37 protein-coding genes and 1 pseudogene are annotated in these 48,021 nt (G+C 49.4%); 23 read left to right on the plus strand and 15 right to left on the minus strand.

All coding sequences use genetic code 11. The features are described from left to right. The first annotated feature begins 174 nt into the window (after positions 1–174). The 3 genes from MA2_RS07660 (at position 175) to MA2_RS07670 (ending at position 4,036) form a co-directional block, all read left to right on the plus strand. Positions 175–2,241, plus strand: coding sequence for a lytic transglycosylase domain-containing protein (locus MA2_RS07660; protein ID WP_067058545.1), 2,067 nt, complete (start codon positions 175–177; stop codon positions 2,239–2,241). 320 nt (positions 2,242–2,561) lie between these two features. After that, complete coding sequence (locus tag MA2_RS07665; RefSeq protein WP_067058547.1) at positions 2,562–3,548, plus strand: malate dehydrogenase; 987 nt, start codon at positions 2,562–2,564, stop codon at positions 3,546–3,548. Between the two features lie 224 nt (positions 3,549–3,772). Beyond that, entirely contained in the window at positions 3,773–4,036 is a 264-nt protein-coding gene (locus MA2_RS07670) for a DUF2789 domain-containing protein (RefSeq protein ID WP_067058603.1), read from the plus strand. Between the two features lie 61 nt (positions 4,037–4,097). Here MA2_RS07670 and MA2_RS07675 read toward each other — a convergent pair whose 3' ends face one another. Continuing rightward, the gene (locus MA2_RS07675; RefSeq protein WP_067058549.1) at positions 4,098–4,859 is read right to left on the minus strand and encodes a lytic transglycosylase domain-containing protein; all 762 of its coding nucleotides are present in this window, start codon (positions 4,857–4,859) and stop codon (positions 4,098–4,100) included. A 319-nt stretch (positions 4,860–5,178) separates the two neighbouring features. After that, on the minus strand, positions 5,179–6,564 hold the full coding sequence (hflX, locus tag MA2_RS07680; protein ID WP_067058551.1) for a ribosome rescue GTPase HflX: 1,386 nt from the start codon (positions 6,562–6,564) through the stop codon (positions 5,179–5,181). A 153-nt stretch (positions 6,565–6,717) separates the two neighbouring features. Between hflX and MA2_RS07685 the strand changes: the two genes are divergently transcribed. From MA2_RS07685 to MA2_RS07720, 8 genes are all read left to right on the plus strand, one after another. After that, positions 6,718–7,593, plus strand: coding sequence for a lysophospholipid acyltransferase family protein (locus MA2_RS07685; protein ID WP_079352240.1), 876 nt, complete (start codon positions 6,718–6,720; stop codon positions 7,591–7,593). Between the two features lie 204 nt (positions 7,594–7,797). Next, positions 7,798–8,160: a roadblock/LC7 domain-containing protein gene (locus MA2_RS07690; protein ID WP_067058552.1), complete on the plus strand. Its 363-nt coding sequence runs from the start codon at positions 7,798–7,800 to the stop codon at positions 8,158–8,160. Positions 8,161–8,181: 21 nt separating this feature from the next. Further along, complete coding sequence (locus MA2_RS07695; protein WP_067058554.1) at positions 8,182–8,676, plus strand: PAS domain-containing protein; 495 nt, start codon at positions 8,182–8,184, stop codon at positions 8,674–8,676. Beyond that, positions 8,673–9,419 (plus strand): PhnD/SsuA/transferrin family substrate-binding protein, encoded by a 747-nt coding sequence (locus tag MA2_RS07700; protein ID WP_067058556.1) that lies wholly within the window; start codon positions 8,673–8,675, stop codon positions 9,417–9,419. The genes MA2_RS07695 and MA2_RS07700 overlap by 4 nt, the downstream gene beginning before the upstream one ends. Before the next feature lie 367 nt (positions 9,420–9,786). Then, positions 9,787–10,509 carry a hypothetical protein gene (locus tag MA2_RS07705; protein WP_067058607.1) on the plus strand — a complete coding sequence of 241 codons (723 nt, stop codon included), beginning with the start codon at positions 9,787–9,789 and terminating at the stop codon, positions 10,507–10,509. A gap of 109 nt (positions 10,510–10,618) precedes the next feature. Next, positions 10,619–11,878 carry a hypothetical protein gene (locus tag MA2_RS07710; RefSeq protein WP_115254013.1) on the plus strand — a complete coding sequence of 420 codons (1,260 nt, stop codon included), beginning with the start codon at positions 10,619–10,621 and terminating at the stop codon, positions 11,876–11,878. A gap of 154 nt (positions 11,879–12,032) precedes the next feature. Then, positions 12,033–12,569 (plus strand): GTP-binding protein, encoded by a 537-nt coding sequence (locus MA2_RS07715; protein ID WP_067058560.1) that lies wholly within the window; start codon positions 12,033–12,035, stop codon positions 12,567–12,569. Between the two features lie 147 nt (positions 12,570–12,716). Continuing rightward, complete coding sequence (locus MA2_RS07720) at positions 12,717–13,373, plus strand: hypothetical protein (protein WP_067058562.1); 657 nt, start codon at positions 12,717–12,719, stop codon at positions 13,371–13,373. A 26-nt stretch (positions 13,374–13,399) separates the two neighbouring features. On the opposite strand, the gene fkpB is transcribed toward MA2_RS07720, so the two are convergent. The 4 genes from fkpB to ribF all read right to left on the minus strand — a co-directional run bounded on the left by fkpB (position 13,400) and on the right by ribF (position 18,525). After that, positions 13,400–13,891, minus strand: a complete 492-nt coding sequence (gene fkpB / locus MA2_RS07725) for an FKBP-type peptidyl-prolyl cis-trans isomerase (protein WP_067058564.1) — start codon at positions 13,889–13,891, stop codon at positions 13,400–13,402. A 54-nt stretch (positions 13,892–13,945) separates the two neighbouring features. Then, entirely contained in the window at positions 13,946–14,518 is a 573-nt protein-coding gene (gene lspA / locus MA2_RS07730; protein ID WP_067058565.1) for a signal peptidase II, read from the minus strand. Next, positions 14,511–17,441: an isoleucine--tRNA ligase gene (ileS, locus tag MA2_RS07735; protein ID WP_067058567.1), complete on the minus strand. Its 2,931-nt coding sequence runs from the start codon at positions 17,439–17,441 to the stop codon at positions 14,511–14,513. The genes lspA and ileS overlap by 8 nt, the downstream gene beginning before the upstream one ends. A gap of 136 nt (positions 17,442–17,577) precedes the next feature. Next, the gene (gene ribF, locus MA2_RS07740) at positions 17,578–18,525 is read right to left on the minus strand and encodes a riboflavin biosynthesis protein RibF (protein WP_373279762.1); all 948 of its coding nucleotides are present in this window, start codon (positions 18,523–18,525) and stop codon (positions 17,578–17,580) included. 397 nt (positions 18,526–18,922) lie between these two features. Between ribF and MA2_RS07745 the strand changes: the two genes are divergently transcribed. Then, positions 18,923–19,765, plus strand: coding sequence for a BPSS1780 family membrane protein (locus MA2_RS07745; RefSeq protein ID WP_067058571.1), 843 nt, complete (start codon positions 18,923–18,925; stop codon positions 19,763–19,765). 90 nt (positions 19,766–19,855) lie between these two features. On the opposite strand, the gene MA2_RS07750 is transcribed toward MA2_RS07745, so the two are convergent. Together MA2_RS07750 and MA2_RS07755 are read right to left on the minus strand one after the other, a co-directional pair. Then, positions 19,856–21,007, minus strand: a complete 1,152-nt coding sequence (locus MA2_RS07750; protein WP_067058573.1) for a PilT/PilU family type 4a pilus ATPase — start codon at positions 21,005–21,007, stop codon at positions 19,856–19,858. Positions 21,008–21,071: 64 nt separating this feature from the next. Further along, positions 21,072–22,121: a type IV pilus twitching motility protein PilT gene (locus MA2_RS07755; RefSeq protein ID WP_067058575.1), complete on the minus strand. Its 1,050-nt coding sequence runs from the start codon at positions 22,119–22,121 to the stop codon at positions 21,072–21,074. A gap of 233 nt (positions 22,122–22,354) precedes the next feature. Here MA2_RS07755 and MA2_RS07760 point away from each other — a divergent pair, with 233 nt between their 5' ends. Both MA2_RS07760 and MA2_RS07765 read left to right on the plus strand, forming a co-directional pair. Then, positions 22,355–23,092 carry a YggS family pyridoxal phosphate-dependent enzyme gene (locus MA2_RS07760; RefSeq protein ID WP_079352239.1) on the plus strand — a complete coding sequence of 246 codons (738 nt, stop codon included), beginning with the start codon at positions 22,355–22,357 and terminating at the stop codon, positions 23,090–23,092. Positions 23,093–23,411: 319 nt separating this feature from the next. Continuing rightward, complete coding sequence (locus tag MA2_RS07765) at positions 23,412–23,978, plus strand: C40 family peptidase (protein ID WP_079352238.1); 567 nt, start codon at positions 23,412–23,414, stop codon at positions 23,976–23,978. A 196-nt stretch (positions 23,979–24,174) separates the two neighbouring features. Here MA2_RS07765 and MA2_RS07770 read toward each other — a convergent pair whose 3' ends face one another. Continuing rightward, a complete protein-coding gene (locus tag MA2_RS07770) occupies positions 24,175–25,932 on the minus strand; it encodes an NAD+ synthase (protein ID WP_067058577.1) in 1,758 nt (585 codons plus the stop codon). 283 nt (positions 25,933–26,215) lie between these two features. Here MA2_RS07770 and MA2_RS07775 point away from each other — a divergent pair, with 283 nt between their 5' ends. Then, on the plus strand, positions 26,216–26,473 hold the full coding sequence (locus MA2_RS07775) for a hypothetical protein (protein ID WP_067058579.1): 258 nt from the start codon (positions 26,216–26,218) through the stop codon (positions 26,471–26,473). Here MA2_RS07775 and MA2_RS07780 read toward each other — a convergent pair. Together MA2_RS07780 and MA2_RS07785 are read right to left on the minus strand one after the other, a co-directional pair. Continuing rightward, complete coding sequence (locus MA2_RS07780) at positions 26,467–26,817, minus strand: cell division protein ZapA (RefSeq protein ID WP_067058580.1); 351 nt, start codon at positions 26,815–26,817, stop codon at positions 26,467–26,469. The two genes, MA2_RS07775 and MA2_RS07780, sit on opposite strands and share 7 nt — an antisense overlap. A gap of 71 nt (positions 26,818–26,888) precedes the next feature. After that, positions 26,889–27,329 carry a hypothetical protein gene (locus MA2_RS07785; protein WP_067058582.1) on the minus strand — a complete coding sequence of 147 codons (441 nt, stop codon included), beginning with the start codon at positions 27,327–27,329 and terminating at the stop codon, positions 26,889–26,891. A gap of 211 nt (positions 27,330–27,540) precedes the next feature. On the opposite strand from MA2_RS07785, the gene MA2_RS07790 reads away from it, so the two are divergent. Then, on the plus strand, positions 27,541–28,413 hold the full coding sequence (locus tag MA2_RS07790; RefSeq protein WP_067058584.1) for a UPF0149 family protein: 873 nt from the start codon (positions 27,541–27,543) through the stop codon (positions 28,411–28,413). 10 nt (positions 28,414–28,423) lie between these two features. Here MA2_RS07790 and ribA read toward each other — a convergent pair whose 3' ends face one another. Beyond that, entirely contained in the window at positions 28,424–29,023 is a 600-nt protein-coding gene (ribA, locus tag MA2_RS07795; RefSeq protein WP_067058586.1) for a GTP cyclohydrolase II, read from the minus strand. A gap of 450 nt (positions 29,024–29,473) precedes the next feature. Between ribA and MA2_RS07800 the strand changes: the two genes are divergently transcribed. The 7 genes and pseudogenes from MA2_RS07800 (at position 29,474) to MA2_RS07830 (ending at position 39,734) form a co-directional block, all read left to right on the plus strand. Beyond that, positions 29,474–31,579, plus strand: a complete 2,106-nt coding sequence (locus MA2_RS07800; RefSeq protein WP_373279763.1) for a 1-deoxy-D-xylulose-5-phosphate synthase — start codon at positions 29,474–29,476, stop codon at positions 31,577–31,579. Between the two features lie 41 nt (positions 31,580–31,620). After that, complete coding sequence (locus MA2_RS07805; RefSeq protein WP_067058590.1) at positions 31,621–32,454, plus strand: inositol monophosphatase family protein; 834 nt, start codon at positions 31,621–31,623, stop codon at positions 32,452–32,454. A gap of 559 nt (positions 32,455–33,013) precedes the next feature. After that, positions 33,014–34,555 (plus strand): annotated as a pseudogene (locus tag MA2_RS07810) (cytochrome ubiquinol oxidase subunit I); the annotation flags it as partial. A gap of 157 nt (positions 34,556–34,712) precedes the next feature. Further along, on the plus strand, positions 34,713–35,852 hold the full coding sequence (gene cydB, locus MA2_RS07815) for a cytochrome d ubiquinol oxidase subunit II (protein WP_067058592.1): 1,140 nt from the start codon (positions 34,713–34,715) through the stop codon (positions 35,850–35,852). Positions 35,853–35,884: 32 nt separating this feature from the next. Beyond that, entirely contained in the window at positions 35,885–36,154 is a 270-nt protein-coding gene (gene cydX, locus MA2_RS11560; protein ID WP_079352236.1) for a cytochrome bd-I oxidase subunit CydX, read from the plus strand. 33 nt (positions 36,155–36,187) lie between these two features. Further along, positions 36,188–37,993, plus strand: coding sequence for a thiol reductant ABC exporter subunit CydD (cydD, locus tag MA2_RS07825; protein ID WP_067058594.1), 1,806 nt, complete (start codon positions 36,188–36,190; stop codon positions 37,991–37,993). A gap of 1 nt (position 37,994) precedes the next feature. Continuing rightward, positions 37,995–39,734 (plus strand): amino acid ABC transporter ATP-binding/permease protein, encoded by a 1,740-nt coding sequence (locus tag MA2_RS07830; protein WP_067058595.1) that lies wholly within the window; start codon positions 37,995–37,997, stop codon positions 39,732–39,734. Between the two features lie 68 nt (positions 39,735–39,802). On the opposite strand, the gene MA2_RS07835 is transcribed toward MA2_RS07830, so the two are convergent. The 3 genes from MA2_RS07835 to MA2_RS11220 form a co-directional block, all read right to left on the minus strand. After that, positions 39,803–40,660 (minus strand): hypothetical protein, encoded by an 858-nt coding sequence (locus MA2_RS07835; protein ID WP_067058597.1) that lies wholly within the window; start codon positions 40,658–40,660, stop codon positions 39,803–39,805. Next, positions 40,657–45,957 (minus strand): DUF11 domain-containing protein, encoded by a 5,301-nt coding sequence (locus tag MA2_RS07840; protein ID WP_067058599.1) that lies wholly within the window; start codon positions 45,955–45,957, stop codon positions 40,657–40,659. Before MA2_RS07840 ends, MA2_RS07835 begins: the two co-directional genes overlap by 4 nt. Before the next feature lie 156 nt (positions 45,958–46,113). After that, positions 46,114–48,021 (minus strand): isopeptide-forming domain-containing protein (locus MA2_RS11220; RefSeq protein WP_067058601.1); only part of this gene is annotated, 1,908 nt, incomplete at its 5' end.

A 48,021-nucleotide genomic window follows, 5' to 3' on the forward strand; every position in this document is an offset into this window, starting at 1 on the left:
AATAATGGGTAGGTCTGATATCAGCATACTTTTTAAAGCACCACCTGTTAATGTGGTGGCGAAATCACGGCTAGGGCATGGTATTTTTGCAGCTATTGGGTATAATACAGTCAGGCTGCTTGCCGCAATTTGCCACATATTGACCAATTCATCTATAACACAAACAAATACCCAATGCTTATGCCCATGATCCGCCGTGCCATCCCCACCGTTCTTGTCACCAGTCTTGCCAGCGCGTTGCTGTCATCGGCATGTGCCGATAACCACAGTGGCTGGAGTGATGACGGCTTTGGTTATACAGGCGGCGACACGGCAACACAAACCGCGCCAACGTCATGGACAGGCGCAGGCGGCGATAGTTACTTTAACGATGCCGAACGCGCAAGCCGTAGTGGAACAGACGTTAGCCGTTATCAAGGCTTGATGGCAGGCGGTAATCTTGCCATGTATCCTGAATACTGGCAGCTTAATCAATACCTTGCTAGCCAAAGCCCAAGCACAATTATCAGCTTTGTGCAGCGCTATCAAGGCAGCGTGATGGCAGAAAAACTGGTCGCTGACTATGCCGAAACCAAAGCCGCGCAAGGCGATTATGCTGCAGTGCGTGCGGTTGCAGGTTATATCACCAATCCCGATGCGTCCGAAGCCTGCGCGATAGCTTTAGGCTATAACAATACGGGCGACCCGATGCGTGCATACATCGAAAAAGCCAACGTTTGGCTAGAAACACCGCGCAAGCAAGCCGATTTGTGCCGTCAATTAGCCAGTGAGCTTGCCGCCAACCCGATGATGAGCAATACCGACCGCGAGCGGCGGCTGTATCGTATGCTGCGCCTCAATAACAACGGCGATATCGTCAATCTTGCCAATCGGTTGGGCGTGGCAATCAGCTTTAACCAGCTGATGGCAGTGAGCAACAACCCCAATAACGTTTTGGGGCAGGTCGGTAGCCTTGCGCCAACCGCTGCCAACCGTTACCTTTATCTATACGCCCTAGGGGCGCAAGCCAAAAAATCGGTCAATGACGCAGCATGGCAGCTCAAGGCTGATTTGGGCAAAGACATCACCAGTCCCAACCGCTTTTTTGATGACAAAACGCGGCGGTATGCCTATCGTACGTTGGGTGTGGCACGCATGGGCGTAAACACCGACATTGGCTTTAGTGCTGATGCGGTGGATTGGTTTGCTCAAAGTGTTGGCGAGCCATTTAATGCCGATGAAGCACAAGCCTACGCCCAAGCAGCAATTCGTTTTAGCCGTTGGCAAGATGTTGCCGCTGCAATTGGTGAGATGGATTTTAAAGTTCAACAAGAACCAATTTGGCAGTATTGGCTGGCGCGCGCGTACCGCATGACAGGCAATGCCGCACAAAAACAACAAGCCCAACAAATGTTTGCCAAACTTGCGCAAAACAACGATTACTACGGCTTACTTGCCAAGGATCAAATTGGCGCGCGCTTTACCCGTCTGCCTGATTTGCCACGTCCCACCCAAGCTGATTATACGCGGCTGGCGCAAGATGCCAGTTTTAATCGCGCCTTTACCTTATATGACCTTGGTGCAAGCCCAAGCTATGCCAACCGCGAATGGAATTGGGCGGTACGACAAGCCAATAACCGCGGCGATACAGGCATGATTATTGCTGCCGCCCAACGTGCCAACGATATCGGCTGGTATGACCGCGCGATTTTTGCCATTGACAACGCCAGCAGCTTACCCGATGGTGCATTGGCATACCCAATGCCGCGTCAAGACAGCGTTGTTCGATACAGCCGCCAGGTGGGCATTGACCCTGCATGGGCATACGGCATTATGCGCCAAGAAAGCCGCTTTAATGTCGGCGCAAAATCCAACGTCGGCGCAGGTGGCTTGATGCAAATCATGCCCGATACTGCCAAATACATCGCGCGTAAACTTGGCGAGCCATACAGCGCGGCGCAAGTTGCTACGGGTGAGACCAACATCCGCTATGGCACATTTTACATGGCAGATATTCTAAATCGTCTTGGTGGGCAGCCCGTACTGGCAACCGCAGGCTACAATGCAGGTCCAAACAAGGCACGCACTTGGCAGCCCGATAGCGGATCGATCGCCGCCGATCAGTACGTTGAGACCATTCCGTATTATGAAACGCGCGGCTATGTCAAAGCTGTAATGGCAAACACCGCCAATTATGCTGCGTTATTGGGCAACCCGTCGCCGCTTAGTCAGCGCATGGGCATCATTGGAGCAAAATATTAGCCCACATGTTAAAGCTTGGTATGAAACAAGTGTCAAGCAGTAGTCAGATATGTCGACTAGTGCTACACTGTACGCCGTACCAAACACGGCTCAGCCCATGCCCAGTTTAATTTTTAAAAAAATTGCCGCGTATTTTAGATAATTTGTTAAATATTTAAGTTTTAAAGCCAATATATTCAATAAGCTATCAAATATGGCTGAACAATTTCATCCGTGTGGCTATCTGGTAGCCAGATGAGTGAAAAAACGTGTGGACATCAACATCCAACAACGATTTTTTAACATCAACGCTTAATAAAAGCACAAACAAGGAGCTTTTTATGAAACAACCCGTTCGCGTTGCCGTGACTGGCGCAGCTGGTCAAATCAGCTACTCACTACTGTTTCGCATTGCCGCAGGCGATATGCTGGGCAAAGACCAACCTGTGATTTTGCAATTGCTTGAAATCACCCCTGCGCTTGAAGCCCTAAAAGGCGTGGTCATGGAGCTAGAAGACTGCGCATTCCCACTGTTAGCAGGTGTGGTACAAACCGATGATGCCTCAGTGGCATTCAAAGACGCTGACTACGCGCTGTTGGTTGGGGCACGTCCTCGCGGTCCTGGCATGGAACGCAAAGACTTGCTAGAAGCCAACGCTGCGATCTTCTCAGCGCAAGGTAAAGCCTTGAATGACCACGCAAGCCGCGATGTCAAAGTGTTGGTCGTCGGCAACCCTGCCAACACCAACGCACTGATCGCTCAGCGCAATGCGCCAGATCTTAACCCACGTAACTTCACCGCCATGACTCGCCTTGACCACAACCGCGGTATGGCGCAGCTTGCTGAAGAGACCGAAACCACCGTCAATGACATCAAAAAAATGACGATTTGGGGCAACCACTCATCGACCCAATATCCAGATTTGACCTTTACCACCGTCCAAGGCAAGCCTGCGCTAGACTTGGTAGACCGTGACTGGTACGAAAACACCTACATCCCAAGCGTACAACAACGCGGTGCAGCGATCATCAAAGCGCGTGGCGCGTCTTCTGCTGCCTCTGCTGCCAACGCAGCGATTGCGCATATCCGCTCATGGGCGTTAGGCACCGATGAAAACGACTGGGTATCAATGGGCGTGTACTCAAACGGTGAATATGGCATTGAAAAAGGCTTAATCTACTCATTCCCTTGCACCTGCCAAAACGGCGATTGGAAAATCGTTGAAGGTTTGGACGTATCAAGCGATTTCTCAAAAGATAAAATGCAAGCCACTGCCAAAGAATTGACCGAAGAGCGTGACGCGGTCAACCACTTGCTACCTAACTAATGTTTAGCCTTTAAACAGCGCTGAGACAAGTTAGTCAAAGACCAGTCTGACTGACAGACTGGTTTTTTTTATACCAAAATCGTCCCCTCGTGCCGTTACTACTCGTGCCGTTACCAAAAGCCACACAAAACAACGCAGCGTTACTGGTGAATCATGCAAGGCTATGCTATTTTAAATAGCCCATTGCAAACAACATGAATGAAAACCAGTTAGAGGATACGATCATGCTTAATGGTGAAGAAAATAGCATTAATACGTTATTTGCCCAATTAGGTCTAGACAGCGACGACGCGTCAATTCAGCAATTTATTGAAAAAAACCAACTACCACAATCAGTCAAATTGGTTGATGCACCATTTTGGACAGACAACCAACGCAAATTTTTGCAAGAAGAATACCGCGCAGACGCAGGTTGGATTGAAGTCATTGACGACCTAAACGTGCGCCTACACAAAGACGCGCAAGACCAAGAAAATGGTAAAGCCTAAGCGTTTTGCTCAAACAAAAAGCCCCAAAACATGTAGGGGCTTTTTTTTATGAATAGATCAGTTAAAAATTGCCGTAAGTGGTGGTAGAAGAATAGCTCAACGTTTGCTCGCCACCTGCGCGTAGGGTAGGGTCATTGCGGTATAGGTTGTTATAGCGGCTTAAAACGCGTTTGACGTAATCGCGTGTTTCACGAAATGGCGGCACACCACCGTATTTGGTTACGTTACCTTCACCCGCGTTATAACCTGCCAGTACATGTTCGATGCTACCAAAACGCCCGTTGAGGTATTTAAGGTATTTTGCCGCCCCCTCGATGTTATCGGCAGGGTTCCACGCATTGGCAACACCAAATCGTCTGGCGGTGGCAGGCATGAGCTGCATCAATCCTTGCGCGCCAACAGGTGAGCGTGCCATAGGGTTAAAGCCCGATTCGGTGTGCATGACTGCTTTCATAAGCGCAGGATCAACGCCATGGCGCGTTGCTGCGGCGACGATCATCGCGTCATACGCGTTGCGGTTTTTGCTGCCACTGGCAGGCACGGCAGCCTCTGTCGCACCCCAGTTACGGTAAGTGTGCACGTTGGTGTCGGCATAGTAGGTGACTTTGACCTTTTGGGTGAATTGACTAAACCCTGTGCCAACGGGGCGGTCATTTTCTACCACATTGGTCAAAAGTACCCGTCCGTTATTATCCTTAAACACATACATGTTGCCTGCATGGCTTGGTACAAGCCACACCAAGCTGACCACAATCAACCAACCATCACTTATCAAAAGTCTAGTGGGTTTGTGAGGACGAAAATTTGAGCGAACCTGTACCATAATAATCGGTCAAAAGCAAAAATTGGCATTACTATACCATAAATTGATGACAGGTTTGACAAAATCCATGGCAAATCAAACGGCGTCATGCCACACTGGGCATCTACCGATTTGATGCAAAAAAAATTAAATTTTTTTAGCTTATCAGACTTGACAGTGTCAAGTAATTGATTTTATTACAATAAAAAATTGGTTATTTTTTAACCAATTTTGTCCAAAGCCAATAGGCATCTAGCCTCAGGCGTGTCAAGTCATAAGTTATCCACAGGGTTATCCACAGGTTTTGTGGAAATTATCATAACTGATTGATTTTAAAAGATTAAGTAATATCGTCATGCATCGGTTCGACATTGGCACTCACGTCTGCTGGCTCGGGCTGCTCAAACGGCTCAAGCACAGGCATGAGGCTTTGCGCCTGCGCATCGGGCAGTACATCAAACGGATCAATAGCAAACTCTCCCAATAGCTGCTGCAAACGCGCCGCTGCCATTGTCACAGTTACATGTGCGTCGCCATTATCGGCATAATCAATGCCATCAATCACGCCCAGCTCATGCAATGCGTGTTGTAACTGCCCAAACGTCGGCGGTAAACGCAAATCAAAACGCGTTAATTGCCCAACCAGTAGCTGTTGCACCGCCTCGGTTAGTTTATCAAGCCCGATATCAGCTTGGGCAGACACATACACGCGATTTGGCTTGCCTGCTTCGCCATAGCCGATGTGGGCAGGCTCACCTGTTAAGTCGATTTTGTTAAACACATTGAGGACAGGCACATCATTGCCAATTTCTGCCAACACGTTTTGCACTGCGTCGATTTGTTCATGCATGTCCTCGCGTGAGCTGTCAATGACGTGTAGCAGCAGATCTGCTGCCAAAGTCTCCTCAAGGGTGGCGTGGAATGCCTCGACTAACTCATGCGGCAAATGGCGCACAAAACCAACCGTATCCACCAGCACCACATTGCCCACACCTGCCCAGTTCACGCTACGCAATGTTGGGTCTAGGGTAGCAAATAGCTGGTTGGCGGCATAAATATTGGCATCGGTCAAACGGTTAAACAGTGTCGATTTGCCTGCGTTGGTATAGCCGACCAATGACACCGTTGGCACGGCAGATTTTTGGCGTTTGGCACGTCCTTGCGCGCGTGTTTGTTTGACTTTATCAAGTTTTGCTTTAAGCTGACCGACACGAATTTGTAGCAAGCGGCGGTCGGTTTCAAGCTGCGTTTCACCAGGTCCACGCAAGCCAATACCGCCTTTTTGTCGCTCCAAGTGCGTCCAACCGCGTACCAAACGCGTTGCTAGATGGTTAAGCTGCGCCAATTCAACCTGCAATTTACCTTCATAAGTGCGCGCACGTTGGGCAAAGATATCCAAAATCAGCCCTGTGCGATCAAGCACGCGGCATTGCACAAGCCGCTCAAGGTTACGCTCTTGCGATGGCGTGAGCGCGTGGTTAAAAATCACGATTTGCGCATCATGTGCCTTGACTTGCTCGGCGATTTCTTCAGCCTTGCCCGTACCAACGAAGTATTTGGCATCAGGCTTGCTGCGTGTACCTGTGACCAGTGCGGCAGGTTTTGCGCCTGCCGATTCGACCAACAGTTCAAACTCGTCTAAATCATCGGGGTCATCAAGCTGATTGATGTTGAGGTGTACTAATATCGCGGTTTCGCCCCCTTGATGGCGGTCAAAATAATCCAAAAATGTATCCTTTTATTGGTGGTAAAAAGTCATATCAGCTAAAAATGGGGTTTAAGGTTGGCGTAAACAAGTCTTGTCGGCAAACTTAAGCCCACCTAGCAAAAAATCAGCTATGCTATAATATCACCATTTTTGTTAGCCATCGGATGCATTATGTCTGCCCAACACCCACACTATCAACCACCTGCTGAGCCGTCAAAAATCGATTTTGTCAAAAAACTGCTGCGCCAAACCGCGCATGACTTGACCCAGCCTGAAACTTATACCCTCGATCATGCCAAAGTCCTACTACAACGCGGCAAACGCGCAGCAGGGCTTGCCAAAAGTGTGGTCATGGGTGTGAGCTATACCCACCGCATCAAAGACCGTCCAACCAGTAACGAACAAGTGAGCCACTATCTGCAACTGGTGTGCCAACAGGCGTGTCGCGCGCTGCAAGTTGAGGTTATTCCGCTCAAGCCAATCCCGCAAGAGCTGGCATTGTGGACGTGTAACCATATTTCTTGGCTTGATATTGCCGTGGTCGGCAGCATCATTCCAACGTTTTTTATTTCCAAAGCCGAAATCGCCGACTGGCCCATTATGGGTAAGGTCACGCAAGCGGCAAACACGTTATACATCAAGCGCGGTTCGGGCGATAGTGGGTATGTCAGTCAGCTGATGGCGCAAGATTTGGCAGCAGGTAAGCCGTTAATTTTCTTTCCTGAGGCGACTACCAGTGACGGTACGGGCATTTTGCCGCTGCATGGCAAGCTGCTGCAATCTGCCATGGATACCCAAACACCCATCCAGCCAATTTTGATCACCTATGTCAATGCCGATGGCAAGCTTGATGATATGATCCCATACACCGATATGACGATGGCAGAAAGCATTCAGCGGATTGTCGATAATCGCCCGAGCAAGGCATATATTTTGCCGCTTGATAAAATCGAACCTGCCGACCACACGCGCGATGAGCTCACCGCTATGTTACAAACCGCCATGATCGATGGGCTACAACGTATGCATGCGCAAGTTTTATCTTAATCTTGCCGCAGTTTATCTGTTTATTGGAAAAATGCTTAGATTTTTTCTATCATCAGATTAAGTTTTCCAGTTATAATGGGTAGGGCAGCGTTAAACCATATTATCTACATGGATTGATTAAATTTTATTAACGCGCTATCTTTGTTTATAAAATATACTAAACGTGTATTTCAGTTTACTAACTTTATTATAAGGAATACCCTCATGCGCACCGAAATGTTCCAACAAATTCTTAATGACCTTAACAGCTCATCGGCAGATATTGAAGCCTCGGCACTGATCTCAACCGACGGTTTGATGATCGCCTCAGCGTTGCCCGTTGGGATTGATGAAGACCGCGTGGGTGCGATGTCAGCGGCGTTGCTATCACTGGGTGATCGTGCAGGACGTGAATTGGCGCGTGGTGATATCGACCGTGTGTTGGTACAAGGTGAAAAAGGCTATGTCATCATGTCATCATCGGGTTCAGAAGCGGTTTTGACGGTGTTGGCAAAACCCAATGCCAAACTGGGCTTGGTGTTCTTGGACATCAAACGCGCAGCAGAAGCGTTGGCAAAACTCATTTAATTGTAGTCAAGGCGGTAAACGATGGCAAAACAACTTCCTAACATGGTGCGTCCTACACCCGACGCACAAGAACATCATCTAAAGTTTTATGACGGCACCACGCGTACTGTATACACCACCAACAATGAATTGCCATACCCAGATGGCAAGCTGATCGTATCGCGTGTGGACTTAGACGGTAACATCACCCATGCCAATGACGCATTTGTTGATATCAGCGGCTACACGCGCGAAGAATTGATTGGTGCGCCGCAGCATATTTTGCGCCACCCTGACATGCCCAAAGCTGCCTACGCTGATTTGTGGGCGACTGTCAAAGCAGGCAACAAATGGCATGGCTATGTCAAAAATTTATGCAAAGATGGCAGCTACTACTGGGTCTATGCCACCGCCGTGCCCAACGTACGCCGTGGCGAAACCGTTGGCTACACCTCAGTACGCCGCAAGCCTTCACGCAGCAAAATTCAAGAAACTGAAGTCCAATACGCCGCGCTTAGACAGGAGGAGCAAGCATGAAACTTAATCTACTGATTGCGCCTGATTTTGCCCCTGAGCGTTTTGCTGGCTGGCACATGCTCAACACCTTGCTACAAAAACGCGCTGACATGCATATTCATCTACTCACACCTGCCTCAGCGCAAGAGCAAAGCGAACAAATCGCGGCACAAGATGTCGCTATCGTGTATGCCAACCCATTTGATGCCGCGGCGATGATTCGTGATCACGGCTATGTGGCAGTGGCACGTCCAAAAGGCAAATCGGATGAAATGGTCATCAGTGCCAAAGCCGATGGCGCAATCCAAACCCTAGAGGACTTAAAACCGGGCTGCACCATTGCGATGGCAGACAACCGAGACGTAAAATTGATCGGGTTACGTTTGCTTGAAGCCGTTGATTTGACCGAAAATGACATCGAATGGCACATCACTGAGACCTACCAAGCCGCCGCGCGTGAGCTGATTCAAGGCAAAGCCGATGCTGGGTTTTTCCTATCAGAAGTCTATCACACCCTGTCACGCCTGACGCTGTCACAAATGCAGATCTTGATCGAAAGTGACCTAAGCGATATCACCCACGTGGTACTGATCAAATCTGATTTTGCTGAGCATCAAAAATTTGTCGATGCGCTGCTGGCATTGGGTCAAAGCAGCGAAGGGCAAGACGTGCTAAAAGAACTTGGCATGCCCGAAGGTTTTGAAGCCATGAGCGAAGAAGACGGCGAATTTATGATTGATTTGATGGATACGTTGATGGACTAAGCAACATTGGCTTGGTAATCATACATAACAATGAAGAAAAACGTCGGCATACGCTGGCGTTTTTATTTTGCTATGTATGGGAACAATGGATCTGCCAAGCACGATAAGGCAAGCTTAGCGTGTAATACGCTTTGACGAGGTGCTGCGCGGTTAGACGGTTGCAAATTTATGATTGATTGCCGAATTTTATAGATAAGCTTGCTTGCAGTCAGCCTTGTATCATGGTTAAATGTTAAAAAAATCCATTGTGTTGCGCTGTTGTTGCTTTGCTTGATCGTGTTGGATGACGCGCCCTAGCAAGCAAGATTGGCAAATCATACGACACCCAGCAAGCAATGGTACCCAACGAGTTGAGCAAGGACTTTGCATGTATTCTGTCACCACGCCAAGCCGCAAAACCCATCTAAAACATTGGCTGCATTATCGCTTAAATAGCCGTCGTATCCTAAGCCAGCCCAGCAACATAGACTTGCACACCAGCCGTATCGTGACAGCACTCGAACTTGATGAAGTCGAGCCGCTACAAGGCGCGCTGACCGATATGTTCTATGGCTGCTGGTATGATGTCCCGTTTTTTGGGCAGCGGATCTTGCAGCAGGTTGAGCACAAGCTCAACGCCAAAACCTTGGCAGGCTTTCAGCGTTGTGTGGATAGCGTCGATTATATGTTTAGTATCAGCGAGCTTGCCACACGTTGGAGTGTGCTGGTCATGCCATCGATGCACGCTTATCAGCATCAGCTGCGTATTTCGATTGATGACTCACGCGCGGTTGCCCATCAGACGATTGCCATTTTGCTTGATCTGCTAGAAGAGCTTGAAGAGGGTGCAGATGAAGACGAAATCCAAGCAGAAATCAAAGCAGTTGAGCAAGAATTTTTTACCCATTGCGTAACCTGTGATGACCGCATGGCATTTTTTATCGTGTGGTGGGAGCTTGCCAAGAAAAAATGGGCATTTCATGAAGGCTGGCGCGTATGCCGCCAACGCTTTGAAAAACAGCCCTTGATCAACGAACAAATGCAGCTACCCAGCAGCGATCACCAAGTGTTGCCTACCGCGAAATCATTCGACTCAGTGCAGGCACAGTGAGCGTGTTGCTGTATTGGTTGGCTAACTGAGTTGAGTTAATTAACTAAGCCGCAATTTGCTGGGCGTGCTTAGCTGTATAAAAATTTTTGGTGTTTAAAGCTGTATGACGATGACCGCAATTGTAGTAATTGGTTTTACCCCGCCGCAAAGCTATGCCATTGAAATGTTGGCACAGATGACGGCAACACAGTTTGATGTAATCACTGTCGCGCGCCACAGCCAACGCGGTGCTGCGATTGATCTTGCCGACGCGGTGACACGCCACAACGCACAAGGCGTAGTGATCGATATTGAAGGCGCAGCATTGTCAGCAGATGTGCTGCACGATGCGGTACAAGCAGCGCAGCGGCTATTGCGACGCCCTGCGGTTTTGGTGACGCGGCAAGTGGTGGCAGCGCAAGCGGTGGCAGCAGACCAATATTGGCTAAGCGCGCCTTATAACCGTGAGCAAATGACCCAAGCATTACAATGGCTCAAAGACACTATTGCTAAAACGCCGCAGTCAGCACAACCGCTGGTGGCACCACAATCAGCACAACAGACCGCCAACTTAACAATACCGTCCCGTGCAGCAACATCCAAAACTTCATCTGCCGTATCTGGCCAACCTGCGCCCGATGCTAGGCAGCGTGAGCAAGTGTTTGATATTTTGGCACGAACGTTTGCCGATTTGACACAAACAGGGTTGTTTGCACTTGCCAAACAATTACAGCTGTTAAGCGGCTATGCGTGCGTAACCATCAACGGGCAGCCGATGTATATCAATGCCGATGAGCACAGCGCAATCGCAAACCGCATTGAGCGCATGATTGATCATTTCATCGTGGGGCAAGCATTGGGCAGTGACAGCTTTGATCTTAAGCCTATCAGCAAAGATGACTACCAAGCCGCCACCGCACCGCTATTGGCGCAAGGTCAGCAAAAAATTGCCGTCAGCCAAATACTGTGGCGCGTGGGGCTAGAGGTATTGCGCCGTGGTGATTACACCCAAACGCACCACTTGCGCTTTGTGGCAAAACAAATGCCCAATTTTGGCACGACAAGTTTTGTCCCAAGTTATGTTATGCCGTTAATCGCCAGTTGTTTGGGGCGCGCGCGTAGCTTAACGGATTTGCAAGGTTTGTTTGGCAATTTGACGGTCAGGCAAATCAATCAAGTTTTGATCTTGCTTGCGCTAACGGGCAATATACAAGCCGAACCATTGATTGTCAGCTATCAACAAGCTGCATCTAACAACGTGACCGTGCAGATTGCACCTAACAGTACCCAAGCGGCAAGCCAGCGAGATGGACAAAACCAAGGTATTCAACAAGCAAGCGAAAGTGGCTTTTTAAAACGTTTTTTGGGACGCTTGGGTGTCAAATTCTAACCGATAAAGCACGCGCGTTTGGCGCAGTTGAGCCCAATCGGGCAAAAAAAATTTTGCCGTTATTGGCAATTTATAATCGCAGCATGCCTTTTGCCAGCTTATCTAAGCGTGGATGATGACAAAATAGGCAAAAATAAAAATTTAGGAAAATGATATGTCAGCCGAGCAAACAGGGGTTTATAAAATCATTTTTGCAGGGCCTGTGGGTGCAGGCAAGACCGAGGCAATTCGCTCATTGTCGGATAAGCCTGTTGTGACGACCGAAGAAGTCGCCAGCGATGGTACCAAGTTACTCAAAAAAAATACCACCGTGGCGATGGATTACGGTATCATGAAGCTTGCCACAGGTGAGCAGGTACGGCTGTATGGCACGCCTGGGCAAAAACGCTTTGATTTTATGTGGGAAATTTTGAGCGAAAATGCCTTAGGGCTGGTACTATTACTCAATGCCACCTATGCCGATCCTGTGCAAGATTTGCACGATTATATGCAAAGCTTTTTGCCACTGATTAAAAGTAGCAGTATGGTGGTTGGTGTCACGCACAGCGAACAGATGCCATGGGATTTACACCAACGTTTATCAGATGCGTTGGCGGCGCAGGATTTGCCTGCGATTGTCATGCCTGTTGATGCCCGTAACAAAGAACAAATGACCCAGCTAGTTACCACGTTGGTGTATGCCATCATTTAACAAATGGCATGCCTATATTGAGTCATGCACCGAGCATCGCGCGGTAACATTTCACGCTAACCATTCATCGTTACTAAGTTAGAGATTCACTAAGCCAGAAATTATTTAGCGCCGCCCAATTCAAAGTTAGACAAAGGATGACATGCGATGGCAGACTTAGACAATAACTACGTGATTCTCACGCCTGCAGGCGTGCTACACAGTTTTTCAAGCGTTGAACCCAACGAGCAACAACAGGCATTGCAAGACATGCTCGCGCCCGAGCAGACTATGACCGCTCAAGGCTGGAGTGATCGCCACAGTGAGTTGTGGCTCGATATGTTTATTGAAGAAGGCTGGGTTGAGCTTTTAGAAAAGCCACTGCTTGCCCCACAAGTGCAGCTAGATAACTTCTTGCGCTATGTATCGGCAAGCTTGTCGGGCAGCCGTCGGGTCACGATTGCCTCAGATGAAGGCTTTTGTTTGGCAAAAATGGGCTTCACCGAGCAAGAAGCCGAAACACTGTGCGTGGCAGCGGCAGATTTTTATGAGTTTTTGCAGCGTCAGCAAAAACGCGGCTGGGCAGTACATGGGCATGCCGTGTCGTTTTTTTCAAGCATTGATATGCTGATGCCCAACACCAGTTTTATTTTCTTGTGGATTGATGGTCGCGGCTATTGGCTGATCATCGAGGATGAGCCATTGCTCAATAACCGCGCGTTTGTTGAGTTGGTCTGGGGTATCAAATCAACGGGTGAGCGTTTCAAGCTACGCGCCGAGGAAGCTGCCGCACTTGAGAATAACAGCGAATCAACCCTCAGCTAACACCAGCACAAGATCAAAAGCCGATATTAAGCCAACGTCACCGCCTGTCGATCAGGCGGTATGACCTTAAAGATTTGCACCTTAAACAGCACATTTTGCCCCGCCAATGGGTGGTTAAAATCCACCTCAATGTCATCATCGGACACATGGCTGACCACACCTGCTAGGGTGGTTCTGCTTTTATCCTCAAATTCAACCAGCATACCGACTTGTGGCATACCGCCTGCACGGGCAAACTGCACAGGGCTAAAGTGCTGCACGTTATCGGCATTCCACTGCCCAAACGCTTCATCGGGTGATAGATGCGCGGTGCGTGTGTCACCTGCGGTTAGGTTCATCAACACCTTTTCAAACCCTTCTAGCAAATTGCCATCGCCAATGACCAAAGTGACAGGCTTAGGGCGGTTATAGGTTGAGTCTATCAGCGTACCGTTTTCTAGGCTGACTTCAAAATGTAGCTCAACTTGGCTGCCGTGGGTGATGCGTGTGTGTTCATTGGGTAAAATGATATTGTCCATCGTGTACCTTGTTTAGGTAGGTTTACTTTCGATCATCGGGCAAATGGCTGACGCCTAAACCACCGCTGCTTTGCGCCGATTTTCCAAAAACAACGTATCCAACAAAATCAACGCCACACCGCCACAGATCGCCATATCTGCCCCATTAAAAATCGGATAATTCCACACGTCGGCGTAATGCACATGGATAAAGTCAATCACATGCCCGTAGCGAATGCGGTCAATGACATTGCCAAGCGCACCACCCATCACCCACGCCAAGCCCAGCGACAACCAATGCGCTTGCCGTGGCACGCGACGCAAATACACCGCGATCGCCGTTGCTACCGCCAATGCCAACACGCTAAAAAATACGATTTGCCAACCGCCTTTATCCGCCAAAAAACTAAACGCCGCGCCTTTGTTGTAAGCAAGCGTCCAGTTTAGTACAGGTGGAATAACAGGATGGCTTTCATACAGCGTATAATGCCGCACAAAATATTGTTTGGTTAATTGGTCAATCACAATCGTCAGCAATGCCATTGCATACCAACGCCACGCTGCCTTGCCATTGACGGGCAACACAGGTGGAGTAGAGGTTGGCGGTACAGTTGCTGGGGTGTTTGCAGAGGGCGGCAAATTAGGCATAATGGCGTACCTCACCTGAACCACTCGGCAAGTTGCTGACACAGCGTCCGCACAGCAGCGGATGGTGTGGATCACAGCCGATATCTTGGCGGATATGCCAGCAGCGCACGCATTTTTCGCCTTGTGCAGGTACAACAACCGCCGCTAAACGCGTATTATCATCAAGTGTGGTAACGTCGGGCGCAGGTTCGAGGGTATCTTGCACAAACTCATCAAACGGCAATACCTGTGCTTGGCTGGTGATAAGCACAAAGCGCAATTCATCACCCAGTTTTGCCAGTGCGTCAGCGGTCGCACCTTCGGTATATACGGTCACATCTGCCGATAGGTTGGCGTTGATGGTTTTTTGCTCACGCGCTTGCTCGATGGCTTTGTTAATCACATCTTTGGCCGTCACAATTCGCGCCCAATCCGCTGCCGTCAGGCTATCTTTGGTTTCAGCCACCTCAGGCAATACGTACCATGCTTGGGTAAAGATATAGCCCGAGGTACCTTTTAGCACTTGCCATGCCTCTTGGGCGGTAAATGACAAAATTGGCGCAATCCAACGTAACAGCGCGTGCGTAATGTGATAAATCGCGGTCTGTGCTGAACGTCTTGGCTGTCCGTCTGTTTTGGTCGTATATTGACGGTCTTTGATGATATCTAGATAAAAACCGCCCAAATCCTGTGCACAAAACGCCACAATCAGCTGACACACTTGGTGAAAGTCCATCGCCGTATAAGCTTCGCGAATACTGGCTTGCACATTTGCGGCACGGGTCAAAATATACTTGTCAAGGCTGACCAAATCATCGGTTGCCACGATGTCATTGGCAGGGTCAAAGTCATCGGTATTTGCCAACAAGAAGCGTACGGTGTTACGAATACGGCGATACATGTCGGTGGTGCGCTCAAAGCCTTGTTTAGACACCGCCATTTCATAACGATAATCGCTTGATGCCACCCACAGCCGCAAAATATCCACGCCAAATTTGCTGGCAATATCTTTTGGCTCAAAGCCTTTGGTATTGCCGCGCGATTTAGACAGCTTATAGCCGTTGGCATCGACGGTAAAACCGTGGGTCAAAACTTGCTTAAACGGTGGGCGATTATAAATTGCCTCGCTAACAAGCAACGATGATTGGAACCAACCGCGGTGCTGGTCTGAGCCTTCAAGGTACAAATCAGCAGGGTTAGCCAGTTCGGGGCGCTGCGCCAACACAGTGAAGTTGGTCGAACCGGAATCAAACCAAACGTCTAGTGTATCGGTAGACTTGTGATAAATCGCCGCATCCTCACCGATGAATTCCTCAGCAGGTGTGTCAAACCACGCTTCCACGCCGCCTTGCTCGATTTTTTGTGCCACTTGCTCCATCAGCGCAAGCGTGTTGGGGTGCAACTCGCCTGTATCTTGATGGACAAAAAACGCAATCGGCACCCCCCATGTACGTTGGCGCGAAATACACCAATCGGGGCGGTCATGCATCATTGCCTCGATACGATTTTGTCCCCAATACGGTGTCCACACCACGTTAGGAATATCGCGCAGGGCTTGTTCGCGCAAGCCATTGACCTCAAGGTTAATAAACCATTGTGGGGTTGAGCGAAAAATAATCGGCGTTTTGTGTCGCCAGCAATGCGGATAACTGTGCGTGATGACATCGTGTTTTAACAAATGTCCACTTGCTTGCAACGCGGCGATGATTTTTGGCTGTGCTTTATAAATGTGCTCGCCAACAAATACACGTGCATCGGGCAAGTACACGCCATTGCCTGCCACGGGGTTATCCATCGGCAAGCCAAATTTGAGCCCAACCAAATAGTCATCTGCACCGTGTGCAGGCGCGGTATGCACAAGTCCCGTACCGCTATCAGCGGTGACGTGTTCGCCTGTAATCATCGGTACTTGACGCTCGGCAATGAGTGGATGTTGGGCGCGTAAGACAGTCAAATCCTCACCCTTGACGCTGGCAAGCACGCTGTATGCTTCTGCGCCAAATACCTTCATCAAGTGTGGGATCAAATCATACGCCACAATCACATGCTGTACTTGCGGCTCGGCGCGATCATCGGCATCGCTTGGGCGCGTCATTTGCACGACCGAATATTCCAAATTCGCGCTAACTGTGATGGCTTGGTTGGCAGGCAGTGTCCACGGGGTGGTTGTCCAAATCACCGCTTGCAGTGCGCCTGTGATGTCAGCCGTTTGCGCCAAAGCCTCGCGATTGACGATATCAAACCCGACATAAATCGCGTCAGATTTTTTGTCCTCGTACTCAACCTCAGCCTCTGCCAACGCCGAACCACAGTCCAAGCACCAATTGACAGGTTTCATGCCACGGGTGATATGCCCGTTTTCATAAATCCGTGCCAGCGCACGCACGGTGTCCGCCTCTTGGCGAAAATTCATTGTCAAATATGGATGTTCCCAATCGCCTAGCACGCCCAAACGCTTAAAATCCGCCATCTGTAGCGCCACTTGGCTACGCGCATACTCGCGACACGCGCCACGAAACTCGGTTGGCGTGACCAACGCACCGTTTTTGGCTTTGTCTTTGTGGGGATGCCCGACCTTACCAATCAGTGATTCTACCTTTTGCTCAATCGGTAGCCCGTGGCAATCCCAACCAGGCACATACGGCGCGTCATAGCCATCAAGTGTTTTGTATTTGACGATTAAGTCTTTAAGCACTTTATTGACAACATGCCCTAAGTGAATTTGCCCGTTGGCATACGGTGGGCCATCGTGCAAGATATATTTTTCACAACCTTGACGGGCAGCGCGAATTTGTTGGTACACATCATCGGCTTGCCATTGCTCAAGCCATTTGGGTTCGCGCTTTGCCAAATCGCCACGCATCGGAAACGCGGTGTCGGCAAGATTGAGCGTGTCTTTGTAATCGACTTCGCTAGAAGTGGGTTTGTTGGGCGTCTGGTTCATTACAGGTTATAGCCTTATTGCATTTTTTAAAAATTAAATCGCTAACAAACTTGCTACACGGTCGCCATCTTGACCGTGCGATAAAAATAAGTGATAACCAGTTATTATAGGCTAATTTGATAAGACTGGCAAAAATTCAATGCTTGGGCTGCAGGGATGCTATCTGCGTTTCACGCCATGCCAACAAATCCACCACATCTTGCTTGATGCCTGCTTTGAGCGCGTCCAAACCGTTGTAATTGCGCTCACCGTGTAAAAAGTGCAAAAACCGCACGCTAAGGTTGCGCCCGTACAAATCGCCTTTAAATTGTGGAAAAAATACCTCAAGCCGCCACGTTTCGCCTTGTACCGTTGGGCGCGTGCCGACGCTTGCTGCACCAAATAAGCTATTAGGCGCAAACCCTGCCACACCTGCCTGTCCATCTTGCGCCAGATCCGTCAGCGGTGTGCCATCGGTTGTCCACACATCCACGCCATAAATGCCATGCAATGGCGGACGAATACGCGCCAGTGCGATATTTGCCGTTGGAAAATTCAGCGTGCGCCCGATTTTATCACCGTGTAGTACTGTACCTGTGATGGTGTAATCACGCCCCAAGAGCCGCGCTGCCGCTGTCAAATCGCCTTGTTGTAAATACGCTCGAATACGCGTTGAACTGACGCGCTCAAGCGTGGCAGGGTCATCGCAAACGGTGTCCAAATGCGTTACCGCAAAGCCCTGCGCGCGCAAAAATTCGCCATCGCCTGTGCGGTCTTGCCCAAAGCGAAAATCATCGCCAATTAACAGACCTTTTACGTTAAGTTTGGCTAATTGGTTGGCAAACGCTTGCGCCGATAGACAGCGCAATGCGTCATCAAACCGCGCTACAATGATACGCTCAACTCCACATGCCGTGAGCAACGCGGATTTTTCGGCAAAGTTAGTTAAGCGGGCAGGGGCATTAGCAGGATCAAACCATTCTCGTGGCTGTGGTTCAAATACCATCACCGCGCTGATCAAGTTCTGCGTGCGCGATTGTTCAATCAAAGCGCGTAGAATCGCTTGATGCCCCAAGTGCACGCCATCAAAATTACCAATGGCCATCAGCAGACCACGACGATCTATCGAAGTGTGAGGATTTGCCAATGCGTTGTCTAAATACTCAATCTGCCTCATTGCTGTCTCATTTGTCATTCGTCTTGCTCACACTGGCTTGATCAAACAAAGTACTGTCAATTTCTTTGGAGAGTAAAATGTGAAATGTGGCTATTATAAGCCAAAAAACGATTTATCATAACTATCAGTCAGTCATCAACCCTGTGATCCAGAAACTTTCATTGACGGTCGTCACATGGATTGAAAATATGGATTTTGAGCTTTTTTGTCCAGCAGTGTTTATTATCGCAAACGCTTATGATATGGTGTAAAAAATAAAATCTAATATAATTCAAATTTCAGTCAGTATTTAGTCTGTCTAGAAAAAAATTTTTTGGAGAAACCGATGCAACCTAATAACTCGCTTAATCCACCAAAACCTTCTGCGCTACCACCCATCAATCCATCGCCATTTGGCCAGCCTCCATCTGGTTCGCCGCCTTTCGGTGAGCCAAGCTTACTGACCGAACCTAACCACGTACCTGCAGGCATGGGGATGACTTGGATTAAGCAAGCTTGGGCTTTAATGAAGCAAAATCTAGGTATTTTTTTGGGTGCGTATTGGGCATTTGTTGTTTTGTTGATGTTAGCCTGGCTGATTCCCTTTGTAAACATCATTAGTTCATTTTTGGGTGTGTTTTGTACGGCAGGGCTTTGCTATATGGTTCATCAACAGGCGTTGGGTCGTCCTGTGACTTTTGAGCAGTTATTTATTGGGTTTAAACATCATGCAGGCAATTTGATTGTGATGCAACTATTAATGGGGGCGTTCTATTTTGTGGCGTTAATTCCCGCGATTCTGCTGATAACACTTGGAGGTTTAACAGGCGCCTTGACTGAGTCAACGCTCGACGCCGATACGATGGGTTTGGGTATGGTTTTATTGCTATCGTTGGCATTTTTGTACCTGCTGGTTGTGCTCACAGCGCTAGTCGGAGTGGCATGGTTAGCCCCGGCTTTGATCGTACTGCATAATATGGATGCCTTGAGTGCACTCAAGCTAAGTTGGCGCGCATTTAAGAAAAACATAGGTGCATACATGGTTTTATGGTTGGTTTGTAGTTTGTTGGTATTGGTGGGTGCTTTAACGTTGGGATTGGCTTATATTGTGCTATTCCCACTACTGATTATTGCTATTTATACTAGCTATCGTAGTGTGCTGACGGATCTACCATTGCCTAACGCGTGATTTTTTATCGAATTCCACCAAAAAAAGCCGTCATTTATTTAGACGGCTTTTTTAATGGTAAATTGGAAAGATGACTACTTGGCTAAAAATCTATAGCCGAAAACGCGTGGGCGCAACTTCTTCTTCATCAGCTTGCAAAGAAAAATCACTATCCGCCTCATCGATAGGCTGCGGAATTTTACTGTGCAATTTAATCATCAAGCGCAAATCGTTGGGTGAATCAGCAGAGCGCAGTGCGTCTTGGTAGCTGATTTCGCCTTTTTCGTACAAGTCAAACAACGCCTGATCAAAGGTTTGCATCCCGACTTCTCGGGAACGTTTCATGACAGGTTTGATTTCATGAATCTCACCTTTGCGGATATAATCACCGACCAACTGGGTGTTAAGCAAAATCTCAATGGCAGCGCGGCGACCTTTGCCATCGGGGGTAGGGATTAATTGCTGAGCGATAATCGCGCGCAGATTGAGCGACAAATCCATCAAAATCTGCTCATGCTGCTCAGATTCAAAAAAGTGAATGATACGGTCAATGGCTTGGTTGGCGTTGTTGGCGTGCAGCGTGGCAAACACCAAGTGCCCTGTTTCGGCATACTGTACCGCGTAATCCATGACCTCACGTGAGCGAATCTCACCAATCAAAATCACATCGGGTGCTTGGCGCAGGGTATTTTTTAGCCCTGCCTCAAACGATTTGGTATCAATACCAACTTCGCGTTGGGTGATGATACAGCCTTTGTGTTCATGCACGTATTCAATCGGGTCTTCAATGGTGATGATATGCCCACGTGAGTTTTCGTTGCGATAACCCATCATCGCCGCAAGTGTGGTCGATTTGCCCGTACCTGTCGCACCGACAAGCAGCACAATACCGCGTTTTTTCATAGCGATTTCGTTGAGGATAGGCGGCAAATTGAGCTGTTCAACGGTGGGGATTTTGGTTTCGATTTTACGCAGCACCATGCCTGCCATGTCGCGCTGCACAAACGCCGATACGCGAAAACGCGCAGTTTGGGCGCGGTCACTGATGGCAAACTGGCATTCATTGGTTTGTTTAAATTCCTCGACCTGTGCAGGGGTCATGATGCTTGTTACCAGTTGCATGGTTTGTTCGGCGGTCAGCGGCGTTTTGGTGACGGGTACAATCTGACCGTTGATTTTCATAGATGGCGGTACATCGGCAGTGATAAATAAATCTGAACCGTTTTTTTGCACCATCAGTTGCAACAGTTTGTCAAAATCCATCGCGTGATTTTCCTGTGAGATTTCTATAGATATCTTTGACTTTAAAAAATAAAATTTAAATAAATTACATAAAGTTTTCGGGCTGTTTGGCATAGGCGCGCGCTGATTCACGGCTGATAATGCCTTTATTGACCAGTTCGCGTAGGCTTTGGTCAAGCGTCTGCATGCCTTCGCCTGCACTGGTCTGGATTGCCGAATACATTTGCGCGATCTTGTTTTCACGAATGAGGTTGCGAATCGCAGGCGTGCCAATCATGATTTCATGCGCCGCCACCCGTCCGCCCGTTTGGCGTTTGAGCAAGGTTTGCGAGATAACCGCCTGCAATGACTCCGACAACATCGCACGGATCATGTCTTTTTCGGCGGCAGGGAACACATCGACCACGCGGTCAATGGTTTTGGCGGCAGACGTGGTGTGCAGCGTACCAAACACCAAGTGCCCCGTTTCGGCGGCGGTCAATGCCAAACGAATGGTTTCTAAGTCACGCATCTCACCGACCAAAATCACGTCAGGGTCTTCACGCAAGGCAGAGCGCAACGCGGCATCAAAGCTTAGCGTGTCGCGGTGCACCTCGCGCTGGTTAATCAAGCTTTTTTTGGATTCGTGAACAAACTCGATCGGGTCTTCGATGGTCAAAATATGCTCTTTGCGCGTACTATTGATGAAATCAATCATCGCCGCCAGTGTGGTTGATTTGCCCGAACCTGTTGGTCCTGTCACCAAGACAATACCGCGCTTGTAGCTGGCGACTTTTTCAAATACTGGCCCCATGCCCAAATCTTGCATCGTCAAAACTTTGGATGGAATCGTCCGAAATACCGCGCCTGCGCCACGGTTTTGGTTGAAAGCATTGACGCGAAAACGTGCGACTTCGGGAATTTCAAACGAAAAATCGGTTTCAAAAAATTCTTCATAGTCAGCGCGCTGCTTGTCATTCATGATGTCATAAATCAGCGCGTGCACCTTTTGGTGGTCAAGCGGTGGCATATTGATTTTGTTAATCTCACCGTCCACACGAATCATTGGCGGTAAGCCTGCCGAAATGTGCAAATCCGAGGCTTTATTTTTGTTTGCAAAACGCAACAAGTCATCAATGCTTAAATCTTTTGCCATGTTCAAATCCCGATTGTCCGCACGCGGCGGCATAAAAATAAAATTTGCCTTATTATACTATAGCTTAGCAAGGCGACAAGCCAAAACCGCCAAACGGTCAAACAGGTGGTGTGGGTACACCCATCAACGTGACATTGGCAAAATCATGTTAAAATCCAATCGTTTTTAACCTACTATATTTAACCGACTCAACTAAAAATCTAACTGACTCAACTAAAAACAGGTATCAACCGATGGCTACTACCGACCAACTTCAACTACCCGACGAGCAAGCCGCCGAACTGGTCACACGTTGGCAAACTGCCTATGAGCAGGTGCAAACCGCAGCACAAACCCACCACACCGTGCCTGTGCGCCTACTTGCCGTGTCCAAAACTCACCCTGCGGCGGCTGTTCACACCTTGGCACAAGCAGGGCAGCACGAATTTGGCGAAAACTACGTGCAAGAAGCAGTTGAAAAAATCACCGCGTTGTCTGACAAGCGTTATGATGGCAAGGCGCTGGTTTGGCATTTTATCGGGCATATTCAGCGCAACAAAACCAAAACTATTGCCGCATATTTTGACTGGGTGCACAGCGTTGATAGCCTACTGATTGCCGAACGCCTAAGCCGCCAACGCGGTGAGCATGGCATTGCCACGCCATTGAATGTCTGTATTCAGCTTAATATCGACGATGAAACCAGCAAATCAGGCTGCCAACCCGAAGAGCTGCCTGAACTTGTGCGCGCGATAAGCCAGTTGCCCAATTTACGCTTGCGCGGTTTGATGATTATTCCTGCCAAAGACAGCACCAGTGCGTTTAGTCGTACCCGTCAGTTATTTGACGTGGTGCAAGACCAGCACGCCAACCCGACTGATTGGGACACGCTGAGCATGGGGATGTCGGCGGATATGACTACCGCGATTGCTGCAGGCGCGACCATCGTACGCGTGGGCACAGCGATTTTTGGCCAACGCCCTGCCAAATAAGCCAAGCGCCTAGCAAAAGTGCAGCAAAAACTGGTTAAGCGTTGGCTAAGCAGCAGATTAGGGTAAAATGTTGCGACAATCTTACCCAATCGCTAACGTATTATTTCCGTAAAGTTATACGCTTACAAAGTAATAATTATTAACATTTTGCGCAAAAAAGATATCCAAAAATGGTAAATTTTATTGTTATGATAGCCTCGTTTTACAAAATGTAACCACGTTAAGTAAATTGTAATTTTTATCCGTATGCCAATCGGCGCATATCAAGCCTAAACAGCCTGCGACATACGGATAGGAATCGAGCACGGGAAACCACGCCATGCCAACGCTATCAAAACTTGTTTGTGCCGCTTTAACTTGTCTTGCCGTTCAATTGCCTGCCCATGCCGACAACACTGACGGCAGTTTTCAAACCGCCCCAAGCTTCAGCTGGTGGAGCGGTGACAAAAGCGCGAACAACAACGCAACGGGTGGTGGCGGTGTGTTTGGTGGACGTTCGCTTAGCGTTGATGGTCTGATTAACAGTGCCAAAAACTTGATTGGCTTGCCATATCGTGCAGGCGGTACCAGCCCAACCAGCGGTTTTGATTGCAGCGGTTTTGTGCAGTATGTGTTCAAACACGCCGCAAACGTTGATTTGCCACGCACCTCGCGCGACATGGCACAAGTGGGACAATCAGTCAGCCGTGACAATCTACGCCCTGGTGATATGGTATTTTTTGCGCATACCCGTGGCGGCGGCAATCGTATTTCACACGTTGGTGTATATGTCGGGGAAGGTCATTTCATCCACTCACCATCAACAGGCAAAACTATCCAAATCAACAGCATGGACAGCGGCTACTGGTCAAGCAAGTTTGTTACCGCGCGTCGTGTGACGGACTGAGCCAAAATTTTAGTATTTTGATAAAAACGTTGGTGTTGCACAATATCAACGTTTTTTTGTGCATCAAATTTAAATTGCTATAAAGGATAGGGGGGGTTAAAAAAGGATTGTCCCGTGACAATCCTTTTTTTGTATCACCAACCTTTTTGGTGTCAAAGTAGGCAGGCGAATATCTAAACAGACGAACATCTAAGCGTTAGGCCTTGCCTTGCGCGTCGGCATCACTGCGCACAAATTCCAATGACCAATGATTAACCAATGGATAACGCCGCGCACGTCCAAACGCGCGTTGGCTGATTTTGGTACCAATCGCGGCCTGGCGGCGTTTGTATTCATTGTGGTCTACCATGCTCAAGATACGCTGCACCAGTGCTTTGTCATAACCTGCCTGTACGATAGCATCAAAACCAAAGTCGCGGTCAATATACAGCTCAAGGATTTTATCCAAAGTATCATAATCAGGTAGGCTGTCTTGGTCGGTTTGGTCGGGACGCAGCTCGGCACTCGGTGGGCGCGTGATCACGCGTTCGGGGATGACGGGCGATTCTTCCAGACGGTTGCGGTAGTTTGCCAGTGCATAAACTTGGGTTTTGTACACGTCTTTGAGCACGTCAAAACCGCCTGCCATGTCGCCGTACAAGGTTGCATAGCCCACTGCCATTTCAGACTTATTGCCCGTGGTGATGACCAGATGCCCAAATTTATTGGACAATGCCATCAAAATCATACCGCGTGCGCGTGCTTGGATGTTCTCTTCAGTGGTATCGGCTTTGGTATTGCTAAACATCGGCTCAAGCGTGCGCCGCATGCCCTCAACCGCGTCATGAATCGGGCATACGGTGTACGACACATTTAGGCGACGTGCCTGTGCTTGTGCGTCTTGCAGGCTGATTTGTGAGGTGTACTCATACGGCATCATGACCGCATAGACTTTATCCGCGCCAAGCGCATCAACAGCAATACACAAGGTTAAAGCCGAATCAATGCCGCCCGATAAGCCCACCAACACGCCATTAAAACCCGATAAATTGACATAATCGCGCAGGCCTACCACCAACGCTTGGTAAGTTTCGGCAATTGGGCTTAGTGCCAACGGGGCTTTACGCTGACTTGATAGCACCAATCTGCCCGAGTCGGCATCGCGGCGGATACTGGCGTATAACATCTGCTGCAAAAAACGCGGCGCTTCGTGCGCGCATTGCCCATCGGCATCCACCACCATTGAGCCACCATCAAACACCAAATCATCTTGCCCACCTACGGTATTGACATACACAATCGGTAGCTGGTGCTCGCTGGCACGACGTTGGAGCAAATCCTTACGTATTTGCTGTTTGTTTTGCTCAAACGGTGACGCATTGACACACACCACTATATCCGCGCCTTTGTGTTTTAGTGCGGCGATCGGTGCTTGCTGCCACAAGTCCTCACAAATCAACAAACCAATTGTCAAGCCTTGATAGTCAAACAAGACGTTATTTTGGCCAGTGCTAAAATAACGTTGCTCATCAAACACGCCATAATTTGGCAAGCATTGTTTGTGATAAAAGCCTTTTTGCTGTCCGCTGTGGATAATCGCCAGTGAATTGAATGTGCCATGCGTGTCGATGTGCGGATAACCGACCAACATAACGATATCTTGCACATGGCTCAGAATTTCAAAGGCATATTTGACGCGTGCGGCAAGGCTTGGGCGCAATAGCAAGTCTTCAGGCGGATAGCCCAACAGCGCAAGCTCAGGAAAGACGATCAAATTTGCGCCTTTTTGCCGCGCCTCATTGGCAAGCGCGACCATTTTATGCGCATTATGCACGATATCCCCGACGATAAACTGCTGCTGCGCGATGGCGACACGCAGTTCAGGTGTATCGTTGGGCGCTGTGTTAGGCGGCGCACTGTCTGTGGCGGCATGGGTCTGGCTTTCTGGCGGTGTATTGGGTGTATTGTGTGGCATATTATTGATTCCTATGTATTTTTTTAAAAATAATGGCTGCCAATAGGTTAAGCGGTTACAAAAAGTGGTTGTTCTAAACAACACTTGGCAAATTTTTGGCGCATTGTAGCACGTTATTTTTTAAAAATCAGTTGCAAAAATATATTGCTAAACACATGTTGATTGGTGGGATTTGATAGGTGCTTTGATTGATACACCAACAGAGGCTTTAATTTTGCCACAAAACTTGCTAGGCTAACGCTTAAAATACCGTAATTTAGGCAAATTAAGGTGAGGTGGGGCGATGTTTTCGGTGCTATTGATGTGGATCGTGCTTGCGGCATGTATTTGGGGGATTTTTAAAATCATGTACCCGCGACCACCAGGCGGTTATTATCAGCCTAAACCTGGTGAATCAACTGAGCCGCGCCAATGTAATTACTGTGGGCATACCCTTGCTGAGTGGCGTGGTATTGTGGATGGGGATAAGTTTTTTTGTAACCCTGAGCATCAGGCGGATTTTTATGCAGGCAAAACCTATCGCCGCGTTGATGGTCATTGAGATTCAATAGGCGCGCCAGTTTGTATGTCGGCGGCAGGCTGTGGCTGCACCTTGTGCAAGACTTCAAGCATATGCTGCAAAGTACGGCTAGCAGCTTGCTCACGCTCAAGCACTTGTTTGAGCTGTTCAGCTTGTGAAGATAAATTCAGCGCGCATAGCATGTACAATTCTTCGTTGTCGATCTGTGGTGTTTGTCTACGTATGTCTTGAATCATCGAATTTAGTGCCTTTTCGGCATGTTCTAAGGTTTCTACCTCGTCACTGGCGCAGTTCACCACGCGGTTACGGCCGTTGATGACGATAGTGACTTGTTTGATATTGTCGGCGTTATGTGAGGTTGTCATGATACGAATATTTATAGTTTAAATGTGGCGGATTGCTGCGTGTTAGCGGGTTTTAAAACTTTAATAACAAGTTAAGTTGGCGTATCGGTGTCGATCTTGGTTAAACGCTCAAGCACGCGTTGGGCGTGTTCTGCCGCCACATGGTTTTTGTGCTGTAAGCGCTGGTTGTCTTCTTGCAAACGTTGGTAATCTTGCTGTAGGGTTTGCAATGCCCGTTGAGTGTCTTCTAGTTCGTTGGACAACACACTGTGCGATTCAGCAAGCGTTTGGTAACGCTCGTTGATGTTGTCAAGTTGCTTGCTGTGTTCGCTAAGCTGCGCTTGAAGCTGTTGATTTTGCTCGCGAAAAATCACCGATTGGTTTTTGACTTGTTCAAAGGCTTCAAGCTCGACACTTGGACGCGCCTGCAACTCGGTAAGCTCGGCTTTAACGCGTTGGTAGTCATCTAAAATACCCGATAGCACGCGCTGAAGCTCGTCAAGTTGGGCGTTGAGGTCATAAGTCGCGCTCATGGGGGTGGGGTGTCCTTGTCGTTACGGCGGTTGTTGCGGCGTTGTCGCGTCGCTTGATGTAGCAAATCTAAATGAGACAGATGTCTAACAAATAATGTATGGCAAAAAGTATAACAAAACTTGCCATATTGAACAATCGACATTGAGCACCATTTAAGCGCAGATTGACAAAATTTTTTATGGCAATACGTGACTGCAAAAAGGTGTGATGATGGATGATTTTGTTTCAGGTTGGCAAGACTGGCAAGCGGCGTTTGATGATTGGCGTGATGTGTCAATCAGTGAGCTACACGGGCTGATGACAGGCGTGCTGACGGTGTGTGACGCGCCAACAGCGGCGGTGTGGCGGGCGTTGTTGGCGGAGCTGGGTTTTAGCGAGCTTGACGCATCAGCCCTTGAGCTTTTGACTGAAGAAGCCGAAGACGTAGCGGCGCAGCTCATAGATGGTGAAGAACGCTATCAGTTTAGCCCACTGCTGCCCGATGATGAGCACGCGCTCAACGAGCGGCTTATGGCACTTAAGGACTGGGCAAATGGCTTTATGACAGGCTTTGGGGTGACCGATAGCGCGCTGCGTCCTGATGAGCGCGGACTGTTTGGCGATTTGGCAAAAGTTGGCGCGCTTGCCGTCACCGCCACAGATGCAGCGGCGTTTGAGGATTGGACAGACGACAACGCCGACGATGAAGATGGCTGGCACGCAACCGCTGCGTTTGCCGATATTGGCGGCAATGGCGCAGACGATACGACAGAAGACACCGATGATGAGCTGGCAGGTTTAGATGACAACGCGCGCATGGAGCTAGCATACATGGAGCTGCTGGAGTTTGTTCGTATGGTGCCTGTCAGCGTGACGCAGGGGCGTGTGCGCAAAGCGGTGGATAAATTGCCGCTATTGGCAGGCTTTGCGGTCGATCGCCCGATTGGCTTACAAGGAGGACACAGCCAGCAAGCAAACGTAGACGCTGTGGCTGATTGGCTACCCGATGACGATGAGCAAGACTGGCAAGCGCAAAAAGATGCCAACGATGCGCACATTGCCAAACTAGCTTATGATGCAACGGTGAATAAGCGTCCGTCATAAGCCTTTTGACTTAAACCTTTTGAAAAATCAAATGTCCCATTTTTGCCTGTTTGGTTTTTAGGTAGTTTTCGTTGAGTGGGTTGATACCGACCACAAGCGGCACGCGCTCAACGACTTGTACGCCAAGCGAGTTTAAATACGCGATTTTATCGGGGTTGTTGGTAATTAAACGCACCTTGTCCACGCCAACATGCGCAAGCATCGGGCGGCACATGTCATAGGTGCGTGCATCGGCAGGCAAGCCAAGCAAGAGGTTTGCCTCAAGCGTGTCATGCCCTTGGTCTTGTAAGGCATACGCGCGGATTTTGTTGGTCAAGCCAATGCCGCGCCCCTCTTGGCGCAAGTACAAAATCGCCCCACAGCCATCAGCTTGGATCATGCGCATGGTGGCTTGTAGCTGCGGTCCACAATCGCATTTGAGCGAGGCAAATGCATCACCCGTCAAGCATTCGCTATGAATACGCACCAAGGGCACGCGCGTGGGGTCTGCGGTTGGTAGCCCCACTGTGAGCATGACGTGTTCTTGCCCGTGCTCATTTTCAAACACATGAATGTCAAACATGCCATAAGCCGTTGGCAGTTGGGCTTTAGTCATAAACTGATAAGACACGTAGGACTCCTTTTGTAGGTTGCTGGGTGTGGGCTATGCGCTTGCTAGGTGGCAAACACGGACAGCGACAGATCTTTGATTTGCCAATGGGTACTAAATAATATGCCTTAAAATAAAGCTTGTTAAATGGTGGTAATCGCGAATTTTTCACGCCTGTTCACCAAAAATATCACACGTTTGCGCGCTGATTCATCATGCATGCAGCCGTGTTATATGGTTTTTGCATATTTTTGCCACGGTCAATAGGTGTTTTAGGTGACAAAAAAGTGCTATTATGCCACAGTCTTTTGCCAATCCTAGCTACTACCAGTTAATATCAAACACAGATGGCGCGGATTGGTGCAGTTGAGCCATCTGTTTACCGTGTTAATTTAGATTTGTATGCTAAAAGCCAAGCCCTCTGCTAAGCCCACCGCTTCGTCTGCCACCCGCCAAAAAACCTTTAGCGAGATGTTGAGCACGCGCCCTGATACGCCGCTGCTTGATACCATTGACAGCCCTGCGGATTTAAAACATCTGGCACCTGCCCAACTGGTCACGCTTGCCGATGAGCTGCGTGCGTTTTTGCTGTACTCAACGGGGGTAAGTGGTGGGCATTTTGGTGCCAATTTGGGCGTGGTTGAGCTGACCATTGCGCTGCATTATGTGTTTAACGCACCGCATGATCAACTGGTCTGGGACGTTGGGCACCAAGCCTATCCGCACAAGATTTTGACAGGACGGCGTGAGCGGCTGACCTCAATCCGCAGCCAACACGGCTTGACGGCGTTTCCTGAACGTGGCGAATCTGAGTACGACAGCTTTGGCGTGGGGCATTCTTCAACCGCGATTTCGGCAGGATTGGGTATGTCGCTTGCCATGCGCTACTTGGGCGAATCGGCGCGTGTGGCTTGTGTGGTGGGTGATGGCGCGATGACAGGCGGCATGGCATTTGAGGCGATGAACGACGCGGTCAATCAAAACGCAGATTTGCTGGTTGTGCTCAATGACAATGACATGTCAATTTCTAACGCCACAGGTGGTTTTTCTAAGCATTTAGCGATGCTGTGGCAACGCGGTTTGGCAGTCGATATCGATAAAAATGGCAACGCGATTATCACCAAACGCAGCATTGCCAGTGACGACCGCCGCATTCGGCATTATCTACACATGGCAAATGACGCGTTTGGCGATATTTCAAGCAAAATTCCCAGTATGCTGGGCGAAAAAATAAGCGAAAAAGTTGCCGCTGGTGAATTTCCACCCACGCCTTCACAGCTTGAGACTTTGCCCGAAAAATTGGCGACCAAAATCGCTGATAATTTATTTCCCGAAAACGTGTTTAAAGCGATTGGTTTTCAGTATTTTGGGCCGTTTGATGGGCATGATATCGAAAAACTCACGCAAGTGTTTGAGCGTACCAAACGCCTATCAGGTGCGGTGTTGGTACACGTGCATACCGTCAAGGGCAAAGGATTTTTGCCCGCCGAAGGTGACCCTATCACCTACCACGCGATCGGCAAGTTAGCCACACCAAAATCGACAGCCCACCCACCTGATCAACCGATCAAGGCGGTCAAAAAATATTCACAGGTATTTGGTGAATTTATCTGCGATACCGCTGAACAAGACCAGCGCCTGATGGCCATCACACCTGCAATGGCAGAAGGTTCGGGTATGGTTGAGTTTGCCAAGCGTTTTCCCACACAGTTTTTTGATGTCGCGATTGCCGAGCAGCACGCGGTGACACTGGCGGCAGGCATGGCGACACAAGGTGTTAAGCCGATTGTGGCGATTTATTCAACGTTTTTGCAACGCGGCTATGACCAGCTGATCCATGATGTCGCGCTACAAAACCTCAATGTCATGTTTGCCATTGACCGCGCAGGGCTGGTTGGTGAGGACGGCGCGACCCATGCAGGCGTATTTGATATGGCGTATTTGCGCTGCGTGCCCAACATCACCATCGCCGTGCCAAAGGATGAAAACGAGTGTTATAATCTGCTCAAAACCTGCTACGCGCAAGATGGTGTGACGGCGGTGCGCTATCCACGCGGCACAGGCACAGGTGCACCGATCGACAAAACTGCCGCGCCTTACCCGATTGGCAAGGCAGTGCTAGAAGCAACTTTTAACGCGCATGATACCAACGCACTTGGCGATAACACACTTGGCGATAACGCAGTGGCGCTATTGGCATTTGGCACGATGACGCTAAACGCGTGTCAAGCCGCGCAAATTCTTAGCACACGCCATCCTACGCGCCAAATTCGCGTGTACAATATGCGCTTTGTCAAGCCATTAGACAGCGAGTTGTTAGCCGAATTGCTGCAAGCAGGTGACATTATCGTGACGCTAGAAGAACACCAAGTGATGGGCGGCGCAGGCAGTGCGGTCAATGAAGCGTTGTTGGCACAAGCCGCCGACACAGGCAAAGCCAGCCCGACGATTTTAAACATCGGTATTGAGGATTACTTTGTGGCGCATGGCAGCCATAGCCAACAGCTTGCCACATGTGGGTTAGATGTTCAGGGGATTGTCGGCAAAATCGACAATTTACTTGGGAAATTGGCTTAAAAAATTTATTAATTTTAAATGGTAAGGGTAAAAGGTAAAGTATGGAACCAATGGTCGTCATGGCGGCACGTGCCGCACAGCGTGTCGGGCAAGAGATTTTAAACGCGCACCAAAATCGCCATAAAATCGAGCTGAATATCGAAAGCAAAGGCTTAGAAGGTCTTGTCACCCAAATCGACCGTTACAGCGAAGAGCTGGTTATCGCCTTGCTGCGTGAAAGCTACCCCAACCATTCATTTTTGGGTGAAGAGTTTGGCCTACAAGAAGGGCAGGGTAACGACGCAGATTGGTGCTGGGTGATTGACCCATTAGATGGTACACACAACTTTGTTCACGGTGTGCCGCATTTTAGCGTGTCTATCGGCGTGCAAAAAAATGGCGTGACCGAACACGGCGTGGTATATGACCCCGTGCGCGATGAGTTATTTTCTGCCAGCCGTGGCAAAGGCGCGCGTCTCAATCAACGCCGTATCCAAGTCAGCGAGCGCAAAACCATCAGCGGAGGGCTGTTCACCACAGGTCATCCTGTGGAGCGCAAACGCGGTGGCGAAACCGTGAGCTATGCCGCGCAGCATTTTGCCAGTTTGCAAAAAATCTGTGAGGCAGGCGGGCAGGTGCGCCGTTTGGGCTCGGCAGCGTTGGATTTGGCATACGTTGCGGCAGGGCGTTTTGATGGCTATTTTGAAATGTCATTAAAGCCATGGGATATCTGCGCGGGTGAATTGATTGTCAATGAAGCGCGCGGCACGGTGGTGGATCACACGGGCGCGCATAATGCCATGACGACAGGCTCAATTTTTGCCTGTAACGTCAAAATGCTCAAGCCCTTGATGCAGATGGTGGTGCCCATCTGGGGCGACGCGGTGCGTGGCTGAGGTGAGCGCGCATTGATAGCAGATGATTGATAGCAGATGATAGTACCCAAGTCTATTGACTTGGGTTTTTTTGTAAATATTGAATATTTGTCGATACAATGACATTTTTTCATGCCAAGTTACATGTTTTCTAAATAGTCGCAGCGTTTAAACATTCTCTAACCAAAAACCGACAAAATTTCAGCCATATTTCTAGCATCAGCGTATAATAGAAGCGTTTTTGGTAGCTTCTTTTTATCTTCTCTAGGTGTATTTTCGAAGCAAGTTTTGGTGAGCTGGGGCATTGTTTTTGCTCAAGATGTCCACACAAAGACTTGCATCAACGGGCATTCATTGCTTTGTATATGATAGATATTTTTACAGTGATTACACGCAATTAAACACACAACGGTGATTGATTGAACGATGCGTGCAACGTAACAGCGGTTGCTCGGGCAAGTGACAGCAGCGTTTTTAGGCCCTGACTGTTAAGCACTAAATGAAGCTTTAGGCTTGTACGATTGGGGCTTATAGTGTTGGGTTTGTGTCGTTTGGTCAAAAACGGTTGGCGGAGTTGGCTATGATTACAGAACACTTGGTTGATGTATCGCGGCTGCAGTTTGCGGTTACCGCGTTGTATCATTTTTTGTTTGTTCCGCTCACGCTGGGTATGGTGTGGCTACTCGTTATCATGGAGTCGATGTACGTGATGACGGGCAAGGTAATTTGGAAAGACCTCACCCAGTATTGGGGCAAACTGTTTGGGATTAACTTTGCCTTAGGGGTGACAACAGGGATTACGATGGAATTCCAGTTTGGCACCAACTGGGCGTATTATTCGCAGTACGTCGGCGATTTGTTCGGCGCACCGCTTGCCATCGAAGGCTTGATGGCATTCTTTTTAGAATCGACGATGGTCGGGTTGTTTTTCTTTGGCTGGGATAAGCTATCGCGGCGGCAACATTTGATTACCACGATGTTGATGGCATTGGGTACCAACTTGTCAGCGTTATGGATTTTGATTGCCAATGGTTGGATGCAAAATCCTGTTGGCGCTGAGTTTAATTACCAAACCATGCGCATGGAGATGACCAGCGTCACTGAGGTGTTGTTCAACACGATTTCACAAGCCAAATTTGTCCATACGGTGGCGGCAGGCTATTGTGTGGCGGCGGTGTTTGTGTTGTCGATTTCTGCCATGAATCTGCTGAAAAAACGCAACGTGGACTTTTTTAAACGCAGTTTTCAGGTTGCAGCAGCGTTTGGTTTTGCAGCGGCAGCCAGCGTGATTGTGCTGGGCGATGAGTCAGGTTATTCGATTGGTGAGGCGCAGCACACCAAGCTTGCTACGATTGAGGCGATTTGGGAAACTGAACCTGCACCAGCAGATTTTACTTTGATTGCTTGGCCTGACCAAAAAGCAGGCAAAGACGATTGGAGCGTAAAAATCCCGTATTTGATGGGGCTTATCGGTACGCGTTCGTTGGATACACCGATTCCAGGTATTAAGCAAATTAAAGAAAAAAACCACCAACGCATTTTGCAAGGTCAGCAAGCGGTGGTATTGCTTAATCAGCTGCGCGACAATCCTGAAAACCCTGTCCTAAAAGCGCAATTTGATAAGGTCAAAGATGATTTGGGCTTTGGTTTATTGCTGCTTAAATACACCCAAGATGTGGGTAGTGCTACACCTGAGATGATTAACAAGGCAGTGGATGACACCATTCCACGTGTACTACCGATGTTCTTTGCGTTTCGTATCATGGTTGGTATGGGCGTGTTGATGTTGGCGTTGTTTGCGGTCAGTTTGTGGTCAAGCGTCAAAGGCAACTTTATGCAAAAACCATGGTTATTGCGTTGGGCGATGTATATGTTGCCTGTGCCTTGGATTGCGGTAGAAACAGGCTGGTTTGTTGCAGAGTATGGTCGCCAGCCTTGGACGGTGTACGGTATGCTGCCTACAGGGTTGTCGGTATCTAATATCAGCGTGACCAATGTGTATTTATCGTTTGCAGGGTTTGTGCTGTTTTATACCGTGTTGTTTGTCATCGAAGTGTATTTGATGGTCAAATACGTGCGTAAAGGTCCTGCTAGCCTTGGCACAGGACGTTATGAGGGTGAGGATGATTCAACCCATATCACCCACAAGCCAACAGGCGGCGGTTCGGGCGGCTCAGGTGGTGGACGTGGCACACAAGACAAAGACAGTAAAACTGTGAGTGATCCTCAAGGCGGCTTTGGCGGTGCGGTGCCTGCGTATGCCCGTCAGGAGGTCAAGCATGTTATTTGATTATGCGACACTCAAGCTGATTTGGTGGTTATTCGTCGGCGTGCTGCTGATTGGCTTTGCTATCATGGATGGGCATGACATGGGTGTGGGTACGCTCTTGCCGTTTGTTGGGCGTACCGACACCGAACGCCGCGTGGCGATCAACAGTGTGGCAGCGCACTGGGAGGGCAACCAAGCGTGGTTTATTTCGGCAGGCGGCTCGTTGTTCGCCGCTTGGCCGATGGTGTATGCCACCGCGTTTAGTGGATTTTATTGGGCGTTGATGGCAGTGCTGTGGGCGTTGTTTTTGCGCCCCGTGGGTTTTAAATATCGCAGTATGTTGGCAAATCCCAAATGGCGTAACGCATGGGACTGGGCGTTGTTTGTCGGTTCGGTGGTGCCTGCGTTGGTGTTTGGCGTGGCGTTTGGCAATTTGTTTTCGGGTGCGCCGTTTGAATTTAACTCGTATCTGGTTTCGACTTACTCAGGTTCATTTTGGGCATTGCTCAATCCGTTTGCCTTGCTGTGCGGTTTGGTCAGTGTAGCAATGCTGACGGTGCAAGGCGGTTGTTATTTAGCCTTGCGTACGGTAGGCGCGGTGCAGATGCGTACGGTGCGTTATACCACTTGGGCGGCGATTGCCATGGTGGTGTTGTTCGTGTTGGGCGGTTTTTGGGTCAGTCAATTAACAGGCTATCGCGTGACCTCAACCATCGACCCCAATGCCTTGCCCAATCCACTGGCAAAAACCGTTGTGCAAGAGACAGGCGCATGGCTGACCAACTACCGCAATTATCCCATTGCGTGGGTATTGCCTGTGCTAGGCACGTTCATGCCATTGGTGGCGGTGGGTTTGATGCGTAAAGGGCATAATCTTGCTGCGATGGTGGCATCAAGCCTTGCCATCGTGGGCGTGATTAGCACGGCGGCGGTGGCGTTGTTTCCGTTTGTGTTGCCATCGTCCAAAGACCCGCGCTCAAGTCTCACACTGTGGGATTGTGTATCTAGCCAATTTACCTTGATGGTGATGGTGTATGTGGTGGTTATTATGTTGCCGATTATCATTGGCTATACCACATGGGCGTATCGAGTGCTAAGTGGTAAAATCACGCCTGCACACATTCAGCAAAACGACCACGGCTTGTATTAAGCCGCAACCATACGCACGACGAGGAGAACATAATGTGGTATTTTGCATGGATCTTGGGTTTGGGCTTTGCCGTGTTGTTAGCGATTTTAAACGCGCTATGGCTTGAGAATGCCGACGCGCGTGAAAAAGCCTTTGCACCCAATGTGGGCAAAGATGGCAAGGGCGACCACGCAACCAACCATCAGGCACATTCCATCAACAGTCCTGAACAAGACAAGCACAAAGAAGGCACGCAAACTGAAGGCAACCCAACCGAAGATGCCAAAAAAACGGGTGATATTGAGGACAATGAACCAGCCTAGCGCTTGTTAGAATTGGTTTGGAGTCAATAGCGTATGGCAAAATCGCGCGCATTATCCCCCAAACAGCAGCTATTGCGCCAACTGGTACAACCTGTCAAACGCCCACTGCTACTAGCATGGGCGTTATCGGCATTGGCAACGCTGGCGTTAATCGGGCAGTGCTATGCCTTGGCAAGTGTGTTTGCCAACTTATTGATGGCGGTGCATCACGGCTTGGCACAAAACAGCGGTCAAATACTATTGGCTGACAATGCCGTATGGTTGGGTATGTTGGCGATATGTATGTTGCTGCGTGTCTTGCTACACACGGTTAGGCAGTGGCTTGCGCAAAACGCAGGCTGGCAAGTGGCGGCAAATTTGCGCCAACGCATCATGCAACGCTTGGCACAACTGGGCAATGAGCGGACACGCTTTGGCAGTGATGGTAGCCTTGCCAGTCAAGTGATTAACCAGACTGACGCGCTGGCAGACTATGTCAGCCGATTTTATATTCAGCGTTATGTGGTGGCAAGTACGCCGCTGCTATTGCTGCTTGCCGCCGCTACCCAAAGTTTGGTAGCCACAGGCGTGATGCTTTTGACCGCGCCATTGGTGCCAATTTTTATGATTTTGATTGGCAGTGCCACCGCCAAAAAAAGTGCCGAACAGTTTGCCGCGTTGGCACAATTGGGTGGTCGGTTTTTGGATTGGCTGCGCGGTATGCCAACCTTGCAACGCCTAAGCGCGACACAGCAGGCGCGAACCGATATCGCGGCGGCGGCAGAAGCCTACCGTAATCGCACGATGGCGGTATTAAAAATCGCGTTTTTGAACAGTGCGGCGTTAGAGTTATTATCTGCGCTTGCCATTGCGCTGTTGGCGGTGTATTTGGGGCTTGGGCTTTTGGGGCTGTTGCCGTGGCAAAAAGGTGTGGTACCTGTGGATTATCACGCGGCATTGTTTTTGCTGCTGCTCGCGCCTGAGTTTTATGCACCATTGCGTCAGTTAGGCGCGGATTATCATATCAAAGCGCAAGCCGAAGGCGCACTGGATAGTTTGCTACCGCTACTAGATGACAAGACCACATCCGTACATGCCACTGCCAACGCGTTACACAATCCACCCAATGCCACACCACCCACGTTGATACTAGATGACGTTACTTGCCAAATGGCGGATGGGCGTACGCGTCTAGCACCGTTGTCACTGACGATAGCGGCAGGACAACGTGTAGCTGTCATCGGAGCAAGTGGTAGCGGTAAATCAACCTTGCTACAAATTTTGCTCGGCTTTTGTCAGTATACTGGGCAAATTACAGTCAAATGGCAAGCCGAAAATGCTACAGATGCAGCCGATGACGGTCTGCTAAATTTGAATAGCCTAAACTTTACTACCCTTAACAAAGACGCGTGGCGGGCACAAGTGGCGTATTTGTCGCAAAATACGAGCTTATTGCCTATGAGCATTGCCGATAACTTGCGTTTGGTCAAACCGCATGCCAGTGATGATGAATTACAAACCGTGTTGCAAGCCGTTGATCTTTGGGAGTTGATCGCGCGTTTACCGCAAGGCTTGGCGACACCACTTGCCGAGCATGGGCGTGGGCTATCGGGTGGGCAGTTGCGCCGTCTGGCCATTGCGCAGCTACTGCTACAAGATGCGCCGCTGTGGCTACTTGATGAACCCACCGAACACCTTGATCCTGAAACTGCAACACATATCAATAGCTTGCTTGCGCGTATCACGTATGGCAAAACGGTGTTGTGGGTCAGCCATCAACCTGAACGCCTGCCGCCACTTGACGGTGTTGTGACGTTGGCTGCGCCGTCTGTCCATGCGGTTGCTAGGGTGGGGGACTAAGATGAAACGGGTAATCACCAAGTCTTCTGAGGTGTTTCGCCTGCGCGATTTGTTGACAGGGCAGGGGCTGGTGTGGCTGACAAGCATTGTGTTGGGCTGGGTGACGGCGTTGTCTGCGATCGGGCTACTGATGTTGTCGGGTTGGTTTTTGACCTCAGCGGCATGGGCAGGTGTGTTTGTGCTGGGCGCGCAGGCGTTTAATTACGTTGTGCCTGCGGCAATCATTCGCGTCTTGGCGATTGCGCGCACGGCAGGACGTTATGGTGAGCTGTTGGTCTCGCACGATGCCGTGTTTGCGCGCTTGGCAGATTTGCGTGTGCGCCTATTTACAAGGCTTGCACAGCAACCTGCATGGGTGCAAGGCACAAGCCAACGCTGGCAAGCCAGCCATGCCATGCATCGACTAACGCATGACATTGACACGATGAATGAGTTTGTTTTGCAAGTTGTGTTGCCGTGGTTGGTCGCACTGGTGGCGTGGCTATTGGTGGTGGGTTTAACGCTGCATTGGCTCGGCGTAAACACAGTCAGCATAGCGGCGGTGATTGTCTTAACACTGTTGGGTCTGGGCGTGCCATTCTTGGCGGCGCGGCGTGGTATTGTGACAGCAGTCAATCAACAACGCCTTGCCGAACAACGCCGCGTCACGCTGCTGACCCCAATTGCCGCCATGACCCACCTACTACTGTGGCGACAATGGGGTAACCAAATCGCTGCATTTTGGCATACCGATGCTGCGTATTTAAATAATGTCCAACACGCGCAGCGTCGCCGTTTGCTGTATGCGGTGGTTTTGCAAGTTGGTATCTTACTGGTGCTGTTGTTGGTATTGGTACAGGGTATACGCATGTTAGGCGTTGTACCCACCACGGCTAACCAAGCTGACCAAGTCGCGCTGCTGTTGGCGTTGGTGCTTGGCGTATTGGGTGTGGGTGAGGTATTTAGCGGACTAATTGGTAATGATTTAGCCATTGGCAAAAGTTTGGCGGCAAAACAGCGGCTCAATGCACTGTTTGAACCATCAACCGTAACCACGGCGACACCGTCACCTGCGCTGAACCCATTGGCAAATACCGCCACCCTGACGCTATACGCGCATGACTTGGCAGGTAAACAACCCGACGCAATTGTGGGCTTTCATGATGTGAATTTTAGTGTGCAAACAGGGCAAGCACTTGTCATCACAGGTGTATCAGGCGCGGGTAAATCGACTTTGCTGCAGGTATTGGCAGGTGAGCTTGCACCTGTGACAGGGACATTTGGTTATAACGGCGTTGCTGAACAACGCCTAGACTGGCAAGCATTGCGTACCGATATTGGTATGTTGGCACAGCAAGTGGATATCTTTGACCAAACTTTAGCGAATAACTTGCGTCTGGGTAACCCTGCCGCCGACGATGCGGTCTTGTGGCAAGTTCTAGAGGCAGTCAGTTTGGCAGATTGGGCGCAAGCACAGCCATTGGGGCTAGATACGCCACTGGGCGAATACGGGCAGGCGATATCGGGTGGGCAGGCGCGGCGCGTTGCCTTGGCGCGGTTGCTGCTCAAGCCGTATCGCGTGCTGTTGCTGGATGAACCGTTTGCTGGACTAGATGCGGATAACCGCACACGGCTATGGCGGTTTTTGCGTCAGCACCAACAACATGGCGTGTTGGTCGTGGTGACCCATCATGCGTTAGACACAGATGGCTTAGATCACGAGGTGGTACGCTTGGCATTGGGTGAGCCGCAGGTGCTATAAATACGTACTATCAATAACCAGTGCCGTAAACGTTCGGCAATGTAAAAACCTGATTGGTCGCATACGGCCTACAGTGTGGGCAAGATCGTACCTTGACAGCTGGCGCGCTGCTGCTGCACGTGCCAAAATCGCTGCTTGGTAGCTGTGGCTTTCGCATCGCTTGATTGGCTTAATGGCAAAAGCTGAGCGAAATATGCCTCACGCGTGGCTTTGAGTGCGGCTTGTTGATCAGTATCAAGCGCGTTCCATGCCGTTAAATACGCAGCAGTCACCCACCGATCGGCAGCGGCAAAGTGCTCATTGGCATGTCGCCAGCCGCGTTCACAATTTTCTGCTTGGCTCCAAATCAGCTTGACCTCACTATCTGCAACTATTTTGGGTAATACGGTCACACGGGCGAATGCTGGGCTATGTTTGACAGCCAAAATATCCGCCCACAAATCAGGTCGCCCAACACCCGATGTCGCAGGTAACACGCTATCAACTGCCAACAGCTCGCTGTGGTTATTTTTCAGCGCGCTAAGCAGCGTGACCGCACGGTTCATGGCGTCTGCTCCTGCTGCTGTCGGGCTGTGCTCACTGGCTTCATGGTACGCATACGCCAGCCATGCGTTGGCTTTGTGGGCGTAGTAGCGTACGGTGGCAGGTTGATCATCGGCCTGATAGGGTCGTAGCTGCTCACGGATGCACACACTGTCACGGTAAAGCGTTGCATTTGGTGTGCCTTGGGGAATTTCAACCACCGTGTTGGCAGGGCAGTATTGGTTTGGCTGATACTGCACCGATGTTTGGTTGCCACCAAAGCTAGGCGGTTGATTTTGTGCTATACCACCCATGCTTACGCAGCCTAGCAGCAGACCAAAACCGATTTGCCCACCATAGCGCAACACAGCGCGCTGATTTAACCCAAGATTACAGGTGATCATTTGGTAGGCACCTCATCATCGGTTGGCATTAGACTGGCATTGACTGCAGGTTTATTGCGTTTAAACAAGTTTTCATCAAACTTAAAGCGCAAACGCATATAAGCGCCTTGTTGGTTGGTGTTACTATCGGCGATATCATCATCGTGATAGCCTTTGAAGTTGTAGCCTGCTGATAGCCATAGGTTCGTGATCGGGCTATAGCCAACTTCAGCACCTAGCAAGTAGCGTGTGTTGTCTTTGTGCCACATCGCACCTGCTTGTACGCCTGCGTCCCAACGTTCATTGATTTCATACATCGCGCGGCCTGCCAATAAATTGGTAAAGCCGTCGCTTTCGATGCCATCGAGCGTTAGTTTGTTGTATTTACCTGCATATTGCCCTGACAAAGTCCAGCGGCGCACAGGATGATAATTGCTAACCAACGAGGCGATATAGGTTTGTTTTTTGTACGGGCTATCACCAAGCTGGTTGTTATCGTAGCGGTATTCAAGTTTTGCCAAGTGGTCTAAGATGTTGCTGTCATAATCACGATACGCCATGCCCAATTGAAAGCGGTTCATCGTGCGTTTTTTGTCGCTGTCGTTGTCCTCTTGTAGTGAGTACACGTCTTTGGCAAGCAGCGTGATGTCATCATTGATCTTGTTGGCATAGCCTAGGGTTTGCAAAAATGTGTCGGTTTGCACGCCCCAACGTTTTTCGGTGCGTGTGGTCAGTTTATATTTGTCGTTTGCTAAATAGTCCACACCGACAGTGGCAGCAGTGGCGTCGTTTTTACTGTCGCCCTCAAGCGATTGCAAGCGCTCAAATGAGGTGTTGACATACAAGCCATCTTGCACCTTCCATTTGTTGCGTAAACCAATCGCCGCTTCAGATTCGCGCGCGCTGATCCCATCTTTGACACGGTATTCGCTAAATACTTGCCCGTCTTTCATGTAGTTGGCATCAACACCGATGATGGTTGAGCGGTGCTCATCGTTGCCATCTAGCCCATAGTCGCCAACCAGCGTTGAGGCAAGCTCATGGCGAGCGTACAAACGCCCCTTGTTCCACAGTGAGGTTTCTCCACCCACGCTCCAAGCGTTACGATCGGCATCATCCACATCTTGCTCATACTCAACGAACAGTTTTGAGCGGTTGTATTTGGGCAAATCGGCGGTCAAACGTCCGCGCACGGTGGTGCCTTGGTAGTGGCTGTCGGTGTTACTGACTGAGGGTGTCAAAGACTGGTTGTAAATGTCTGTACTGACTACCGCTTGATAATTGCGTGACGCGCGATAGTCGTTGTCATAATAACGCAAGCCCAATTCGGCGGTGAAAATATCGCTTAATTTTCGCTCAAGGCTAAGTGTTGCGCCTTTACGCTCAGCGTTGCTGGTGTCATCCTCGCTCATCACCGCTTCGGCTTTTAGCTTGGTTTTGGCGTTGATTTGGTTGGTCAAATTCAAGCCTGCTTCGGTACGCCCTGCGGTCACTGATGATGAAGGCGAGGTAAAGCCTATGTCGGCTTGGGTATAATACAGCTTGCCGTCGCGGGTTTTGTCTTTGTAGCTCAGCTCAGCGCGGACAGCGTCACCAGCAGTTTTGCCTTGCAGTTCGCTGGCGTTGATTTGATTGGCGATTTGGTCATTGAGCTTGTCACTGTCATAATGTGCCACCTCGGCAATCAGCTTGGTGCGCTCATTGAATTTGACCACCGTATTGGCACCCGTCAATTTTTCATTATTGGTTGGGTCATCGCTTTGTGCATAGCTTGCGCCCACATTGATTTTTGGCGTAAGCTGACGATTGACTGCCACACCGCCAACGGTATATTCATCGCCTGCTTTTTCGGCTTCTACGGTGACGCGCAGATAGATCGGATTGCCGTCCAAATCGGTGCTGGCAATTGGCGCGCGCAGATACAGCGCACGGCTGACGCTGTCTAAATCGTAATCGCTATAACGATTCAACGGTGTGCGTGATACGATCGTGCCAGGGTTGTTGCGGTCACGCACAATGACCTCAACGGTTTCGGTATTGAGTAGAATATCATCAAAGTTACCACCGACGGGGTAAGGACCTGAAATACCCAAACCACGCGTTTCATTGACGCGTTGGCTTGAGCGCGTTTGGGCGACAAAGGCGGTTACTTTGGTAGTGTCATTTTCATAATGCGATTTGATACCCGTCAAGGTGCGGTCGTATTGCCCCAGCGATAGCCCATCGTTGTTGTCGATATGGGTTTTTAAATCACCGTACATGACAAACGAGCGGTCTTTGTCCAAACGCACGTAGAATTTTTTGCTCGATTGGGCATCAAAGCCTTTTGCCGATGCATCGCCATACACAGGATAATAATCATCGGGGCGAATATCACGGAACAGACGCGCGTTTTTGTCTTTGTCCGAATCATACGCCATGGTCAAAAGTACATCGCCGCGCACTTTACCTTTCAAGAAAAACGCTGCACGCCCATGACCTGTTGTGTCATCACCTCGATCGCCTGCGATACGTTGCAACTCATCTTCAAAGCCATCATTGCTTACATCGTTGTGCTTGGATTTGCCCAAGTTGTTGAACGCAACGCTACCCTCGATGATACCGCTGGCAATCATCGGGCGCAGCTGTGGGGTAAATTGCAAGGGAATGATACGTTCGGCATTGCCTGCTTTGATGACCAAATTGCCTTTGCCTGGTGCCGATGGTGCGCGCACGCTAATCAACGCCTCACCACCATCGATGGTGGTCTGCACGCCAGCTTGGTTAGGGTCTTTGTCCTCACGCAAGACAGTGCCGATGTCGCTGTCAAGGGTGATGGTCGCCGAACCTGGGTACAAGCCGCCGTCCTTGTCTTTTAGGCTGATGGCAATTTGTAGTTCGCTAACACCGTCGGCTTCTAGCACGTGGGTTTGTTCACGGGTGATAATGTTGGCGATTTGGTCAGGGGCATAGATGCGGATGGTTTTACTAGATACCACCTTGCCGCTGCTGTCGGTTGCACGCACTGTCAAGGCATTGCTACCGCGTTGCAAAGGTACGGCATAATAATCAAACCCTGAAATGCCTTCTTTATCCCATGCAACTTCTTTACCCATCAAGGCCTGATCGACAGGCGTGTTATTGACCAGTAATTCGGTGGTTGCGCCTTTGGGGGCCTTGATTTGAACGCGGATTTTATGGCTATCAACGCGTTGGTTGTCTTTTAGGTTTAAAAAGTCTGCGTCTGCCGTTACGCCTTCAATGCGTTTGTCATCGGCGGTTGATAGGGCTTTTTCAATCTCTGGCGCTTGTACGGGCTTGATTGGATTAACGTCAAAGGCTAAAGCGTTGTCGGCTTTACGGTCGCGTTTGCCCGCTTGGTTGTCAATGATCATCGCTTGACAGCTGATTTGTCCGTCAGCGTCAATGGGTTTTAGGCAGCCTTCGGCTTCATATTCATAATTGGTATACGCGCTGCTGTTGGGCTCCACGTCTAGCGTGGTTTTGACCGCTTGTTCAAGTGCATCATTTTTGGCTACTACCAGTTTGGCACGGCGTTTGAGCTCCTCAACCAAAGCTTGCGAACCTTGCCCATTGTTGTCATCGATACCGTCCGTGATACCAAAATCCGCACGGTGCAATTCACCGTGTTTAAGATCGACAAAACGGCTGCCTGCATCGCCTGCGTTGCGGTTGCTTTGCTCAACCAGCTCAACGCCGCGTGGTAGGGTGGTGCGGTCTAGCTTGATGACGTGGGTTTTGGCACTGATGCCGTATAGGCTGTATTTACCCTCGCTGTCGGTCACAACAAACGTACCGTCTTCTAAATATAGACGCACACCTGCAACACCTAGCTCATTGCGCTGTTTTTGCTGAATCCCATCACGGTTAAAATCGGCATAGACTTTACCAATGATCACGCCGTCTGTGGTCAATGGATTACCCGTAACTTTGACTTTAGCCGAGGCAGTACCTGAGGTAATCGCAGTCAAGGTTTGGCTGTCTTTGCCCGTAGCAAAGGCTTTGTTGGTACCGTCGCCAGACAGCGCGGTGGGCTCAATGGCAACACGGTAGGTGATCTTATGGCTTGCGTTGGCAGCCAACGTGCCAAGCCCAAGCGTCATGTATTTGCCGCTGCGGCTAAAGTCTTGGTCATAACGCTGGCCATCAATGCGTACCGAATTTTTGACGTAGCTAAAGCCTTTGGGCAAATCGTCATTGAGCGCGACATCCACGGCATCGGATTTGCCAACGTTGCTGACATTGACAGTGTAATCGACAAAGTCACCAATTTCAGCTTCGCTGACACTGGCGGTTTTGCTTACGCTTAGTGCAGAAACATCGTTGTTGATGTTAATGCTGGCATAAATTGCGTTTGATAATACGTTGGTGGTGCTACCGTCCGCGCCCTCACACTGGCTGACCTGTGCCCCCAGGACGTCACCATCTAGCGTTTGAATGATGGTATCTTGGATGGCGTTGGCGTTGAGCTCGGTCGGTGCTGCTACGCGATAGCGTCCCGTGTTTGTCCCTGTTTCAACGGCTTTTAGGCGGATGGTATCGCCCGTTTTTTGTGAGGTGACGTTGATCCAAGTATAGTCCACGGCATTGGGGTTGGCATTACACAAGGCCAAGCCAACCTCTAGATACACAGGTTTACCTGCTTGGTTGTCAGTCACCACGTTGCTGTAAGTGCTGTCTTTGTAATAAATCGTTGGCTCAACGACATTGGCGACGTCGGTCGCGCTGGCGGTGGCGTGATTATCCTCTAGGGTGATCGCTTGCACCCCCACTTGCGTGCTGTCACCGTCTTTGAGGTCTTGGCTGGCTAGGGCGGTAACGATGATAGCGATTTTTTCACCTGCCTTGACCGAAACGGTGGGCGCAAGTGGTGTATCGCCTTGGTCTAGTATGCCGTTGTTATTGGTATCGATATAGGCTTGTAGGTTAGATAACGTCTGTGGCGTGTCAAATTTGACCGCAACGCTGGCATCATAAGCGCCTGTATTACTCAGCTCATTGACCCACTGCACGGTTTGATTGGGTTTGACCGTAATTGACAGCGGCTGCGTTAGCGCGATGCTGTATTGCGGCAGGCTAAATGCTTGCGTCAGCACTTGATTGGATGTAGCAGTATAGCCTTGTCCGCTATCGCCATCAACATGATAATCTGCGGTGGCGGTATTGAATATTTGACTCATACCACGCGCAAGATTGGTAGCTGTATTGTGAACAGTGGCGTATGCGTGATTGGCTTGAATCAATAAGACGCACGCCGACAATAAGCTAAGCTTGGCAAAGCCTGTGTGACGAGTTGGGCGTGAATCAAGATTTGGCATTACTGGTGTTCTCATTGATGCAAGACAACCTGTGGATTTGTTTTCACTAAAACACTTTAGGAAAAGCCTAGATGGGGATACGGCATTGCTTGACAAGACCGCACCCCAAACATTGATGAATAGATACTGATGAATAAATTAAGCAGCTAGCCTAAATCATTTGCTAGTTTTGATTTTCACCGCAAACTGTAACCAGCCAGATTGACCGCCCTTGATCGTCAATGGTGACGATGTTGCCTCTGCGCCTGGTGCTGTGGTCGCACCATTCGCTGAATCTTTGATTGAGTTTGTTACATAGTCAGCTTTGGTATTCCACTGGTTTGCCGCGTCTTTGATCACAACATCGGTCAGTTCCTTGTTGCTAAATGTGTTAGTTGCCTCAATACGGTACACGATACATTGACCCGGTTTGGCATCGTTGATGGCAGCATCGCTAAATGCGCTATCAGCAACAGTGCCATCACACGCCTCATCTTTGGCTTGTTTTTTAACCAACGTCATGCCCTTGATGGTGGTGGTATCTGTGGCACTCACTGCGGCAGGGGCATCATCATTTGTACCTGCTGCTGGTGTAACGGTGATGGTTGCGGCATCCTTGGCATCAAGCGTGGCATTATTTGATTTTACTGTCACTTCAATTTTACCAGCCTGGCCAGCATCTAGGTTGCCTGGGATGGTGTATACACCGTCAGCATTTGGTGTCAAGGTTGTCTTTGTACCATCTGGTGCGGTATAAGTTACGCTACTGACATCGATATTGTCACCCGCCGTATCCTTGATCGTAAACTTCAAATCACTTTCAGTCTTGTTACCTTTGTTGGTCAAGGTGTGGGTATAAGTGGTGCTACCGTTTGGTGCAATTTCAGCCGAATTGTTTGGCGTTAGCGTCAAGCCACGGTTGTTAAAATTCACTGTTGAAGGTACGTCACCACCTGTACCGGGGTTGTTTGGATCATTGCTTTTAGGGTTATCACCTGATGGTGTGTTGGTTTTAGATGGAGTATTTGGGTTGGTGCTGTCGTGGATATCTGGATTGCCAGGGTTGTTTGGATCAACGGGGTTTGGACCGTAGTTGTCATACACGTCGGCATGGTTGGTCGCTGAGCCTGCTTTTGCCAATGCGTCTTTGTCAGTGATTTTGACGGTAAAGGTGATCGTTACCGTTTCACCAACCTTGATGTTTTGGTTATTAACAACAAGCTTATTGGCTGTGCTACCAGTGGTTGTGGTGCTTGCTGCTGAGCCTTTGTCTGTATTAACCTTGATTGTGCTAGTATCAATGCTAAGACCAGCTGGCACATTATCGACGATCAACACATTGTCCGCGTCAATAGCGTAACCTGCTTTGTCATCGTTTTTGACTTTGATGGTGTAGGTGTATTCGGTCGTTTTGTTTAGGTCAATTTGGGTCAAAGAGGCAGTTTTAACAATCGAGAACACAGGTGTTTTGATGATGGCATTGTCTGTGTTGGTCAAAGTTGCTTTGCTGCTGTCTTGTTTGCCGATGTATTGGCTGGTTGCGGTGATGGTTGCATTGGCATGCTGACCGCCGACCCCTGTGCCATCGCCTTGCAAGGTGTAGCTAAGCTCTGCATATTGCCCAGGTTCTAGCGTAATCGTGCCGCCTGATTTTAAGGTTTGCGGCTGACCTACAGTTGTGCCATCAGAGTTTTTGATGGTAGCAGTGATGGTTGCATCAGTGATGTTGTTGTAATCAAAGTTATCATCACTAGCATTCGCTAACGTGATGGTGTAGGTATCTGCCAAGTTACCGCTGTTGGTCAGTTTGTTGGTAAACGTTACCGAACCATTAGGGCCAACCATCGGCAGTTTTTCGTTGATGTCATCATTAGGGGTGCCATCCTCATTGGTCGCAATCAAAGAGAAACTGGCAACCTCGCTGATATTGACGATCACCGCGTTTGAAGTAACCTCTGGCTGTGCCACACCGTCCACGCTATAGGTTGCGGTCGCAGTGTTTGAGATCTGCACGCCACCTGATGGTGATACAGAACCACTGGTCGCTGCATCGACCAATGTAGAGCCACCAATACCAAGCGCTAG

Source organism: Moraxella atlantae NBRC 14588, from assembly GCF_001591265.1.
Classification (GTDB): Bacteria; Pseudomonadota; Gammaproteobacteria; order Pseudomonadales; family Moraxellaceae; genus Faucicola; species Faucicola atlantae.

Coding starts and splice junctions, on each gene's coding strand:
- MA2_RS07660 (WP_067058545.1), top strand. CDS start 175: ATGCTTATGCCCATGATCCGCCGTGCCATCCCCACCGTTCTTGTCACC.
- MA2_RS07665 (WP_067058547.1), top strand. CDS start 2,562: ATGAAACAACCCGTTCGCGTTGCCGTGACTGGCGCAGCTGGTCAAATC.
- MA2_RS07670 (WP_067058603.1), top strand. CDS start 3,773: ATGCTTAATGGTGAAGAAAATAGCATTAATACGTTATTTGCCCAATTA.
- MA2_RS07675 (WP_067058549.1), bottom strand. CDS start 4,859: ATGGTACAGGTTCGCTCAAATTTTCGTCCTCACAAACCCACTAGACTT.
- MA2_RS07685 (WP_079352240.1), top strand. CDS start 6,718: ATGTCTGCCCAACACCCACACTATCAACCACCTGCTGAGCCGTCAAAA.
- MA2_RS07690 (WP_067058552.1), top strand. CDS start 7,798: ATGCGCACCGAAATGTTCCAACAAATTCTTAATGACCTTAACAGCTCA.
- MA2_RS07695 (WP_067058554.1), top strand. CDS start 8,182: ATGGCAAAACAACTTCCTAACATGGTGCGTCCTACACCCGACGCACAA.
- MA2_RS07700 (WP_067058556.1), top strand. CDS start 8,673: ATGAAACTTAATCTACTGATTGCGCCTGATTTTGCCCCTGAGCGTTTT.
- MA2_RS07705 (WP_067058607.1), top strand. CDS start 9,787: ATGTATTCTGTCACCACGCCAAGCCGCAAAACCCATCTAAAACATTGG.
- MA2_RS07710 (WP_115254013.1), top strand. CDS start 10,619: ATGACCGCAATTGTAGTAATTGGTTTTACCCCGCCGCAAAGCTATGCC.
- MA2_RS07715 (WP_067058560.1), top strand. CDS start 12,033: ATGTCAGCCGAGCAAACAGGGGTTTATAAAATCATTTTTGCAGGGCCT.
- MA2_RS07720 (WP_067058562.1), top strand. CDS start 12,717: ATGGCAGACTTAGACAATAACTACGTGATTCTCACGCCTGCAGGCGTG.
- fkpB (WP_067058564.1), bottom strand. CDS start 13,891: ATGGACAATATCATTTTACCCAATGAACACACACGCATCACCCACGGC.
- lspA (WP_067058565.1), bottom strand. CDS start 14,518: ATGCCTAATTTGCCGCCCTCTGCAAACACCCCAGCAACTGTACCGCCA.
- ileS (WP_067058567.1), bottom strand. CDS start 17,441: ATGAACCAGACGCCCAACAAACCCACTTCTAGCGAAGTCGATTACAAA.
- ribF (WP_373279762.1), bottom strand. CDS start 18,525: ATGGCCATTGGTAATTTTGATGGCGTGCACTTGGGGCATCAAGCGATT.
- MA2_RS07745 (WP_067058571.1), top strand. CDS start 18,923: ATGCAACCTAATAACTCGCTTAATCCACCAAAACCTTCTGCGCTACCA.
- MA2_RS07750 (WP_067058573.1), bottom strand. CDS start 21,007: ATGGATTTTGACAAACTGTTGCAACTGATGGTGCAAAAAAACGGTTCA.
- MA2_RS07755 (WP_067058575.1), bottom strand. CDS start 22,121: ATGGCAAAAGATTTAAGCATTGATGACTTGTTGCGTTTTGCAAACAAA.
- MA2_RS07760 (WP_079352239.1), top strand. CDS start 22,355: ATGGCTACTACCGACCAACTTCAACTACCCGACGAGCAAGCCGCCGAA.
- MA2_RS07765 (WP_079352238.1), top strand. CDS start 23,412: ATGCCAACGCTATCAAAACTTGTTTGTGCCGCTTTAACTTGTCTTGCC.
- MA2_RS07770 (WP_067058577.1), bottom strand. CDS start 25,932: ATGCCACACAATACACCCAATACACCGCCAGAAAGCCAGACCCATGCC.
- MA2_RS07775 (WP_067058579.1), top strand. CDS start 26,216: ATGTTTTCGGTGCTATTGATGTGGATCGTGCTTGCGGCATGTATTTGG.
- MA2_RS07780 (WP_067058580.1), bottom strand. CDS start 26,817: ATGACAACCTCACATAACGCCGACAATATCAAACAAGTCACTATCGTC.
- MA2_RS07785 (WP_067058582.1), bottom strand. CDS start 27,329: ATGAGCGCGACTTATGACCTCAACGCCCAACTTGACGAGCTTCAGCGC.
- MA2_RS07790 (WP_067058584.1), top strand. CDS start 27,541: ATGGATGATTTTGTTTCAGGTTGGCAAGACTGGCAAGCGGCGTTTGAT.
- MA2_RS07800 (WP_373279763.1), top strand. CDS start 29,474: ATGTTGAGCACGCGCCCTGATACGCCGCTGCTTGATACCATTGACAGC.
- MA2_RS07805 (WP_067058590.1), top strand. CDS start 31,621: ATGGAACCAATGGTCGTCATGGCGGCACGTGCCGCACAGCGTGTCGGG.
- cydB (WP_067058592.1), top strand. CDS start 34,713: ATGTTATTTGATTATGCGACACTCAAGCTGATTTGGTGGTTATTCGTC.
- cydX (WP_079352236.1), top strand. CDS start 35,885: ATGTGGTATTTTGCATGGATCTTGGGTTTGGGCTTTGCCGTGTTGTTA.
- cydD (WP_067058594.1), top strand. CDS start 36,188: ATGGCAAAATCGCGCGCATTATCCCCCAAACAGCAGCTATTGCGCCAA.
- MA2_RS07830 (WP_067058595.1), top strand. CDS start 37,995: ATGAAACGGGTAATCACCAAGTCTTCTGAGGTGTTTCGCCTGCGCGAT.
- MA2_RS07835 (WP_067058597.1), bottom strand. CDS start 40,660: ATGATCACCTGTAATCTTGGGTTAAATCAGCGCGCTGTGTTGCGCTAT.
- MA2_RS07840 (WP_067058599.1), bottom strand. CDS start 45,957: ATGCCAAATCTTGATTCACGCCCAACTCGTCACACAGGCTTTGCCAAG.